We start from the raw sequence: 57,671 nt of genomic DNA, 5'->3' as shown, positions 1-57,671 counted from the left end.
ACTATCGTAAATGGGTTTTATACATTAGGAAAAGAAGGAAGAAAAAATGAATCTTTTTCTAGAATACAACCGTATATTTAAAAACTTTATTGGGGGAAGTACAATGACTGTTTTGGGCATTTTTGTATTTGTGGGAGGTTTTTTGATGTGGTTAAAACCTTCATTAATATGGGAGCTAACTGAAAGTTGGAAATCAAATAATGGTACTGAGCCCTCAGATTTTTATATTTCGTCAACACGTTTTAATGGAATTTTGTGCATAATAGTGGGGAGTATTACAATCACCGCAGCTTTTTTATGAAAAATTTTATTTGTAAGGGGATTTAATATGGATTACAGTAAATTAACACTATATTGGTCGTTATTGGAAATAAATGACTGGAAACTGCATATTGCTGCGACAGAAAAGGGAGTATGTTATATTGGTCCAATTAATGAGACTTTTAATGATTTATCTAAATGGTCCAATAAGCACTTTCCAGAATATGATTTAATCGAGAACTCTTTTAAACTTGAAAAATATAAGGAAGAAATTATTGAATATTTGGAGGGAAATCGAAGAAATTTTACTTTTCCGATTGATTTAAGAGGAACAAACTTCCAAATAAATGTTTGGAATGCACTATGTAATATTCCTTTTGGTGAGACGAAATCTTATTCTGATATAGCTTATGCTATAAATAAGCCAACGGCTGTTCGTGCAGTTGGATCAGCAATAGGGGCAAATCCGATTTTAATGACAGTGCCTTGTCATCGTGTAATTGGAAAAAATGGATCATTAACTGGATTTCGTGGTGGATTGGAGATGAAAACGAAGTTATTGGATTTAGAAAAGCAAAGATAAACAATATTAATAAATTTTTAATGTAGGTCATTAAAATTATTAATTCAGGCATTTGAATTAAAAGAAAACAAATGCCTGAATTAATTTAATGAGAAATTCATTTTTCGTCTCAATATTAATAGTATACTTTTGTTATGAAACATAATAGTTCTTTTATAGTTAACTTCCGATAATATATATTATGTTCGGGGTACTGCATAAGACATATTATTTTTTCACCACCCTATTTTTATAATCAGTATTTTTTATATTACTTAAATCAATAAAATTAACGCTATATTCAATCACATCATTAATAAATAACCCATGTTCTTTAGCAAGTTTCTTTACTGATTCCAATAAATTTTCATCATAAGTTGTTTTATATTTAATTCTATCTTTTGGTCTAGTTTCTTTGTTATAAGTGATCGTTCCTTTTGATACAACTGTTTCTAATCCATTTTCAAGAAGATAATTAATGTGTGTATCATTTTCTTCAGCAATGATCATTAAATGATCTAGTATTGATTTGCTAATATTTGTCCTAAATTTAACTCTAGAATCATCTGTCATTTGAATTAATCTTCCATTAACTAATTTCCACACGAATATCACTCCTAATAAAATCATTAATGCTGTTTTGAATGTTTAGTCATATAAGTTTTTTTATATGTAACATAATTATCTGTAGCATTATTATAAATTATTGTAGCAAGCTTAGGAAGCTCATGTTTTCCTTTTACCCAAACCCGGTAAATTGTTTTTCCTAAAGAAGTTATCTCAGTTGTAATTTCAGTCCTTAATTCCCAAGTTTCAAAAACTAAGAAAAGTCCTTTAGCAAATGCGATACTTCCAGTTGTAACATTCATAACATAGCCTGTTTTTTGAACCCATCCATCACCATCAATTACCCCTCTTATAAAGGATGCTAAATATTCTTCTGGAACAGGCGGAAATGGAGCATTAAAAGTTTTACTAGAATCAATTCCTAATCTTTTAAGATCATTCTTAATTTCTATAGAATTTATGATTAATAATGGTGTTTTTCTTGAATTGCCAGTAGGCGCTAGGACATAATCAGCGTTCATGTATTTGGCAATTAATTGAAGGATTCTTTCATCCTTCTGTGATATAGTAACACAATGTATATTTTTATTTATATGTCCATCAGTAATGATTAACCCCAACACCCACGCCATTTCATGTGACCACACTTTAAAAAAATCTTCATTCACCTTATGCTTTCTTGGCTGACCTGATGATTGTTCACGATTCATTTTGATTCCATGTTTATACATAACATTGCGAATCGCACGATCTGAAATACCAATAATGGGCACCATTTCTTTAAAAGGCATGCCACTTTTATACATTTCAATAACAACTTCATCCGTCATACCAGGATTTCTGGCCATTCCCCTTTCTCCTCCTAAATATATTCTTCTTACTATATATAATAGGAACATTTGTTCTTAAAGTCAAGTTTTGTATCCAGGAATGAATTCATCAAAAAAGAGTCATCCCTTAAAAAATGACCCAAAGATTCGTGTATGTGAAGAGTTTTAGGATTCTTTAACAGCTGGAAAATTCCCGACAATCTTATGCAGCCAAGAAATACTCATATCAAACCATTGAGCAAAATCATTGTCTACAAATGATGTTAAACCCGACGAAGTTAGCGCTTTACTTAATGATAGTCCGTGAGTTCCTCTTTGAAAAATATGTGATTCAAACGGTATATTTTTTTCATTTAAAGCTTGCATAAATTGAATTGTGTTATTAACGGGAACAAGTTGATCTTCAAAAGAAGAGAATATAAAAGTCGGTGGTGTGAATTCATCAACCTCTTTTTCCAGTGAAGGTACTGCAAATGCAAGTATATCTGACATCGAAGACAAAATACAGGGGTACCCCAACAGTAGTGCATTTGGTCTAATCCTACCCATTGTTCCAAGGGCAGCTGCAAGATGGCCTCCTGCAGAAAACCCAATAACAGCAATTTTATTTTCAGCGATATTCCATTTTTGGGCATTATCTTTTAGTATAGAAATCGCATCTTGTGCATCCTTAAAGGATACGTCAAATGTATGCTCTGTTCCTACTGAATAACGGAGAATAAAGGTATTGAATCCTTCTGCTAAATATGCCATGGCAATGGGCTCTGCTTCCCGATCAGAAGTATTAAAATATCCTCCTCCTGGTAAAATCAATATAGCTGGACGGGATGAAATATTGCTAAATGCGTCAGAACTGTCTAATAAATAAGCAGTTAGTATAACATCTTTATTCTCGTTTACATGAACTTTCTCATATCTCATTATTTACCTCCCGAAAAAACTTCAATTTCTCTTCACAAGAAATACTTTTTTATTTAATTTTACCAATTTATTGAATTTATGAAAGATCTTTGTTTAAAAGTAGTCGATTATGGCAATTCTCATTGTTTGATATGAATGTCTGTCCTTCCAATATGCTTTTTATATCCATTATCCTTATTTTTCCTCCGTCACGACTGTTGCATTATAAATCACAACTCGTTTTCCGTTTAAATCAAACAACACCTTATTTCCATATTCGGTATCTTGAATATCAATTTTACCTTCGTATTCCTCAATCAATTTTCCTTCATTACTGTATACTTTTACAATTCTTTCAATTCCACCTGAATTATTTGATTTCCAACTTTTAACAGTTCTTTGTCCAGAGGCTGTATTAAAATACCATATAAACAAACCAGCAATGATGCAGACAATGGCTACTGTACTAATTAATGCACTCTTCTTCATCGATAACCCCTCCTATGTCTGTTTAACATTTTTATACGAATAATTATTAAAATAGTTTCATAAAAAGAATGTTAATCAACGATTAAATCCCACTTTTACTTACTGGTCTAAAGACATAAAGAATTAAATAATGACATCCATTTCACCATAATTTTATAAAGATATTTAATTTTCTTATTGGATAAGTTAAAATATAATATCAAATATACTTATATAATAAGGAGTGATTGACTTGGCATCTTCCAAGGCAAAAAAACATAGGCAAAAATTAGCTCGTGAAGGACGAAGAAATCCTGATAACAACAGAAGCCCCTTTGCATTATCTGATATGAGGACAAGGAAAACAAAAACAAAAAAAGATCGACTTTATACGATAAAACACAAAAACCATGATTCCAATAAAGGAAACGATGGTTTTTGTGTTTTTATTGGATAAAAGTTTTTTATGATTTATTTGGGATTACCTATTTTCTCCAATGGATAAAATCTAAATTTTACCTCTCCAATAACCGACTCGGCAGACACAAATCCAAATGATCGACTATCCTTGCTATATAAACGGTTATCACCCATAACGAAGTAAACTCCCTTTGGCACATTTGATTTTCCTGTAATTTCTTTTAACGTAAAATCCCAAGTAATTTTATTTAAAGGAGAACCTTTTTTATTTTCTATTAAATAGGGTTCCTTTATTTCTTTGCCATTAACATACAGTATATCATCCTGCACTTTTATTCTATCCCCTGGCAACCCAATTACCCTCTTAATATAATGTTTATTAGCGTCTGGCGCATTAAACACAATTACATCAAATCGTTCAATTTTAGTCGTCTTGCTTACTACAATTCTATCGTGTTCATGAAAGGTGGGTGACATTGATTCTCCAAATACAGTTGTAGGTGTGAATAGAAATTGCCTGCAAATAAAAGCGATAATGAAAGCTAATGCAATTGATTTCATCCAAGAATATATTTCTTTTTTTGTACTTTTTTTCATAGTTTCCACCTCTCGAGCTTAATTCAAATATTTTATATCATTATCGTATCCTATGTTTAGGGCTATTAACAAGCATATTTATGTTGCAGTATTTCTTATGAGTTTTTCGATTGTTTGTATAGCTTTTCAATTTCGAACTGGATATTTTCAACTTCAATCCTTTCAAATAAAGGCTTAACGTCGTTTAAAGAAATTGCAGTGTTCTCTATTACACTCCAATTAAAGCTTGGAATTGCTAAAATCTCTTTTATCTTTTCACTTGAAAATGGCAAAAATGGTTGCAATAGCTGTGCCAAATTTTTGATGATATATACACAAGTTGTTAATGTATTTTCACATTCTGTTGGAGTTTCTTTAATTTGAATCCAAGGCTTTTCCTCATCAAAATACTTATTTGCCCGCCTGACAAATTCAAAAATTAATTCTAGTGCAAGCTTAAAGTAGGTTTCTTCAATATGCCGACCAACTTTTGAATAAAGCTGTTCAATCTCAACTTTAATTTGTTCATCAATATTTCCTTTTGAAAGCTTTCCTGCGTATGATTTCTCTATAAATTTTAAAGTACGATTGACAAAATTCCCGTATGCTCCTAATAATTCACTATTATGACTGTAAACAAACTCCCTCCAGGAAAAATCAGAATCCTTGTTTTCTGGCGCATTTATCGTTAGAAAATATCGAATTGAATCTGTTTCAAACTTTTTCAACATATCCTTAACCCAAACCGCCCAATTTTTACTAGTTGAAAGTTTTTTTCTTTCAATGGTTAAATACTCATTCGATACAATATGATTAGGCAAGTTATTTATGCCGGTTCCCATTAAGATTGCTGGCCAAATGATCGAATGAAAAGGTATATTGTCTTTGCCGTGTATATAATAAGATTTTGTTCCTTCGTTCCAAAAATCTGATTCACTATGATTGTTATCATTCGCCCATTTTTTACTAGCTGAAAAATAACCTGCAACAGCTTCTATCCATACGTATATTTTTTTCTCACTATACCCTTTAACAGGTACTGGGACCCCTATCGGCAAATCTCTAGAAACAGGACGATCGTGCAACCCTTCCTTTAAATATCTTTCGGTCAATTGAATAGCATTCGCTCGCCACAAATCATGTCTTTTTGCAAAATCAACATAATCCTCTAATTTTGCTTGAAACGTACTTAAACTAAAATAAAAATGTTCCGTTTTCTTTGACGAAGGAGAATCTCCACATAATTTACATCTGTTCTCTAGAAGATCTAATGGGTCTAAAATTTTCGAGCAGTGATCACATTGATCCCCCCTCGCTTCCTTCCCACAGTTTGGACAAATCCCTTCGACAAATCTGTCAGGCAAAAATTGATCACATGTATGACAAAATGCTTGCTCTATCTCTTTTTTATAAATATATCCGTTGTTTAACAACTGTAAAAATAGATCCTGTACAATCTCGTGATGAAGTACTGTATCTGTACGTGTATAACAATCATACGAAAAACCTAGCTCTCTAAAACAATTGCTGAACTCTTCATGATATTTATCTGCAATTTCTTTAGGAGTAACTCCTTCCTGTTTTGCCCTGATTGATATTGGAGTTCCATTACAATCACTTCCGGATACATAAAGTACCTTCTCCCCTTTTGCTCTGTAATACCGTGCTAAAATGTCCCCAGATAATAAACTAGCGATGTGTCCTAAATGAAGAGATCCATTGGCATACGGCCATGCTCCGCAAATCAAAATATTCATTATTCTTTTCCTCCTTCTAAAGAAATAAAAAAACCCCGCCCTATGACAAAATTGTCAAAGGACGGGGTTACACCCGTGTTACCACCTTTATTCACTAATCACTCACATAATTAGCCTCCATAAGTACGGAACGAAAACGCTCTTATACTTTGACATTTATAACGAGTGCCAAGTCTCGTCATAGCCTTGCTTAAAAAAGTTCAGCTATGCAACTCAGAGACCATCTTCAACCAACTCTTCTTTGCTTCTTTTCAGCTGCCGAAGCTCTCTGTATAAGAATCCATGGATCTACTCTTCTCATCATCGTTTTTGAAGTTTAGTGATTTTCATTATTATTACATTTTCTGTAAGCAAACACAAGAAAGATAAGAAAATATATTTTTAAAAAATTGTGATCAACTACACTGGCAAAATTAGCTTTATTCACAAATATTTTTTATATGGATTAGCAAAAATAGCTCTCTATACTATACATTTATCCAAACATTTTTTATACTATTTCTAAAGGGTTAATTCTGGAGGTATAATTATGACTGAAGGTCCTAAAAAAATATCATTACAAGAAGCTATGCAAAAAAAGCTTGCCGAAAAAAAAGCGGCGCAAAAAACTAATGCAAGTGTGAAAGGCAACACAGATACTAAAAAATTAAAAAGTCAACAGACGAAAAAAACGAGCAATACAAGAAGGAAAATGGGGGTTTAATTCCTCGACTAAGTTTATGGACAATAGATCCATAAACTTTTTTCATTAATAAATGAAATGATTTTCAAAATTCATCAATTATATTTGTAAAAAATAATAAGGATTAGGAGAGAGAACTATGTTATCCCCCACCTCATCCCCTTCTATGATCTTGCATATATTTCATCCATTTTTTCTGCCTGGAGCTATATATAAAGTATGCTAAACCACTTATAAAGAAGTCACCAATTGCCATTTTCCAAATCAATGGATGTGATATATAGAAACCAATTGGGATTCCAATCATCCCAATAAGCATTAACTGAAATAATCGTTTTTTATTATTTTCATAAATCGTAAATTGAAAATGCCTTCTTTGTTCAACTTCCTTCATACGATCAAGTTGTTGGGGCAAGGTAAGAAACTCTTTTACAGAATAGACAATTCTAAATAATGGCTGTGATTGGAGCCAGTGCCACAGAAAAGTCCATTTATTATTTCCTTTCTTTTCTAACCACTCCATAAAAACTGGCTTAACTAAATCAAAGAGCTCTTCTTCCGGTACGAGTTCCCGAATCATTCCTTCAATCGTGACGAAAGCTCTTCCTAAAAATACAAATCGAATTGGAACTTGAATAGGGAGTGATCGGATTATATCGTTCATTTCCATTTTAAAAGCAATCAAATCAATATCTTTTAACTGTATTGATTGAAAGGACATTAGCTCGGCTAACAGTTTTTCCATCGTTCTCGTATCAGCTTCTGGCAAAACAAATCCTAATTGGATAAAACATTCAACTGCTTTTGCATAATTTTTTGAAAGGAAACTTTCAATCAAGGCTTGAAAATGAGCAGCATCCTTTTTGGAAATTTCCCCCACCATACCAAAATCAAGTAAGATAATTTTTCCTTCTTCTGTTACAAGTACATTTCCGGGATGTGGGTCAGCATGAAATAGTCCAGACTCCAGCCATTGGGGAAGAAACACTGAAATGAGCTTTTGTGCTAAGTCATTTCGTTTTATAGATAATTGATTTAAAGCATTCGTGTCAGTGATTCTTTTCCCTTCTACCCATTCCATAACAAGAACTTTTTTAGTACTCAAATCGACATGGACTGAAGGGATTTTAATAATATTTACTTCTTTGAAGCGTTCTTTAAAAGATAGTAGCGTTTCTTGCTCTTTTAAAAAATCTAGTTCATTTTCAATAACATCTTTTAATTCATTGTATAGCACCTTTAAATTGATGAAACCTTTTGGTATCGGAATAAAATGATCGGCAAACCAAATAATGAATCCAAGTGTTCGAAAGTCGATTTTAATGATTGATTCAATATGTGGCCGCTGCACCTTGATGGCAACGGTTGAACCGTCTTTTAATACAGCTTTATACACTTCACCAATTGAAGCGGAGGCAATCGCCTGTTTTTCAATCGATATTAAATGATGATTAAGGGCGCATCCCCATTCCTTTTCAATGATTGCCTGAATCTCGTCAAAACCGGATGGTGGCACTTTATCTGTAAGATCTTGCAATTGTTTAATAAATGCATTCGGCAGAATATCACCCCGAATACTAAGCATTTGGCCAATTTTGATTAGGAGTCCCTCTAACTCAAACAGCGTCTTCCGAAACCGCTCTCCTATTTTTTCCCAAAGATATTCCCAGTCAGCTTCAGACTTTCTCCTCAATTTATATGAATAAACTTGGAAAAAGCTTATAAAAAACATCGAAAGTACTTTATAAATACGAAAATACTTATTTGTTTTCATAAATACCTCTTGTTTATTATGATAAGTCTTTAGAGAATCGTATCATATCAACAGCTTGTATTCCGTTTTCAAATATTGTTTCAGGATAATGTCGAATAAAAAAATCTCTATCAATCCCTGTTATTCTAAACCCGCATTTTTGATAAAAGGCTAGTTGGTCTATGCTTGAATTGGCGGTTCCGACTTCAATCGTTTTATACCCCATTACTTTTGCTCTACGCATTGCATCCAATATGAGTTTTTTTCCGATGCCTTTTCCTTGATAATCTTCTGCAACAGCTAAATTTACTAATTCGATCGTACTAGGTCTTGTAGGTAAAAGTACAGAAACACCAATAATTCGATTGTTATCGTCCGCTACAAAGCATTCCCCTTTTTTTATATACTCATTTATATGTTCTTTGGAAGGGTCAGCTAATAGCAAAAGATTCACCGGAATCTCTTCATTCCTATTTAATTTTCGAATCTCCATAATCTATTACCCCATTACCGAATTCCAACATTCATAATTAGTTTATCTAGAATTGGAAATAGCTCATCTAAATGTTGAATTTCATATGTTGGTATTATATCTTTCCGTTCTTTATTATGCCGATTGATCCATACTGATTTGATTCCAGTACGATTGGCGCCAAGAATATCTGTATTTAAGTTGTCTCCAACCATTAGAACTTCATCTTTGTTTATATCCATTAGTGATAAGGCATGTTCAAAAATAGATGGGTCGGGTTTACCTTTCCCAAATCCCCCAGAAATTACGATATGTTCAAAGTAAGGTGAAATCTCTGGAGTTATCGTTAATTTTGTATTTTGTAAATCGGGTGATCCGTTCGTTAAAAGTAATAGCCGATAATGGTCCTTAAGTTTATTTAATACTTCAAATGTTTCTTCATACACAAATGGAAGATTTTTTCGCTCTAATGGAAAACGTTCCGCCAACTCATGGCCAAATTCATCATCGTCAATACCTACCATTTTTAAGCCTTCTGTCCAGGCATCTTTTCGATACGTTGGAACAATTTCTTTCATTTTTAAAAAATCTGGTTGATCATCAAGGAAGTTGCCCCAAAGTCCTTCAAACGGGTTAATACCGATCATTTGTGTAAATGGATACGTTTCATACGTGGAGTACAAATGACTGGCTGCTTTGCGAACTGCGTCTTCCAACACCCCTATATTTATTCCGTAACGTTCTTCAGCAACTTTGCACGTTGCGATAAATGCTTCTTTTACACTTTTTTGGTCCCATAGTAATGTATCATCTAAATCAAAAAATATCGCTTTAATCATAGTTCTCGCCTCTTAACTAAATATTTTATCAATATGGATAGTGTACCATCTTTTTGGATTAATAGAATAGATAATCCGTTTCAATATGTTTTTTATAGGTTATATATATACTAATAGAAAATTACTAGATTTTGTTACAAGTTTGTAACAATAGAAATATATTTGAAAAAAAGTGAAACTTTTCCCGTTATGATACGTCTATTAAGTATAGGAACAAACGAGGAGTGTTAAATATGAAAACAAAATTTTATGCCATTCTTATCATGTCTTTTGTGTTATTTATTGCTGGAGCGATCGGGCATGAAGGACTACATAGCAAGGCCACACAACAGGAAATATCAGATATTTTAGTACACCCTCAAAAAAATAATAGTGAATTAAACAAGAATCTTGTTCTTAAAGATTCCGTCACGGTTAAAGTTGAAACAGTATCCTCTGTAAAAGGAATTGAATCGGAAACAACAGTTGAAAAAACCACACCTGAAGATGTTGCAAGTGTTAACGATGATGAGTCCTTATTACCAAAAGAGGTTACAATAGATGGTACTATATTTATAAATATTATGAATGAAGAAAAGTTTTCTGATCTAAGCCAGCTGGCTCGTAAATATAATGCAGGTTTATATGCAATCCCTGAAAGTGACGTTTTTGCTATTGTAAAAGAAGATAACCCCATCTTCTTCATGAGTACTGGTGCAAAATCAGCTTTAAAAGACTACTCAGACCTCCTTTCAGAGTCTCTTGCTTTCAGTGGATTTGAAAACCTTGAAGAGGTTCGTAATAATTTGAACTCTGTTTTAGAAACTGGTAAAGAAGTAAATATTGTTGATGGATATGAAGGATATTCGATTTTCCAAGAAGATGAATGGGTATATGTATCTTGGTAAAGCTTAGGATTAGCGCCATATAAGGTGTTAATCCTAATTTTATTTTAATCCTCTTAAATTCATGTTACGATACTATTTTAGTACAACATGAGAGGATGCTTTTAGATGGATGGAAAAACTCATTTTATCGCAGGAGGAATTGCAGGAATTGGTGTAGCAAGTTATGTAGGAGCAGAACTTTCAACCGCTATTTCTTTTACATTATTAGGGGCATGTATTGGCTTAGTTCCTGATCTCGATGTAAAAGGAACACTTTCAAATAAAATTTCTTTAAATAAAAATTGGATTATCACCCTTTTAGGGCTACTAGGTTTATTAATCATTGTAAATAGTTTCATAGTTTATAAGGAAATTGATCGATTGCTTGGATTTGGATTGGGACTTGCCTTACTGATCCTTCCACCTTTTTTCATTAAACAAAAGTATATGTTATTACTGACAGGTGCAGCATCTTTAATAATAGGGATAACTCAACAAAGCACTTGGTTAATGCTGCTGGGGATATATATTTGTGTTGCAGCCCTTCTCCCCCATCGTTCCCTTACCCATTCTTTAATTGGGTTGTTTTATTTTTCTTTGATTGGCTACTTTTTAGAAAAGGATTTTCAGACAGATGGCATATTACTCGTTTGTATTGTGAGCTATACTAGCCACTTAATATTGGATATGAAACTTTTTCCTAGAAATCGTAAAGGGATTAAACTGTTTCAACCTTTTTCAAACATTGAGATTTAAAACCGGCATCTCCCACTAAAACTGGGTTAACACCGGTTTTTTTTTCTAGGTTTAGTTACCTTAGCGCCATTTTTGAATAACATACAATGTCTTTTACTTACCCATTTTAAAAACAAGATATTTATTACTTGCCAAATAAAATGATTAAGATTTATTATTAGAACATAATATCTATCTTATTTTTTTACACAGAAATTTGCGTGAGGTAAACTTATTTTGATTACAGCTAAACTTTAAGGGGTGAGAAAGTTGAGTGATATAGATAGTAAACGAGGATGGTTAAAAAGCAGCTCTAATATTAGTTTAGAAGAGGTAAATAATTCTGTTCGCATCCCAGAAAATGCTGGTTTTTGGAGGAAATTATTTGCATTTGCTGGACCAGGATCTTTAGTGGCTGTTGGGTATGTAGATCCAGGGAATTGGGCTACTTCCATCGCAGGAGGAGCACGATTTGGTTACACACTACTTTCCATCATTTTAATTTCTAGTCTAATGGCGATTTTGCTTCAAACATTATCCGCTAAGCTTGGGATTGTAACTGGAAGAGATCTTGCACAAGCAACAAGGGATGCTACTGGGAGAAAAACAGCTTTTTTTCTTTGGATTATGGCGGAGTTAGCGATAATCGCAACGGATTTGGCGGAAGTCATAGGATCTGCAATCGCGTTGAATTTGCTTTTTGGGATTCCATTATTAGTTGGAATTTTAATCACAACCGTTGATGTTTTGCTGCTCCTATTATTACAGAAAAAAGGATTTCGCATCATAGAATCGATTGTGATTGTATTAATGGTAACCATTTTTGCTGTTTTTATTTTTGAAGTAGTTGCTTCTAAACCTGAAGTTGGAGCCTTATTAAATGGTTATTTACCAAAAGCAGAGATTGTAACAAATCCACATATGTTGTTTATTTCATTGGGGATTCTAGGTGCGACAGTCATGCCGCATAATCTCTATTTGCATTCTTCTATTGTCCAAACGCGGCAATATAAAAGAACGAAAAAAGGAAAAAAAGAAGCGGTCAAATTTTCAGTTATTGACTCAACGTTTTCCCTGACAATGGCTTTTTTAATTAATTCAGCGATATTAATATTAGGTGCTGCTGCTTTCCATGGTAAAGGAATACAAGTATCTGAAATCGAAGAAGCATATAAATTACTCAGTCCTTCAGTAGGAGTTGGAATCGCAAGTACGTTATTTGCTGTAGCATTATTAGCTTCAGGGCAAAATTCAACGATCACGGGAACATTATCTGGTCAAATCGTAATGGAAGGTTTCTTGCATTTGAGGATTTCTCCATGGCTTAGAAGGATTATTACTCGAATGCTAGCAGTCGTTCCAGCATTTGTTGTTACTTGGATTGCAGGTTCACGAGGAACAGCCGATCTTCTGCTTTGGAGTCAAGTTATTCTTAGTTTGCAACTACCATTTGCGGTTGTCCCACTTATTTTATTTACGAATAGCAAAAAGAAAATGGGCGTATTTGCTAATAAAACAGGTACGAAAGTATTGGCTTGGTTCTGCACTGCTGTAATAATAGTTTTAAATATATTTTTAATTGGTTATATTCTAGTAACCGGTCAGGATTTAGGTTGAGATTATGGAACAACAACTAAACTTTATAAAAGATTATAAAAATAATGAAGTCTTAAGAAAGAGTTTCAATTCTTTAGCAAATCAAATTTTTGGGATTAATTTTGAAGAATGGTATCAAAAAGGCTTCTGGGATAGTCATTATATTCCGTTCTCTTACACGGATGGGAGTATTGTTATCGCTAATGTTTCGGTCAATATTTTACATCTAATCATTGAAGGAGAAGTGAAAAAAGCCGTTCAGATTGGGACTGTAATGACACATCCAGATTACCGCAACAAAGGAATTTCGGCTGCTTTAATGCGTAAAGTATTGGATGAATATGAGACAAAAAGCGATTTTATTTATTTGTTCGCTAATCAGTCTGTACTAGACTTTTACCCTAAGTTTGGATTTGAAGCTGTTGAAGAATATGTGTATACATTAGATTTTAGTGTGAACGAAATCTCTTCCGCAAACATACGTAAGCTAAATATAAAAAATCCAAAGGATTTGAATTTCATCCACCAATGCGTATCTGAGAGAGAGCCAGTTTCCCAAAAATTCAGTACGGATAATCCTATAGGGATTTTTATGTTCTACTGCCTGAATGTTTTCCCTAATGATATCTACATTTTAGAAAAGGAAAATGTGATCGTGCTCTTTAAGAAAGAACATGATCACATACACATTTTTGACATCGTTAGTAAAAATGAAATTGACATTTTACAAATTTTACGTGGAATTTCAGATGAATCTACTAGGAAGATAGTATTTTATTACACACCAGACTATCCAAATATTGAAGTGGAGCAAAAAAGAAATAATGGATCTGAAGTGTTATTTGTAAAACCTACAAGTCAGTATCCTTTTCCAATAAAGATTAAACACCCCATTACTTCTCAAGCGTGAATTTTAACGATGAATAACAACATTGGTCCCTATCGGAATGCGTGATGATAAATCTAATACATCAAGGTTATGCATTCTAATACAGCCATGGGACACATTTTTACCAATCGAAGAAGGATTATTCGTTCCATGAACTCCATAATGAGGTCTAGATAGCCCCATCCATAGTACACCAAATGGTCCCCCAGGATGGGGTTGTTTATTAATAATGGTATATGTTCCTGAAGGTGTCGGGGTTAACATTTTTCCTACAGCGATCGGATACACTTTAATGATTCGGTTTCCATCATGAAGAGCTAGTTGATGCTTAGACGTTGAAACACTGATCCATTTAGCCATTAGATCACCTCATACTATCGTATGAGCGTTCTTACGTATTTGATTTAATAAAGGGTAAAATATCGGATGCTTTATTTAGTTTAGGGAAGCCCGATATTTTTTCACTAATGAACAATGGCTGGAACCAGGTTGCATGGAAAGCTTTTAAACCAGCTTTCCTTGCTCCTTCAAGTTCATTAGATCCTCCATCCCCAATGAATATTGAATGTTTAGGTAATACATTAAGATTGCTACAGGCGATATCATAAATCTCTTTGTTTGGTTTAGCGCAATTTACCTTATAGGAAAAAATGACAGAATCAAATAATTGAGCCAAAGATGTATCATCCCATGCTACTACTTCTTCAGGAGCACAATTACTGACTAGTCCGACTTTAATGTCCATTCGTTTTATTTGCATAATAGTCTCAATGATTTCCTCATCAATTAACTGAAATGGAATTATTTTAGCTTGGATTCTATTTTCAATTACTGTTTCGATATCTTTTATGTTATAAGGTCTTTTTAAAGTATGAAATATATCAACTAAACAACTTTTTGCATTCGGAAAGAATCCATCCATTCGTTGTTCACGTCTTTTCTTCCACTCACTTTTAAAAACATCTTCTTCAATTCCTAGCATAGTGGCGGGACTAAAATCAGCTTTCTTTTTTCCGTTCTCCCATTCTGTTATTAATGTCTCATATAAATCAAAAAATACAGCTTCAATTATGATTAACTCCCCCTTTTCAATAAAAAAACGCATCTATACAATAGATACGTTTTAAACTGCTTTTGTTTTCTTTATTTGTTTACTTCGTAGTTGTCCACACGCAGCGTCAATATCCGTACCTTGTTCATGGCGAATACCGCATTGAATGCCTTTTTTCTTTAATGTGTCATAAAAGGCAAGAATGTCTTTCTTTTCACTTCGCTCATATTGAATATGCTCATTGACTGGATTATATGGAATCAAATTCACGTAAGTTAGGTGACGTTTATTTTGAAGTAGTTTCGCAAGCTGCACTGCCTCTTCCTCGTGATCATTAACACCCTTCAATAAAATATATTCAATCGTAACTCTGCGATTATTTTTTTCTAAATAATAATCAAGTGCCGACATTAATTTTTCAATAGGGAATGCTTTGTTAATCTTCATGATTTGTGTTCTTAATTCATCATTTGGTGCATGTAAAGAAAGGGCTAAATTAACTTGTAATTCCTCATCTGCGAATTCACGAATTTTTTGTGCAAGACCACTCGTTGAGACTGTAATATGTCTAGCACCAATTGCAAGTCCTTTCGGATCGTTAACTACTTTAAGGAAATTCATCAAGTTTTTATAATTATCAAATGGTTCTCCGATTCCCATGACAACAATATGGCTTACTCTTTCATCATTTCCTTTTTCATCAAGATGTTGTTGTACTTTCATAATTTGTTCAACAATTTCGCCACTATTTAGATCACGGTTTTTTCTTAATAACCCACTTGCACAGAAGCTGCAGCCGATGTTACAGCCGACTTGAGTTGTCACACAGACAGATAATCCATATGAAAAGCTCATTAGAACTGTTTCAATTAAATTTCCATCTTGCATTTCAAACAAAAATTTAATCGTTCCGTCAGCAGATTCTTGTTTGATCGATTGTTTTAGTGTCTGAATGAAAAAATGTTCTTCCAATAATTCTAAGCAATCTTTATTTATATTTTTCATTTCTGAAAAAGATGTTATTCTTTTCTTATATAGCCAATCCCAGATTTGTTGGGCACGGTATTTTTTCTGACTATTTTCCAATAACCATTCAGTTAATTGTTCCATCGTCAATCCATATATTGATTGTTTCATTATGATTCCTCATTTCTAAACCTTGAGTTTCAATAAAAAGGTTGCCTAATCTATAATATAGGAAAATCAATCGTGTCACAACTACCAAATATTGAAATAGTGTTTATCTTATACAATATTTTTCATTCTAGGAGGAAAATAATTTTGAATAACCATGAATTTGAACAACGTGTCATACAGAACTATCAAAATGACGAAGAAATGATGATCCTAATATTTGCTCAGTGGTGTGTAAATCATGAGTTGGATCCTGAAAAAGTTTATGCCCAAGCATACCCGAGCCAAGCATCCAGCCCAGCCTTGCAGAATGCTATCAGCTTAACCGTTCCTAAAGAAGAAGCTGCACATATTAGCAATGATACTTTATTAAATATCTTATCTATATTTGGCAACGATGATTTAGCTTTTGTAATTACAGAAATAATAGGTAAAGAAAAGAGATCTTGATTTTTTATCAATGATCTCCAACCCATTCCTTGAAGAATGTTTCTAAAAATTCTTCCATATACTGATGTCTGCTTTCAGCCATTTCTTTACCCATTTCGGTATTCATTAAATCCTTTAGCGTTAAAAGTTTTTCGTAAAAATGATTTATGGCTGTTGTTTGTTTTTTTCTGTATTGTTCTGGATCTAATTTCTCTTCCGGTTTTATATCAGGATGATAGATTAATTGGTTTCTTGCTCCTGAATATGCAAAGGTTCTGGCAATACCAATCGCTCCAATTGCATCAAGGCGGTCAGCATCCTGGACAATCATTCCCTCAAGTGTTTTCATTCGAGGCCGTCCTCCACCTTTGAAGGACATAGTCGTAATGATTTCCAAGATCGCTGAAATATAAACCTCATCAATATTTTCAGAGAGAAGAAATTCCTTTACTTTATTAATTCCTTCTTCTTCAGATATATTCAATTTTTCATCAGCGACATCATGGAGCAATGCCGCCATTTCGCAAATGAACATATCTGCATTTTCATTTAATGCTATGGTTTTGGCCATTTTCGTAACTCGACAAATATGCCACCAGTCATGACCAGTTGAATCATCGTGCAATAGCTCATAGACGAATTTTTCCGTGTGAGAAATAATTAATTCTTTTTCCATTTGATCTCCTTTTAAATTAAAAGCCTATCTTCTTCCAATCAAATAACGAACCCGGATCCGTTTTTCTTCCAGGAGCATATTCATCATGTCCGACAATGTATTTTCGACTTCTCTCGATGGAAGGATTTCGATTAACGATGTCATCCAATAATAAGTTCAATGATTCATATTGAGATTCAGTATAGCCAATAAGCGTAGGATGAATAGAATCATACAATTCTTCATCTATCATTGATGCCATTTCTTCCTTCGTACCAATTGCTAATATTTCAATGCCAACCGAGTATTGATTCATGTTATTCCTATATTTTGTAAAATAAGGCAAAACACCTAAGCCAGCATGATATGCAACTCTATCTTCAGGAACAAGCTGGTAAATCTCTCCCGCCCTCCCGATTAAATAATGTGCAGAAACGCCATATTCAGTAAATATTGAATTTACGTCCTCAACATTATAGGGATCACCAACATTTTCTCCTGCATTGCTTATAAAATGCAAAACGATATGCGTAGGAGCTTCCACTCGAATTTCCGAATTTTGTAATGGAAGAAAATAATCAATCATGTTGATTTCCATTTCTACTAGTTCCTCTTCCTTCTTTTCGGGTTCGCTTATTACTTCGGAAGTGCAGCCTACTAATAACATTGTGATTAATAGTAAGGATATACGAATTTTTACCATATAGCTGCTCCTTATAGTTCAAATTCCCATTCATCCTTTAAAATTAAATAGACGATAAGCAGCTTATTTTCTAACTCTTCATCTTCTTGTTCGATTCCTAGTTTCGGGAATAAAATGGCAGCTATTTGTTTTGTTAATTCATCTCTGTCATTTTTCGGCAATTGCAAAAAACGATTACAATATGTTTGGATTAATTTCCAATCTTTCATTTTAATAGATTTTAAGGACCACTCATCTATAATAAGATCATTTTTTGATAACCCCCTCGTTTGTATTTCTTTTTCAATTGCTGAAAGCTTGTTTTTTCTATTTGTCTTTCTTTCGTGTACGACAATCGAGCCTGCCACTAGATCACCAATACGCTTATGTTTACTATGGAAGAAAATCATAATGATTCCAAGAAAATAACCAGTTGGCAGTGAATCAATGATTCGTAAAAGGTTGCGAATAAAACTAGATAATAATGTGATACTATGCCCATTTTCTTGTATTACTCTAATTCCCATCGCACGTTTCCCAGGGGTTCTTCCTCCTGAAAAGTATTCAAATGCAAAAAAATAGCCCCAATTGATAAAAAATATTCCAATAATAATAATTGCTATAAGATATGAATGCAAATCAAGAAAAATCAATATGTCTGGCTGCCCATAAGTAATGATTAGAAAGATGACAACAATAGCAATATTAAAAGCCATTAAAATGAGTTGATCGATTATGTATGCAGCCGTTCTACTACCTAAGCCTGCAACTTGAAATTGCAATGATACATATTCGGGTGTTTTTATACTAATACGGTCTTCGTTCAAAAGAAAAACCTCGTTTCTTTGATATTTCTCTAGAAGCTGTTTCTATTTTATAATGAAATTACTATAATAAGAAGAATAGATTACAAATACAATTGGTGTAGGTGCAGTGATGAATATTAAGCAATTTATTAAACAACATCGTGAAGAATGGAATCGGCTTGAACAACTAATTAATATTTTACAAAAACGTAAAAGTGCATATACAGCGGCAGATATCGAACATTTTAACAAGCTTTATCAAAAAGCTGCTCAAAATCTATCGTATTGTCAAACGTTTTTTCCAAAAGAAGAAGTAACGCTTTATTTAAATGGACTAGTTTCAAAAGCTCATAATCTTTTATATAAAGACCAAACTACAAGCTTTAAACAAATCAGACACTTTTTTAGCACGACATTTATTGGGCTTTTATTAGGACAATGGAAGGCTGTTGTCATTGCGATGTTTTTATTTACTCTCGGTGCATTGGGAAGTTTTTTTTCTGTCATAAACGACCCTCTACACTTGTATTCAATTCTTCCAGCAGACATTGCACAAAATGTTGATCCCGAGCGACTTGGAAGTAGTGATGGAGCGGTCGATTCCCCATTAATGTCTGCGAGTATTATGACAAATAATATTCAAGTGGCCATTTTGGCTTTTGCCGGCGGCGTTACATTTGGTTTATTAACTGTGTATGTAATGATTTATAATGGAATTATTGTAGGTGCCCTTGCAGCTCTATTTTGGCAATATGGAAAAAGTTATGATTTCTGGGCTTATATTGTGCCTCATGGAATGATTGAACTTACCGCTATTTTCATTGCTGGCGGTGCTGGGTTATTAATGGGCTACAAGCTTTTAGTTCCCGGACAGTTTTCTAGATCCTTTCATTTAAAACACCAAGCGAAACGATCAGTACAGTTATTGCTTGGGACCGTACCTTTATTTATTATCGCAGGAATTATTGAGGGATTCATTACCCCTGCTGCAATTTCTTTAGAATGGAAATACATAGTTGCACTCATTACAGTGTTTGGCTTAATTTTTTATGTATTAATTGGAAAAATATTGTTGGACCGTTCATTATCTAAAGGAATGTAAACAAAATACACATAATTTTGGCGAATCCATCAGCTTTTATGCTGATAGATTCGCTTTTTTCTGCTCGTATGTTTATACCTTTTTTAGCTAATTTTATTGTTGATTGACCAGTCCAGTCCTATCAGTCTTTTCTAAATTATATATGTCCTATATCCGAGTTCTTTCTCCATTCCGAACTACTACAACAAGTTCCGGTTCATAACATCGATATAATGGGAAACCGCAGCAATCGCTACGTTTTCTTCTTTGGCTTCAAGCATGATGAGGCCTTGCCTCTCCCATTTGATTTTTTCCTTTTTCTTAAAAAGTATTTGCTGCTGAGCAATGCTTTTGATCATCGCTTGCTGCACATTATCGGATGTCTCATTAGCTCTACTAAGGAGAGTCGCATCTTCGATTCCTACCATTAAAAATAAGTGTCTTTGTCTAAGTCGTTTTAAGTATAGAAGGGCATGTTCTTCATACAAAAATGTCCTTACATCACTAAACAAAAGGAGCAAACTTCTTTTCTTTTGCATGGACTCTAAAAAAGAAAAAACTGCTGCATAATTGGATTCTGCTGAGTCAACTGATACGTTATAAATGGAATGAAGGATTGTCTGTAAATGAGTCATTCCTTTTGCAGCAGGTATAAACACTTTGACATCCTTCGCAAAAGCTAAAACTGAGACATAATCACCATTTTTAAGTGCTGCAGCTGCGACTAAATGGGCAGCCTCCAATGCTTTTTCGAGACGGTTCCCTTTCGTCAGTTCAGCTCCCATCATTCTTCCACAGTCTATTAATATCGTAATATATTTTCCGTGTTCGGGTTCATATTCATTCGTCATTACTTGGCGGAGTTTAGCTGTTTGCCGCCAATTAATTTTACGAGGGTCATCCCCTACGACATAGTTTCGAATTTGTGCGAAATCTCCAATGCCAGTTTGATATTTGCGTATTTTATTTCCTTCAAACAGCAAATATTTTTGAGCATTTTCTAAAAATTGCTTAGTCTCTGATAGGTCGGGAATCACCTTCACGGTATCTATTAAATCTACTGTCAATTGTTTTTCCCATAAACGAAATGTACTGGTAAAACGGAAATACAGCTTTGATATTTCATAATCTCCTCGAACTGGAGCCATCGTTTCATATTCAATAGTGGCGACACCCTGAGTCATTCTTCCTTTCATCGGAAACGGTCTCTGAAAGCTTTGCGGAATCCCATCTATTATCGAATAAAACATTGAATGCTTAGAACGATTCGACACTTCGATCTGCACCTTATAAGATACATTTCGTTCTAATTCAAAAGGTATAAGACGTTTAAAAGTAAGATCCTTTTTCTTTGGAGAAAAAGTTAAATCTATTAAGCTCAATAAAACAACAATAATATTCATTACAATAAAGGGCCACCATGAAAAGCTTCCGAAGCTTACAACTACAAGTACTAGTGAAAGTATACCGAAAATGGCAAGTAAGCGCCCAGATGGTACGATCCCTCTATCTTGGAATAGGAACCGAGCCCACAAGTTCTTCAATAATTTGGTCAACAGACGCTCCCTCCAATTCTATATGTGGAGATAGTTGAATGCGATGTCGCAAAGACGGTTTGGACACCATTTTTACATCGTCTGGAGTTACATAATCTCTACCAGATAAATATGCCCATGACCTAGCCGCCCTTCCGATTGATATAGCTGCCCTTGTACTTGCTCCAAAACGAATCGAATCTGTCTCCCGGGTTTTTCTTACTATTTTCATAATATAATCCATCACATTATCCCCGACTGTAACGCGGGAGATTTCTTCTGTTAACTGAATAAAAACTTCCATATTCATGACAGCAGATAATAGATTGGACATATTTTCATTTTCAATTACTTGCTGTAAAACATTTTTTTCCTCTTCAAAGCTTGGGAAATCAACATAGAGCTTAAAAAGAAAACGATCTTGCTGAGCTTCAGGCAATGGATAAGTTCCTTCAAACTCAATTGGATTTTGAGTAGCGACAACGAAGAATACTTCGGATAATGGGTATGTTTCTCCTTGAATCGTCACTTGCTTTTCTTCCATAGCTTCCAATAGTGCGGCCTGAGTTTTCGCAGGAGTACGATTAATTTCATCTGCTAATAGGATGTTTGTAAACACTGGCCCTTTAATCGTTTCAAATGTATTATCTTTCATATTGTAAATCGTACTTCCCGTAATATCGCTAGGCAGCAAGTCTGGCGTAAATTGAATTCGATTAAACCTTCCGCCTAATAATCCTGCAAGTGTTCTAACCATTTGTGTTTTCCCAGTCCCTGGAACACCTTCTAAAAGGACATGACCGCCTGCTAAAATAGCTGATAATAGTAGTTTAATATTTAAGCTTTGACCTATGATTTTTTCTTCATACTTTTCTATTAAAATTTGTAAATCTTCTTTCATCGCTTGACAGCCTCTTCTCTTAATCGATTTAATCTTTTCGACCACAGTAAATATTCGTGTTTGCTTATTTTATCCTTTTGTAAAACGGGCTCAATTTCTTTTAACGTTTTTACGTTCGTCATATCAATCCGTTTTCGTTGAAATAAACCTTCAAGGTCGAACGAATCAATCGTTGTAGGAACTCCATACCTTTCTAAAAATAATTGTTTTACGAAATCATACTGTATGGCCAATGATTCTCGGTACTTTTGACCTCTTAAATACCAAGCAGCCAATGCCTTAATTCCCTCGTCACTAAAGCGGACCGTTTCTTCCCTTTGCTCTAAAATAGGACCGAACCTCTTCCCTTTTGCCCAAAGCCACAAAATAGAAATCAAAATGATTTGCAGCATTAATATTAAGAACCATTTTGGATATACTGTCCATATCGTGGAAGCATTTTCTCCCATATGAATGTATTCATCAAAAAGGATGGAATCTACCTTTTCCTCTTTTACAAGCGAGAGGATGAGAGGGATATGATCATGGGTTAAAACTTGTCCGTTTGTTAGCCACTCTGGTGCAACAGAAACTATCATATGACCATCTCCAAAGGAGCGTTTTTGTGCAATCGTTCCTTCTTTATCATGTAATAAGATCTTGTCACTTTTTTCTGATAGCAGTCTTACAGAAGAATTTATTTTCCCCTTATAATTCATTTCATTTTGATCCGTTATGTTTATGTTTTTATCCGACAGATCTTCCTCTAACCTTTCTGTTTTAAGATCGAAAAAGCCTTCTGGGTTTTCACTTATGAATAAAATCGTATTACCTGACTTCATAAAGTCCTTATATTCATTTATTTCTTCTGTTGTCGGCATGAAAAATGGTTCTATCATAATAAGAAGCTGATGTTCTGGGTCGTTGTTTAAAAGATTCGGAGTATGTTTCCATCTCTTTATATTGTCATGTTGATTATGTAAATACGTATATACAGCCTTTACCCCAGTCGGTGAGGGAGAGCTAGATACATAATTAGGATAAATCTTCGGTTTTTGTGAAAACATGAGAAAGCTTGCCAATGCAAAAATAATTAATAGGATGACGAGCCAAATCCATGTTTTTATTTTACTTATTTGCTGCATCGGTTGGCGCCTCCTGTATATCGCCAAGCCATTCCATCACTTGCGATTTATAATGTACATATTCATCCTTTTCAACCATTTTTTCACCATAAGTTGCCTCGTCGAATAAAAGAGCTAAATGATAAAAGCGCTCTGCCCATTCCTTGTTCACCTTGCGAAGTTCATCGTAATATTCCCAATTCGTTTTCCATAATCTTGCTTTGAGCCATTCTTTTTCATGGCAGTATAGAAGCAAGGCGAGGAAAAGATGCCGTGTTGATGTTGTAAAATCTCCTTGTGCTTCTAATCGCATAGCTTCTTCTAGGTGAGTGTGAAGGGTCCAGTCCATTTCTTTCAAGGATTGAAAAGGTTTGTTATCTTTATATTTATGTTTCCGCAATTCCCCCCGAACGAGAAACGCTGCCAATACTACAACCATCGCTACAACTGCAACGATTATGGCAATAAGAATCGGACCAGCTGCTGTATGACTGGCCGATTCTAAAGAAGGGAACAATTTTTCCAGTTGATTGGCAACCCACTCTTTTGCACGTTCCCACCAAATTGTTAAAATACTTTTTGATTCGTTCCTATACATTTGATATTCTTTTCCATTCAAAATGTCACGAATCTCTTCTTTTGCCTTATTCACGTTTTCCATCTATATCACCTAACAATAATCGATTCACGATTGCACCACATTATAGTCTTCAATCATTTCCTTTAAATCGTCCGCATCATGCCTTGTTTTAGCATCAAGATACATGACTGCATATCCAACTGAAAAAATCATCGTCGTAAATAAACTAACGATACTTGAAATGATAGAAAGCAAGACACTATTGCCTAAAAATAGTCCGAAAGAAACTTCCACTGCGTAGCTAATAGTTGAAACAATTAAGGAAAATACGATATACAATCCGAATAACGCCCAAGTTCTTTTTTTCGACAGTTTCCAGCTCCTTGTAAACCCGATTACTTCACCATCGAGAACAACAGAGCCGAAATAAAAACTCCAACGCGTTAACAATAGTCCTATTCCAATAGCAAACCCAATAAATAAAAGAATCGCCATAAGAATTCCTGCAAAAGGATTTGCAATGCCACCAATAACCCCGACGAGTACCACGATAATGAATGGAATGATGATTAGTCCAATGATAAGAAGCACAAAAAGAATACTGCTGCCAAGGATAGGGCCATATCGTGAAAACGCCTCTCTAATAACCGTACCAACAGTATATTCTTCATTTTTCTTAATATGGTTAATCGCAATTAAGATTGCTGCTCCAGCGACTGGAAATAAAAAGATGCTAAAAAATGAAACAGCTATGATTCCTAGATCAGCTCCCAAATTTGCAGTCCCTGTTTCCTCGAAGCTGGAGAGTATTTGTTCATACCAAATGTCGCCTGTTCCTAGTTCTCTAAAAAAGCTGACCCCAGAAAAGAGTTGGATGAATACTTGCAGTAAATAAATGGGTCCCATAAAAATAAGATTAATTAGCAAAAAATCGCTAAATTTATTTTTACTTAATCTAAATGTGAGATCTAAAATCTCTCCAAATCCTTTCGGTCGGTTAAACTTTTTATCCAATTTCCATTTCCCCCTGTATGTAAAATAAATCAATCATAACGCCTATTTTATCATTATTTTGAAATCATTTGCTTAAAACACAAGAAATAATTATTAAATTTCGAAAAAGAAAAAAGGCAATATCTAATTTTGATATTACCTAGAGTTATTCAACTACGCCAATGAAATCCTCATAGCCTTCTTTTTTCATTTCTTCCAATGGGATAAATCGAAGTGAAGCACTATTGACACAGTACCTAAGCCCACCATCTTCTTCGGGGCCATCATCAAAAACATGACCAAGGTGAATATCACCAGCACGGCTGCGAATTTCTGTTCGATCCATCATGTATCTTTTATCGCCATGATATGTTACTACTTTACTCGAAATTGGTTTAGTGAAACTTGGCCAACCGCACTCTGAGTCATATTTATCTCGACTGGAAAAAAGGGGTTCTCCAGTAACGATATCAACATATATTCCAGGTTCATACTTATCCCAATATTCATTTGCAAAGGCTGGTTCCGTATCATCCAGCAACGCTACTTGATATTGTTCAGGTGTAAGTTTTTCCTTAATCTCCTCATCACTAGGCCTTATATAACTTTTATCGCCTACATCATCATCCTCATTCAAAATACTTAAATCAATATGGCAATACCCATCTGGGTTTTTTTCCAAGTAATCTTGATGATAGTCTTCAGCAAGGAAAAAGTTTTCTAATGGCAGAACTTCAGTGACGATTTTTCCGTCGTATTTTTTCTGCTCTTCCGCTACAGAAGCATTAATAATTTTTTCGTCGTTCTTATTCTCAAAGTAAACTCCAGATCTGTACTGAATTCCACGGTCATTTCCCTGCTGGTTAATAGTTGTCGGGTCAACCACTTTAAAAAAATAAGTAAGAAGTTCGGATAGTGTAACTCTTTTAGGGTCGTATTCAACGTGGACCGTTTCTGCGAATCCCTCTTCTCCTTTTACAACATCCTCGTATTTAGGATCTATTCCTTTGCCATTTGCATATCCGGATGTCGCATTCTTCACTCCGTATATTCTTGCGAAATATGCTTCCACTCCCCAAAAACATCCACCAGCAAAATAGATTGATTTTAATTTACTAGATGAAAAGTCTACATTTTCATTCGGGTTTATTGGCAAGGAAGCTCGGCTGCCATCCTGCAAAGATGAACAGGCAGTTAAAAAGATGATTAGAAATATAGATGTGCAATATTTAATCTGTTTCATTCAAACTCCTCCCGAAAATTTTTTCGGCTTTGTATATGCTTGCATCGCAAATGTGACAGCTTCATGGTCGGGCGAGCGAAGTTACTTTTAACTCCGCAATCATTTCTTCTATTTCTCTATTTAAAAGCATAATGCAATCCCCTTTCTAAATAAAGTGATTGCATAAAAATATAAAAGAAAAGTCAGATAATTTAGTTATACCCTACTATATTTGGAGTGTAAAGAAAAGAAAAAGCAATCTGTCATAAAGACAAATTGCCATAAAATTATTTTTCTTCCCCTATTATTTTTACTTCCGTTTCAAGGTCAACCCCGAACTTTTCCTTCACCGTTTTTTGGACATGGCGAATTAATTGAATATAATCTGTCGAGGTGGCATTGTCCACATTAACGATAAATCCAGCGTGTTTAGTTGAAACTTCAGCTCCCCCGATCCTTGTCCCTTGAAGGCCGCTCTCTTGTATTAGTTTCCCAGCAAAATTACCGGGCGGTCTTTTAAAAACACTGCCACATGATGGATATTCCAACGGCTGCTTTGACTCGCGCAGAAAAGTATTTTCATCCATTTTTCCTTTGATTAATGTCGGATCAGCTTTCTTTAAAGAGAAGACAGCTTCTACAATAATAAGATGTTCATTGGCAAAGACACTGCTTCTATAGCCAAATTGAAATTCGCCTAATTCAAACGTTCGAAATTCTCCTGATTGTGTAATGACTGTAGCACTCGTTAAAACCTCGGATATCTCGCCGCCATAAGCACCTGCGTTCATGATCAAAGCGCCGCCTACAGTCCCGGGGATTCCACAAGCAAACTCCAATCCAGACAGCTGATGCTGCAAAGCAATTCTTGATACATCAATGATATTTGCACCACTGCCTACTGTAATTGTCTCAGCTGTTACGAAAACTTTATTTAGTTGATCGAGGCTAACGACAATTCCTCGTATGCCTGCATCACGAATAATGACATTCGTTCCTTTTCCTAATACAGTTAACGGAATATCATGATCGAATGCGTATTTTACGATTTTTTGCAGTTCATTGACTTCAGTTGGCTTAATAAAAACATCGCCAATTCCGCCTGTTTTTATAAATGTATGTTTTGATAATGGCTCCGACATTGCAATTTCGGCATGAGGAACCATTTTTTGTAAATCTTTAAAAACCATTAATATTTCTTTCATTTTATTCTGCCTCTTAATTTATTTTAAGTATATATAAGATATTAAAATAATTATGGTACATAAGCAACGCTATTTCATCATTCACTAAGTACATAAATATCTTATTCAATACTCTATTGTATGTTTCTAATGTACAATGATTACCCAAGGTTACATTTCATCAGGTGCCTGTAAACCTAATAATCTTAAACCTTCTTTTAATATAATTGTTGTCGATTTGACAAGTGCAAGTCGACTTTGCAAGTTGCCCTCATCAGATAAAACCTTTACATGGCTATAATATTTATTAAACTCTTTTGCTACATCAAGTAAATATTTAGCGATTTGGGATGGCTCATACTGGACAAAGCTTTTTTCAATAATATTTGGAAATTGCATCAATAGTTTTACTACTGACCAAGAATGGTCATCATTTAAACCGGATATATCGGTGCAATGACGATCATATTTCGCTTTTCTTAGGATGGAACAGGCCCTTGCATGAGTATATTGCACATAAGGTCCTGTCGTCCCTTCGAATTTTAACATATCTTCAAGGGAAAATTCGATATTGTTTTGTCTTTCATTTTTTAAATCGTGAAATATAATTGCTCCAACCCCAACTTGTCGCGCCACTTCTTCTTTATTTAAAAGGTTGGGATTTTTGTCCTCTATACTCTTTCTGGCAAGTTGAATTGCTTCTTCTATCACTTCTTCCAGTAAAACAACCTTACCTTTCCTAGTGGACATCTTTTTGCCATCTTTTAAAATAAATCCGAATGGAATATGGATCATTTTCTTCGCCCAGTCATAGCCCATTTTTTTAAGAACAAGAAACACTTGATTAAAATGAAGACTTTGCTCCTGCCCGACGACATATAACGCTTTATTAAAATGATACGTTTCTTTTCTGTAAAGAGCGGCTGTTAGATCTCTTGTCGCGTAAAGGGTTGCGCCATCTTTTTTCATGATTAAACATGGGGGCAAATCAAATTCCTTTAACTCAACTACATGAGCACCATCTGATTGAGTCAGAAGCCCCATTTTATTAATAAACTGTATTGTATTCTCCATCTTATCATTATAAAAAGCTTCGCCATTATATGAATCAAAGTGTACATCTAATAAGGAATAAATTTTTGTGAATTCTTGTAAAGACTCATCTCTAAACCATTTCCAAAGAGATAGTGCCTCTTTATCGCCTTCCTCTAACCGTTTAAACCATTTTCTTCCTTCATTCTCCAAAGTCGAGTCCAATTCTGCCTCTTCGTGAAATTTTACGTACAGGCTTAATAATTCTTTGATTGGCTGCTCCATTACTTTTTCTTCATTGCCCCACAGTTTATATGCTGTAATTAATTTGCCAAACTGGGTTCCCCAATCGCCTAGATGATTGATTCTGATAACGTTATAGCCACATTTTTCGGCAATCTGTGTCAAGGAATTCCCGATTACAGTAGATCTAAGATGCCCCATAGAAAATGGTTTCGCTATATTCGGTGATGAAAAGTCAATTGTAATTGTTTTATTCTCTCCGAATGAATGAGTGGCATAATTGTTTTCTTCTTTTAGGATCAATTGAAGTGTTTCTTTACTCACTAAAGCTTTATTAAGGAAGCAATTCACATATGGTCCATTTGCCTCCACTTTTTCAAAAAAAGGATGCACAATTTTATTGGCAATTTCTTTAGCTATTTGGGCAGGCGGTTTTCTTAATTGTTTGGCAAGAATGAAACAAGGAAAAGCTAAATCACCTTGATCATCATATTTAGGCTTTTCAATTAACTGTATCACATCTTTACTTGTTAGTGCTTCATTTAACGAATCTGTAATTTGTTCGGCATATATTGATAAGAAATTCATTTATTTTCCTCCTAATTGAAAAATAAAAAAATCCCGTCTCAAATTAGAGACGAGATTACCCGCGGTACCACTCTGATTGTTCATATGAACCTTCTTGTATTGATAACGGGGTTCTCCCCGATAGACCCTACTTTCATTCAGGAATATTTCTCAAAAGTGCGCTTCATTATGAATTATCTATTAGGCTTCCACTATCCCTAACTCGCTTAAGATTACATCATAATTACTCTCTTTATCATTGAAATGGCAATATATATTTTTGCAAGTATAGAAGAAATAACAATAAAAATCAAGAGACATTATCTCTGAAGCCTTAGTTTTTGATTTTTGCTTTTTATGATTGGCAATTTACGTTCCTGAAATTCTTGCATATTTGCTAATTGTGCAGTTAAGACTTTGATGTTTTGTTCCTCTAATGTTTGTTTTGACAGCGGATCAATTTTTTTATCTGTAATGACGGCATTTACTTCTTGTAAAGGAAGAATTTGTGAAAAAGCCCTTTTACCGAATTTACTTGAATCCGCCATTAAATAGACATTTTCGGCTCTAATCATCATTTGTTTTTTAAGCAGCGCTTGCAGCTCATTAGAGTCGCTAAGACCGTCTATCAAATGGACGCCTGTGCAGGAAATAAACGCTTTATCAACATGGTAATTTGCGATGGATTGTTCTGCTAATGGACCTACATAGGATAGGGATCTTGAAAGCAGTTTTCCGCCCGTAGAAATAACCTCGATTTTTTCCTTTTTGCTAAGCTCCATGACGACTTTAATTGAATTTGTCAAAACAGTTAGAGGAATGTTGGGCAATTCTTTTGCCATATACCACGCTGTTGTACTTGCATCTAAAATGATTCTATCACTACTATGTACTTGTTCAGCCGCTTCCTTTGCAATGGCTTTTTTCTCAGGTACATTTGTAATGACCCTTTCCGAGAAATGAATTTCGGATTCAGGTTCTTGTATACTGACTGCTCCACCATGGCTCCGTTCAAGTTTACCTTCACTTTCTAACTTTTCAAGATCACGGCGAATGGTTTCTTCCGTTACAGCAAAAATATCACTTAATTCGGAAACACGAATACTTAAACGACTATTCACTATTTCCACAATTTTTTTATGTCTTTCCGCGACGAGCATAGCTAACGCTCCTGACTTTTGTTTGTTTTTGTTTATCTGTGATGATGAAATTATAACATACTAGTTCAAAGATGACTATTTACCTATTAAGTCGTTTGCACTTGTTTTTTTCGCTTTAATAATACAGTTTGCTCATACGTTTTTACTTCATTTAACCATGTTTCTTTAACAGGTACATTCATCATATCGCAATAATAATCCCAAATGGCACCAAATGGATATGTTTTAAATTCTTCTATCAACGCTAATCTTTCTGTGAAATTTCCATCTTCTTGAAGTTGTTTCATATATTCATTTGGTGTAAGCATTGCAGAGAGCAGTGCTTTTATCATATTTCGAGTACCAATTGTCCAAGCGGCGACGCGGTTAATACTAGCATCGAAAAAATCCAATCCAATCATGACTTGATCGAGGGCATCGTTTCTTACAATTTCAAGAGCAATTTCCCGAAGCTCATCATCGAGCACTACAACATGATCACTATCCCATCTGACAGGTCGAGAAACATGTAAAGCTAATTGATCACTAAAAAGCAGCATAGAGGAGATTTTATTAGATACCATTTCGGTAGGATGGTAATGACCCGTATCCAATAAGCATAGTTTGTTATTTTTCAGTGAATAACCAAGATAAAATTCATGTGATCCAACGACGAAGGCTTCTGAGCCGATTCCAAACAATTTACTTTCAACTGCATCAATATTAAGGGATTCATCGACGTCAGCCGCAAAAATTTGATCAAGTGATTCTTTTAATCTTTTTCTCGGTGTCAAACGATCACTAGGCATATCTTTATAACCATCAGGAATCCAAATATTTGTTAGACAAGGCGAACCTAGTTCTCTACCAAAATATTCACCAATTTTTCTGCTCGCGATACAATGATCGATCCAAAACCGACGAATGTCCTCATCGGGATGTGATAAAGTGAGGCCATCCTCCGCCTTTTCATGCGAAAATAAAGTTGGATTAAAATCAAGCCCAAGCCCTTTTTCCTTTGCCCACTTCACCCAGTTTTCAAAATGCTTTGGTTCAATTTCGTTCCGATCTACGACAACACCATCTGTTTCAGCATAAATAGCGTGCAGATTAACACGATGTTTCCCAGGAATTAAGGATAACGCTTTTTCTAGATCCATACGAAGCTCTTCGGGAGTTGTCGCCTTACCAGGATAATTTCCAGTTACATCAATTCCACCAGACAGCTCACGTTGATTCACTTCAAATCCCGCAATATCATCTCCTTGCCAACAGTGGATAGAAATGGGAACCTGTTTAAGTTTTTCTAAAACCTCATCTACATTAATCCCCCATTTTCCATACGCTTTTTTTGCCATTTCAAAGTTTTCACGGATCATTATTGAATCTCCTCTCTAATTATGTTTCTTGAATTTAATACATTCATAAAGCATCCATCTTTTTATTAAATAGCCTATTTTAATAGTGATGTTCTTGGCCTTTACTTGAAAATTGCTTTAATGTGTCCTTGCCTCTACTTTTATCCCCGACATGGTCACGATGAATGTTTCATCGTGACCATATTGCTGTATTTTCCTGAACAAAGTTACGATAAACCGTTTATCGTGCCCCTGTCGCCGCACTTTTCTTAAACAAGGTCACGATTAACATTTTATCGTGCCCTTGATGTCGCATTTTTCCTAAACAAGGTCACGATTAACATTTTATCGTGCCCTTGATGTCGCATTTTTCCTAAACAAGGTCACGATTAACATTTTATCGTGCCCTTGATGCTGCATTTTTCCTAAGCAAGGTCACGATTAACATTTTATCGTGCCCCTGTCGCCGCACTTTTCTTAAACAAGGTCACGATTAACACTTTAACGTACCCAAGGCACTGCATTTTCCTGAGCAATGTACGATTATCGCTTTACGCATCCTTATCACAGTATTCTCCCTGAATAAAGTCGGATCAATGTGGCCTATCACTGTTTTTTTAATGGACAATGTCAAGTTAAACTAGCATTGCTTTTATTCTTCGAAACAATTTCTTTAAATCGTTGTATGGCTTCTCGTTCGTACGAGGCACTAGGTTGGTATTCTTTAATCTCAAATGAATCCGACACAAGTAATCTTCCAGCTTCCAAGCTATCAATTTCATTAGAGGAAATAAGTTGCATTAGTAGATTCCCAATGGCCGTCGCTTCGACTGGGCCGCTATATACAATTTTCCCGCTTAGATCAGCGGTCAATTGGTTTAAAAACTCATTTTGTGAACCTCCCCCTACAATATGGAGTTGCTCTATTTTTTCACCAACCATCGCCTCTAACTCTTCTATTGCAACCGCATACATAATAGCCAAATTATAAAATACGGCGGCGGCAAGCTCCCCAGCTGTTTTCGGGATAGCTTGATTCGTTTCTCGACAGTATGCTTGAATCTCTGCAATCATGTTCTCGGGATTTAAAAAACGTTGATCATCAAAATGGATAAATTGCATAAATGGCTGTACATGTTTTGCTTCTACTACAAGCTGCTCAAAGCTTAAATTCTCTGGCAAGTTCCGCTGTACTTCTTGTAGAATCCACAGTCCCATTATGTTCTTCAAAAATCTATATGTCCCGAATGCTCCCCATTCATTTGTATAATTTCCTTTATAAGACTCTTCGTTAATGACTGGGGAATCAAGTTCCATACCAAGAAGCGACCAAGTACCACTGCTTAAATATGCCCAGTTTTCACCTTTTCCTGGCGTCCCTATTATAGCGGATGCTGTGTCATGAGAAGCTATATTGATAATCGTGCAATTAGGTAAATTCAACTCCGGAAACCAATCTTTTCGTAATGGCCCGAGGATGGTCCCAGGTTCAGCAAGACTGGCAAACTGTTCTTTCTTTACCGATATTGCCTCAAGCAGCTCTAAATCGAATGTTTTTGCTTTTACATTCATCAACTGCATAGTCGATGCATTTGTTATCTCTGTCACTGCTTTTCCAGTTAATCTATAACCTAAATAATCGGGTACCATTAAAATGTTGTCTGTTTTATTTAATAAATTTTCATTTTCTTCTAACAGTTGGCAAATAGTATTAAATGGTAAAAATTGAATTCCAGTCTTATTATAAATTGTTTCCTTAGGTATAATCTTCGCTAGCTTTTCAATCGAGTTATCTGTACGATGGTCCCGATAAGAAACGACTTCTTGGAGTCGTTTCCCATCCTTGCCAACTAAAGCATAGTCTACTGCCCACGTATCAATCCCTACTGTGCAATCTTCATATCCCATCGATAAAACTCGCGATAAGCCTTGTAAGATTTCAGTTAAAAGATGATCGATATCCCAGAAGTATATTCCATTTTTATCTGTAAAACCATTTGAAAATCTATGAATCTCTTGAATATCGAGTTTTCCATCCTTTATTATACCAGTGACTAAGCGACCGCTTGACGCACCAATATCGGCTGCAATATGGAGCATTTGTGTTTCACCTCCAATTATCTTGTAAATGCTGCTGGAACACCACCATCGACTGTTAACATACAACCCGTAGTTTTTTCGGCTTTAGATGAGGCAAAAAATGCAATTGATTCTGCGATATCTTCAGGATAAATATTTACTTGTAAAGTCGTTCTTTTTCTGTAATGCTCTTCTAATTCGTCTGCATTAATTCCATATGCTTCTGCTCGTTCTTCACGCCAATTGGAATCCCAAATAGCAGAGCCTTGTAAAACTGCGTCTGGCAACACAGAATTTACCCTAATTCCATATTCCCCACCTTCAGTAGCAATGCAGCGTGCTAAATGTGTTTCAAGCGCTTTAGCGGAGCTATACGCCGTAACATTTTTTCCAGCGTATAAAGAGTTTTTGGAACCAACAAAAACCATATTTCCTCCGATGTCTTGTTTCTTCATTTGTTTAAAAGCTTCACGAGCTACAAGAAAATATCCAGTACCAAGAACATTTATATTTAAGTTCCATTCTTCCACACTTGTTTCATCGAATGGACTGGAAGTGGCAAGTCCAGCATTGTTAACAATAATATCTATTCCACCATATTTTAAGGCAGAGTTTTCAAAAGCTGCTTTTACTTGTGACTCGCTTGTTACATCCATTTTAATTGCATGTGCTCTACCTTCGCCAAACGTTTCATTTATTTCTGCTTCTATTTTTTGAGCACCTTCAATATTCAAATCCGCTATGATTACATGTGCCCCTTCGGATACGAGTCGTCGAGCTGTATTACTTCCAATCCCCCCAGCACCTCCAGTGATAAATGCAACTTTACGGGAAAATTCCAATTCTGGTGGAGCGAGTGTTAATTTATACAATTCAAGCGGCCAATATTCCACATTGTAAGATTCGTTTTCACTTAATGACACGAATTCACCAAGAGATGTAGCGCCTTTCATTACTGCAATAGCACGGTGATACAGCGCACCACTCACTTTTGCCATTGCCAATGTTTTTCCTGTGTTAACCATCCCAATTCCAGGGATAAGAATAACTCGTGGGGCTGACTCAAACATTTGATCATCTTCATTTTTGTTTCTGTTGAAATACTTTGTATATTCTTCTTTAAAATGATTAATTCCTTCTATAATCTTAGTTTTTAAACTTTCGATATTGTCCATTTTAGGGTTCCAATCAATGTAAAGAGGGGTACGTTTCGTATGAACTAAATGATCTGGGCATGCGGCGCCAACTTGTGACAAATCCTTAGCATTTTCACTATTCACAAACTGTTGAACACTGTCTGCATCATCATACGAAAGAATCATTTTATTTTCTTTACTAACAGCCCCTCTAATAATTGGCATCACTTCTGATAAAACATGCAGGCGATCACTTTCAGGTAAAGTTATGTATTTTGGTCCGCCGAATATCGTTTCTTCATTGATCATACGATGAATATACTCTTCTGTTTCGTTAATAATCGAAAGTGTTTTTTCGTAAGACTCTTTAGATGTTTCTCCCCACGTGACAAGACCATGCTTTTCCATTAAAACTAATTCAGCTGTTGGATTGTTCCGGACTCCTTCAGCAATCATTTTTGAAAGTGAAAATCCCGGGCGAATATAGGGGACCCAAACAAATCGATCGCCATAAATTTCTTTTGCAATGTCTTTTCCGTTATGGGCACAGCAAATGCTAATAATTGCATCTGGATGGGTGTGGTCCACATGTTTAAAAGGTAAGAAGGCGTGCAGCAACGTTTCGATTGATGCGCGTGGGTGACTGCTATCGATCATACAATGAGCTAGGTAGGCGACCATCTCCTCATCTGGCATTTCGTCTCGTTCAATCAAAGGGCGGATGTCTTCCATTTTTAATCCTGTAAAATTTTTAGCTTTCATAGTAGCAAGATCAGAGCCACTACCCTTCACCCACATAACTTCAATTTCACGTCCACGAAAATCCTTTTCAAACGTTTTCATTGATGTATTTCCTCCGCCCCAGTTACAAACAGAACGGTCTGAGCCGATTAAATTTGAACGATAAACAAGTTCCTCTACACCTTTAGTTAATTGTGCAGCATAATCTTGATTCCATAAACTTTTAACCATTCAAAATCCTCCAAGTTTTTTGATTTGTTTGTTTAAGTATATACTATATTTGTTTGCTTTTGAATATATTTATTTGTCTTTTTTTGTTTTTGTAACTTAAACTAAATATATAAACAGTTTTGTTTTTAATATAAAAAACTATCATGATCTTTCGCTCTCAACCCAGGAATGAAAATGGGTTTCTCGCTCCATAATGTTGATACCGCAAACAGTGAGTATATAACGTGGTCTTTAATGGTGGCTTGACCCTGTATAAAAAACTGTTGGAATGAATTTGGTGTACAACCCATTGTTAGCTCTCTCTTGTTGAGAGATGACTACGAACAGAAAAATGTTTAATTTCAAATTCATTCCACTGTTTGTGGAATACATTTAGAAGGTGGAGTGAAATGGAAACATTGTACAAACGATGTGCAGGTCTGGATGTCCATTCGGAAACAATTGTGGCCTGCGTGATTCTTGGTGAATCAGAGAACGATACAGTTAAGTTGATTGAAACATTTCCTACTTTGACGAAAGATCTGTTTCGTCTACTTAAATGGCTAGAAGAAAAAGAAGTGACCCATATCGCAATGGAAAGTACCGGAGTGTACTGGAAACCTGTCTATAATATCCTAGAGGACTTCTTTGACATTACTTTGGCAAATGCTCAGCGCATTAAAAATGTTCCTGGCAGAAAAACGGATGTTTCGGATGCAGAGTGGATTGCCAAATTATTGAGGCATGGTTTGATTGAGAAAAGTTTCGTCCCTCCGGAAGACATTCGCAATTTGCGAGATTTAACCCGTTTGAGAAAGAAATGGATTGGACATATGACTTCTGAAAAGAATCGGATCCAAAAAGTATTGGAGACTTCAAACATCAAATTAGGGACAGTCATTTCCGATGTTTTCGGAGTTTCTGGCAGAAAATTGTTGGAACAACTAATGTCCAATGGCTATATAGATCAAGAAGATGTCGAACAAAAGATACATGGGAGTATGGCGCATAAAAAACAATTAATTACAGATTCCCTGTTTGGCACATTGAATGATCACCAACTGTTTCTTATCAAACAGTCATGGATGCACATTGTCTATCTGGAAGAATTAATTTCCGATATTGAAAAAAGGATCGATGGGATACTGATAAACTATAAAGAAGAAGTAGAACTTCTTATCACAATGCCGGGGATTAAGAAAGATACTGCAGCCGTGATCATCGCAGAAATTGGAGTTGATATGACACAATTTCCAACTTCCAAGCACCTTGCGTCATGGGCAGGATTGTCACCTGGAAATCACGAAAGCGCTGGAAAACGAAAGAGTACGCGAACCGTGAAAGGAAACCCGCATATTAAGTCGGCATTGTGTGAAGCCGCTTGGGCGGTATCTAGAAGTCGAAGTAAAATGTTATCAGTGAAATATTGGTCTTTATCTGCAAGAAGAGGAAAGAAAAAAGCACTCGTTGCCATTGGACATCGAATGCTTACCATTGTCTATCATATGCTTCAGAACAAAGAACCCTACCACGAGCCTACTGCAACTTAGCATTATAGACAATAAATAGAAAAGTTATACGAGAAACCGTAAATTATGGTAGCTCTACTTTCCTATTGTAAATTTCAGTTGTTAGTTAGTTTTGACAATTGATATAAATCTTAAACAAGAATTTATTTTCACAGAAAAAGACAGATCAGCATATTCCTGCTATCCGTCTTTAAAAGTTCCATTTATTTAAACCATCCTTTTTTTCTTGAATGGGTAATGGCTTCTATTCTGTTTGTAACTTCAAGTTTGTCTAAGATTTGGGAAATGTAATTTCTTACAGTTGCAGCTTTTATACTAAGCTGGTCCGCTATTTCCTTTGTGTTTTTTCCGTCAGCAACGAGTTCGAGAACAGCTTTCTCCCTAATCGTAAGTGGATTTTCTTCACTATATACATCATCCATTAGCTCGGGGGCATAAATCCTTCTTCCTGCCATAACACTTCGGATTGTGTCAGCAAGCTCTTCGCTTGGACTATCCTTTAATAAGTAGCCTTTAACCCCCGCCTTAATAGCGCGCTGAAAATATCCGGTCCGAGCAAAGGTAGTTAAGATGATTACTTTACACCCTGTTTCCTTCAGTTCTTCAGCTGCCTCAAGCCCTGTTTTTTCAGGCATTTCAATATCCATGATACATATGTCAGGTCGATATTGATGAACGAGATCGATTGCTTCTAAGCCATTGCTTGCCTTTCCCACTACTTCCATATCCTCTTCCAAATTCAGTAATGAGCCTAATGCACCTAACATCATTCGCTGGTCCTCCGCTATAACAATTCGAATCACTTTAGATCCTCCTTATCTGTTTGTTTAATTGCTTTTGGGACAATCATAGTAATAATAGTTCCATTACTACTATTGATTTCTAAATTCCCATTTACAAAATCTATACGTTCTTTCATACCAAGTAGTCCGTTCCCTTTTGATAAATCTCGATCTTCCATACCAACACCATTATCTTCAATATTTATACAGATATTGTTTGGAGATTGCTCTATTGAAATTTTGCAATACGTTGCGTTGCTATGTTTAACCACATTGGTAACGGCTTCCTTCATACACATACTTAAAATATTTTCTAGAAATAAGGAAACATTGGATAATTTATTGCTGTCATCAATGATCAAATCAATTCCAGCTGCTTTCAATATTTGCTTAACACGAACCAATTCTTCTTTTATACGAATTCCACGCATTTGCGAAACCATATTCCTCACTTCATTTAAGGCGGTTCTTGCAGTTTGCTGGACATCTTTTAATTCAATTCGTGCTTCTTCAGGATTTTTATATATTAATCTTCTTGCTAAATCACTTTTTAACCCAATGAGTGAGAGTCTTTGACCTAAAGTATCATGTAAATCTCTTGCAATTCTTTGTCGTTCCTCTTGTTTGACTAGGTCTGCAATCCTTTTGTTTGCGAATTCAAGTTGTTGTTCGAGCTGTTCCTGTTTTTTACGGTTATATAAGTTGAAAGGAAGCAAAATAACACTAATCCAAATGATGATAATAAAGGGCAGCTGCTTTAAAAATAATTCATTTTGAATGACGACACTATAGTTAATCGAAACAGTCGTACAAACTAAATGAATAATATATAAGGTCAAGAACGCAATTCGATTTTTTATATTTCCATTATAGTAAGCAATGTAAAATGCAAAATAAACAAATTGGAAAATGATCGTCATCGTAATAGAAATCGCTATTAAAATACTTGTCCAAAGATATACTGGCCATTTTTTTGAAATAAAAGCAAGTCTATAGATGATGAAAAAAACAATGGTTAATACGATTCCAACTATAATTTCACTTGTTGACGACGACTGAAAAATAAAATAGAAAGGTAATATTGTAAAAATACTCCAAATATAAGGGTTAATACCCGAACTTTTTAAAACTGCCAAATAATTTTTTTTCATATATAAATACCTCATTTTATTAAAAAATGTAGCTCTTTTGCTATCTTACCACAAAAGAGCTACATCACTTTATTTCACTTGAGCAGGAATGCTTGTACTTTTCTTTTTCTTCGCTTCATAAAGGCTCTTCACTTCTTTAAAACCAACAAATCTTTTACCGTGTTCATCCCAAAGACGAAATTTAAGTGAACGTAGACTTGTTTTTAGCGTTATAGTCTGAACTTCCTGTAAGCGTTCATGATTATTATGAACTTCTTCAAGGTAATAGTTCGGAACCCTTGGGCTCAAATGATGCACATGGTGAAACCCAATATTACCGGTAAGCCATTGTAAAACTTTAGGTAATTTATAATACGAACTACCATCCAATGCAGCTTTTACATAGTCCCAATCCTCTTGATTTTCAAAATAAGAATCTTCGAATTGATGCTGTACATAAAAAAGCCAAATTCCTAATGAACCTGATATGAAGAAAATCGGTCCTTGAATGAGTAGAAAGGCTTGCCATCCGATCGTCCAACATAATAAAGCTGATACAGAAATAATTGCAATATTTGTAATGTACGTGTTCTTACGTTCCCTAGGCCTAGCATTTTTAGCGTTAAAACGGTATGCAATAAGAAATATATAAATAGGTCCTAGTACAAACATAACGAAAGGATTTCGATACAATCGATAAGCTAATTTTTTCATCTGTGATGTTTCGATGTACTCATCGACTGTAAGAACCCAAACATCACCAGTACCTCTTTTATTCAAGTTGCTGCTAGTAGCATGATGAATGGAGTGGCTATGCTTCCATTGCTCATATGGACATAACGTGAGAATTCCAGTTATAGTTCCAAGTATATTGTTAGCGTGTCGGTTTTTAAAAAAAGAGCCATGACAACAATCGTGAAAAATAATAAATATTCGAACGAGGAAACCAGCTGCTATGATGCATATTCCTAGAGTCAATAAATAGGAGAGGGAAAGTGTGAAATACGCTAATACCCAAAGTAAAAAGAATGGCACAAGCGTATTTATTACTTGTCTTACACTGTTTTTTGTATTTGATTTCTCATATGGGGCAATTTGCTTTCTCAAAATTTTAGGATCATTTTTAGACATTCACGTGTCTCCTTCCGATATCTTTATTACAATCATATAGTTAATAAAGATATGGTTGAAGGCATAAATGTCATGGACAAAACATGATAAATATCATAGTTTATTTATTTTCCCGAGCAATCAATTTTGGCAACTGTGAGTATATATTTGCAATATCATCGATCCTCATTCTGACAAGTCCGCTTGATGATGGAGCAACAAAATCAACGACTCCAGGAATAATAGATTCTGATTGCTTGCCCCATTCAACTTTTTTTCTGCCACTAAATTCTTGGTATACTCCTTTTCCTACAAAACAGATTATTTTGGGGCGATACCTTTTTATTTTATCTTTTAATACTTCTCTTCCTGTACGATACTCATCAGAGGAAATTTCTTGGGCACTTTTAGTTGGTCTTGCAACTATGTTGGTGAAACCATATCCAATATCAAGTAATTTAAAGTCTTCAGTAGGTGAATATTTTCTATTTGTAATCCCTGCTTTGTATAGAATGGTCCAAAAACGGTTCGTTGGATTTGCGAAATGATGCCCAGTCTCGCTAGACATAATACTTGGATTAAATCCTACGAACAGTACATCTAAATTTTCTTTTATATGATCCGTAATAGGTTTCATTTAGACGCCCCTTTCTATTGCCTATATATTGCCTGCTGAGAAAACGTGAATAAGATACACCTGGCATTATTAATCTTAGTAAGCTAATGCCTTTCGGTTCGTTCCGGAAATCTTCTAAAACAGCTATGAAAATAAGCAAAAAATCTGTATGCCCTCAATACGATGAATCTGTATTCTAGAATCTGACTTACGGCATCATTAACTGTTTTTCTTACAGGTTTCCTTATACAAAAATGATCCTTCATTATGAATTATTCTCCATAACGAAGGATCATTTTACAATACTATTTTATCTTAACTCTATATAATGATGATCCTTTAAATATTTTATCACATGATTAACAGATTCTTCGACAGTGTGCATTTCACTATCAATAATAATTTCAGGATCAATCGGTTCCTCGTAAGGAGCATTAATACCGGTAAAGTCTTTAATTTCCCCTATTCTTGCCTTTTTATATAGGCCTTTTGGATCCCGCCTTTCGCATTCTTCTACACTACACTTTACATACACCTCAATAAATTCATGACGATCAACTAATTCACGCACAATGTCGCGATCTCTTCTATAAGGAGAAATAAAGGCTGTTAATGTAATGATCCCAGCATCTACAAATAATTTAGAAACTTCACCAATTCTGCGGATATTTTCTGAACGATCCTCTGGACTAAATCCTAAATTTTTATTAAGACCATGTCTTATATTATCGCCGTCTAATACATATGTGCTCATTCCCAATGCATATAATCTTTTTTCAATCTCTACACAAAGGGTTGATTTCCCAGAAGCCGATAAGCCAGTAAACCACAAAATGGCACTTTTATGCCCGTGTAATAATTGTCTTTCTTTTTTGTTTATATGTTGATTATGCCAAGTTATATTAGTAGCTTTCATAAGCATCACCTTTTCTAGATCCAAAAAGTATAGATCATAAAAATCGTAGAGAGCATTACAATGATATTTAAAGGAAATCCAATTTTAAAGTAGTCAATGAACTTATAGCCTCCTGGACCATATACAATTAGATTCGTTTGGTACCCAATCGGAGTAGAAAAACTCGCTGAAGCTGCAATCGTAATAGCAAGAACAAAAGGTATGGGCTCTACACTCATTTGTTGTGCCACTTCAATCGAAATAGGAAACATAATGACCGCAGCCGCGCTATTCGTAATAATTTCCGTAAGAATATTCGTTGCTAAGTAAAGAACTCCAATTACAGCCAAAATTCCGTACGGCTGTGCTATATGAATCAACCCTCCGGCTAAATATGAAGCGGTACCACTTACTAATAAAGCCGTTCCGACTCCAAATGCACATGCTATTAAAAGCAATACAGGGAAATGTAAAGATTTCATTGCTTCATCAGGTTTGACCACTTTCAAAATAAGCAATATGCATACGAGAATAATGACTGCTTTTAACATTGTAATCATGTTTAATGTGACAAGAACAATCATGGATAAAAGAGCAATGACTGAAAACCAGCCCTTCTTTTGATCCTCTAAAATAGAAGGAGTTGATAAAGAGGTTGTAACATAGAAATCATTTGATTGTCTCATCTTCATATCAAAGTCTGGTCCGCACAAAAGTAAAAGAGCATCTCCAGGCTTTAACGTAATATCCCCTATTTTGCTTTTAATCCTTTCTCTATGTCTATGTACAGCGATGACTCCCGCATCAAACTTACTACGAAAATATGAATCTTGAATTTTTTTATATAAGAGAGACGAATGATGTGAAACAACTGCTTCAACGAGTTGTGTATTGCCATTTTTCAACGAATCTAATGAAAAATCGGAGCCTGTTTCAAGTTTCAGCCCTTTAATTCTTTGTAATTCAGCAATAGTGGAAATCAGACCTGTAAATATAAGCTTATCTCCTTGCCTTATCATCGTCGTTGATTTAACAGGGGACACTCGCTCATCATTACGAATAATTTCAATTAAATATAAACCTTTTAACCTTCTTAGACCCGCATCCTCAACAGTTTGATTTAAAAAAGGAAAATCTCTTTCAACTTTCATTTGTGAAATATATTCCTTGCTATGTTCATTAACTTTTTCTAGAAGGACTTTATGGTTTGGGAGGAACTTATGTCCAATTAATATGATGTATAGCAACCCAAATAAAACAGCGGGAAATGCAATAAAACCTATTTGAAAAAAAGAGAATCCTTTCAAACCGGATTCCAACAACATGCCATGAACGACAAGATTCGTAGAGGTTCCAATCAAAGTTAACATTCCACCTAATATGGTTGCATATGACAATGGTATTAAAAACTTTGATGGTGACACATGATGCTCTGAACACCATTTTCGCAAGATGGGTGTAAGTGTAACGACGATAGGAGTATTGTTTAATACACTTGAAAACGCGGTAACTGGAGTAAGAATTTTAAAAAAAGTCCATCGGATAGATTTACTGTTACCTAATAATTTCGTAACTAATCTGTCTGCAATCCCACTTTTTTGAATAGCGGCTGCAATGACAAATAAAAAGGCAATTGTGAGCATTCCTTCGTTTGAAAAACCTTTTAATGCTTCTTCAGTAGTAAGTACACCTGATAATAAAAAAATCGATAAAGTAAAAAAAAGAATGATGTCTGGTCTAGTTATTTCTAAAACTAGACCAATCAACATTAAGATAAGAATGAGTAACACGAAAGCTATTTCAGATGTCATATTGGTCAGCTTTATTAAGTCCCTTAATTAAAATTTCAGCCACTTCTGGCCGCGAAAATTCTTTTGGGGGCTTTATTCCATTTTTCAGCATTGTTCTTACTTTTGTCCCACTTAAATGGAGATGATGTTCTTTACTATGAGGACATGTTTTAGCCGTTGCCATATTCCCGCACTGCTTACAATAAAAGGAATGTTCAAATTTTAGTATATTCATCCCGATTTCTTTTTCATAAATACTAATTAATTCTTGTGCCTCATACGTTCCATAATAGTCGCCTACTCCAGCATGGTCTCGCCCAACAATAAAATGTGTACACCCATAATTTTTCCGCACCAAAGCATGTAAAATGGCCTCTCTTGGACCAGCATAACGCATGGCAGCAGGATATATGACTAACCGAACACGATCTTTAGGATAATAATGATCTAATAAAACTTCATAACTTTTCATACGAATGGAGGCAGGAATATCATCAGCCTTCGTTTGACCGACCAAAGGGTTTAATAATAAACCATCGACATTTTCCATGGCGATTTTTTGTATATATTCATGTGCGCGATGTACTGGGTTTCGAGTTTGAAAACCAACAATCGTTTTCCAACCAATACTTGCAAACATATATCTTGTTTGGGCAGGATCCATATAATAATTTATAAACTCTCCGTGGTCCGGTCTATTAAGCAAGGTGATGGGTCCTGCAAAGTATACCTCACCTTGTTCATATAATTTTTTTACACCTGGATGAGCTTCATTGGTCGTTCCGTATACTAAACGAGCTTCCTCTTTTTTGTCGTACATAAATTTTTCCTCAAGCTTTAAAATTCCATATATGATATCATCTGCACCTTTTAGAGCAATTTCTTCCCCTATTGAAAATAAAGATGCCTTTTCAATTTCTACAGGAAGTGTAATCGGGATGCTCCAAACAAGACCATTCTCAAGACTCATTTTATTTATGACAGAAAGATAGTCTGTTTTTTTCATGAACCCTGTCAAAGGGCTAAAACCACCTATAGCAATTAATTCTAAATCTGATATCGACCATTCCGAAATGATTAAGGATGATAGTTGATCCGCTCTCTTTAAAAACCTTTCTCGCTCATTTTCACTAACTTCCCGATTTATTAAAATTCCACCATGTGGCTTGATGTTCGTATCGTATTGAAGTGCATGGACACTCATTTATAATCTCCCTTCAGCTTCATTAGCTTACATTAGAATTTCCTTTATATTTTCCAGGTGAACAACCTACAGATTTACGGAAAAGTTTACTGAAAAAAGCTGAATCGTCATAGCCTACTCTTATTGCCACATCTATTACCTTATCGTCTGTTTCAATTAAAAATTGCTTTGCTTTCTCAATTCTAATGCTATGTAACATTTCAATTACTGTTTTTTTCGTCTCTTGTTTAAAGAGTCTATTTAAATGTCTTGGACTGATATTAAAAATATGACAAAGATCTTGAATGGATATTTTTTGATCATAATTTCTTGATAAATATCCACAAATACGTTGAACCAATATACTGTTGCTATTCTCTGCGGTAACATGTTTCTCCACTGTAGAATTTCTTTCATTGTATATACGAGAAAGCAAAATTAATAATTCTACCATTTGCAGACGAATCAAAGTAGAGTAACACGAATTTTCTTTATTGTACTCTTGCAACATCCCTTCCAATAAGGATAGAAATCTAGAAGAATAGTTTCCATCTAAATTTAGAAGATGATGGAATCGTTCATTCCGATCCAAGAATGGCTGGATATAAAAATAATCCATTGATTGGGAAACGCCTAATTCTTTTAGCCAGGAGTCTTTAATCAAGCTTGGCAAAAATAAACAATTAATGATTTCGAGAGTCTTATTTTTCTCGACTTCAAAAGTATGGACTTCACCCGGGTTAATAATAAAAACATCATTTGTCTTAATGGTATATGATTGTCCTTCGAAAACGTGATTTGCATTACCTTGGATTACGTACACTAATTCAATGAACTCATGTGAGTGAGCTGGAGGGACGTTTGTTGAGTCATGTCGAAAACGGTGAATCCAGAAAGGAAAATCTTTCGTTTTCATGTATTCACTACTCTGGTATCTTGTCGCACACATCATAACTCCTCCTAGAATGAATCTAATAGAAATATGAATACTTTGCACATTATGAAAGGTAAATCACATTATGATTACATCAAATATCGTTTAGTCAAGTGAATATTACTAACATTCAATTAATTTAAAGTAATTGTTTCCCTTTTTTCCTTATATCTTTTAACTCGATGACTTTCCCATTCTCTATTTGCGAGCGAATGATTGCTTCAATTACCTCTTGAGCTGCCAATGCATCGGCTCCAGACCCTGAAATGAAGTTAGGGGATACTCCATCTTTTATCTCTTGTATAAATGTCTCAAGTCGATTTTTAAATGTATCATTAAAACCATTTAACCCAGAAAGCACCGAATTTCGATACACTTTAAGTTCAGTACTTTTGTGTGGAAAAAGAGTTAATTCATTATACACATCATTGATAGTGAATCTTCCCTTCGTCCCTGCCACCTCACAAAATTCAATCGGATGCTGGTTATCCATATCATAGCTGCCCGTTAAATGGCCAACAGCTCCCGATTCAAATTCCATATTAATTGATGCAGTAGACCAAACGGTTCTTCCAGGAGCCTTTGTCATAAAAGCTTGAACTCTCCGTATGTCTCCACAAAAATAACGCATGACATCTATCGAGTGCGGGTGTAATGCACGCATATGAATCCAAGGACTAGATTCATTTGGATTTCCTATCGTTAGTTTCATGTTCATAAAGAGCAGCGTTCCTAGATCTCCTTTTTCAATCCATTCCTTAGCTTTATATGCCGTTGAAACGAATCGATGGTTAAGATTACATGCTAGTCGAATCTTTAGTTTCTGCGCATAATCAACCATTTCTCTTGCTTCAGTTATATTATTAGATATTGGTTTTTCGACTAAAACATCCTTTCCATATTCCATAGCAAGCATCGCTGGTTTATAGTGATGTGAACCATTTTCAACACCACCAGTGGCAACGCTTATAACATCAATTTCTTCAGTGTTTAGCATTGTTTTTAAATCTGAATAAGCTATAACTCCATATTGACTCGCGACTTTATCTGCTAGTTCCCTATTTAAATCACAAATAGCTACTAATTCAGTATGGGGATTTTCATAATAAAAACGACAATGAAGCTTCCCTATATTATTTACTCCGACTACAGCGACCTTAATCAAGGATTCCTCTCCTTTCAAATATATAGACTCCCGGCATTTACTGAGTGAGATAGCCCAAGGTTTTCTTGTGCCATTTTATTATTTCTTCTCCTACATTTAATAGGGGGATATTTCATTTTTTATTAGTAGAATTACCCATTCCATATTAAACGAGATAATAATCTATATACATGCGTGCACTTGCCACCGTTTATTTTCGTTCCAGGTGGACGCTTTCCGAGGAGGCTCACCGCGCTCGTACCTTGAAAGCGAGCAACTGAAGCGGAGATCAACCTCGTACTATCTTGGTATGCAACAAGGTTTACAAACCATCTTTTAAAAAAATATATAAATTAGTGACGCTTCTTTGGTATGTCTTTTTTGGAAAAAGTTATTTAATTGATTACCATACTTCCCATTAAAGCTCGTTGTCTCACCGAAATTGTGAAGGTATAAATATGTTAACGTTTTTCTATCTTAATTTGAATGCTTCGAAAGTAATTCTTTCGAAGCATTCTATTATTATTTCACTTTTTCTTTATCTTTTTCTTGAAGCTTTTGGGCGGAACTGATGGACCCAATATACATTGCTTCATATGCTTCCTCGGATGTTTCAAATGGACCACGGTCAAGTCCATGCCAGCTTAAATTTGTATACATAGGATTTTTCCTGCCGGTTTCACTTTCCCTTATGGCAATATATTTGTTCATTCTTCCCATTAGCATATTAACAATTTCAGACTCTTGATCAGCCAAATTTGTTAATTCCTTTGGATCGTTGAAGATATTATAAAGCTCAATTTCCGGTTTAAAGTGAAAGTCAGGTTCAAGTGAACATATTAATTTCCATTCAGGAGTTCGCCAACCATGCTTTCTCATCCAAGTGCATTCTGTTATATAAAACTCCGAAATTGGTTGAACAGTTTCATTGCGGTTGTAAACTACATCCAAAAGGTTGCGACCGTCAAATGAAATATTCGTTTCTATGCCAAGAAGTTCCAAAACAGTAGGTGTAATATCTTTTATGAACGAAAAATCTGTAATCCGTTTTCCGGCCGGAAGTTTTCCAGGAAACTTCATAATTAATGGAACGATTAAAGTATTTTCATAGAGGCCATGATGATCATAATAGCATTCATGCTCATTCAATGTTTCTCCATGATCAGAGGTAACAATGACAAGCGTTTCTTCTTCAATACCTAAGGTTTCTATTGTCGTAAAAATGTTTTGAATGCATGCATCCATATACGCAATGGCTCCATCGTATTGTGCATCGACATATTTAGAATCTGTACACCCTTCTGGTAGCCACGAAGTTATATAATCAGCAAACGGTTTAAATTCTTTTAATTTATTTAATGATTGATTGTCTGGATCGCATTCATTTCCATCATAAAAGATGCGCTCATATGGTTCTGGGGGCAGATAAGGTGAATGAGGGTCCATATGTCTTAAAAATAAGAAAAATGGCTCATCTTCATTAGCAAGTCTTTTTAGTTCAGGAATCGCTTCTTTATTTAGATTTTCCGCTTTTGGACTACGGCCCGTTTCGTCGGCTCCCCAACCTTCATAGTCAATATATTTTTGAAATCCTCTAGATGATGGGTTCCCAGTAAAACCTATACAAGTTGTATTATAACCATTTTCCGCCAATACCTCTGGCAAGGTTTTCACATGATCCCCTAAAGGACCTTTATGTCTTAGTGCTACTACGTCTGTACCAAAGCAATCCATTCCCGTTAACATTGAAGCATAACCAGGAGTTGTCGGAATACTTGGGCTAAAATGGTTCTCAAATAAGATCCCATCTTCAGCAAACTTATCGATATGAGGAGTTGTTAACCGATTGTACCCATACGAGCTCATACGATCTCTTCTTAGACTGTCAATCCCGAAAAGAATGATATTTGCTTTCTTTTTCATAAGATCTATCCTTTCTGCACAATATTTGCTTCTCTTGCCCCAAGTGCTTTTAAGCATGCATTTAAATATCCATAGCTTTCCGCCGCTACAATGGAAACATCGGCAAGAGAATGGTTATTCGCACCAATCACTTCCAGAACAACCGGACCGGAATAATTCCCATCCACCATTGCTTTGCAATAGGAAAATAAATCTATATCTCCACGGCCACATGCTTGGTCATGAATTGGTCCAGGACCGGCAGCGCGGCCTTTACAATCGCGTATATGGATATGCTTTACTCGACTTAGGACTTTCGGCAATTCCACTTCGGGATTTTCATTACCTCGATAAATGTGGCTAGGGTCCATATCAATCCCAAATGCAGTAGAAGAAATTTCATTCATTGCTCTTAAAGTAGTTTCTGTATTGTAAATTGCATTTCCCACATGTGCTTTTACGCAAAGTGTAACACCGTAGCTTTCAGCTTTCTTTGCCAAATTGTATAGAGTTTCAATGGAATGTTCTAAGTCTGCTTCTACCCCGGATTTTCCTCCTGGACCTACATTGACTACTGGAATTCCGATAGCAGCCGCAGCTTCAAACGCTAATGTAAGTCTTTCCTCGTCCAATGAAGCTACTTCCATGGATAAAAGCTCCAAACCATATTTATCTGTGATAGAGCATAATTCATCAGCTTGTTCTTTCCAACGGTCTAGCTCAAGATGCTCACACATACCTTTAATGGCTGATATTTCCACTCCGTCATAACCGCATGCTGCAATTTGTCTGGCAGCTGTTGAAAAGTCGAAATCTTTAAATAAAACAGAGTTCACACCAAGTTTTATCATTTTATACCTCCTGAAATCGCTCTTACTTCCTCAACATCTACAATTGTTCCAGTTTCCCAAGATTTAATTGCCGCTTCAATGATCAGCTGGGCTTTAAGTGCATCTTCGCCAGACCCGTCTACACGATCATATGTAACTCCAGCGACAAGTTGATCAACGAAGGAATTAATGCGACTCTTGAATGTTTCCGGGAAGGCTCGCATTCCGCCAAGATGGCTATATTTTTCCGTTTGAATACTAGTTCTTGGATAAAAAGTTAAATGTTCACAAGCATCTTCTAATACAAAACGTCCTTTAGATCCAACAACCTCGCATAATTCAAGACCGTAGCTAGCGCCTGCGTCATAACTTCCTACAAGATTTCCAATCGCACCATTTTCAAATTCCAAAATAATCTGTGCATTGGACCAAATTTTGCGCCCCTCACCTTTCATCATAAAAGCAGCTACCCGTTTAACATCCCCACAAAAATAGCGAATGACATCAAAGGAATGTGGATGTAATGCACGTAAGTGGAACCAAGGAGAACTTTCTACTGGATTGTTGATCCACATTCTCATATTGACCATATGAATCTTTCCTAATCTTCCACTCTCAAGCCAAGATTTTGCTCTTTCTGCAGCAGGTGTAAAGCGATGGTTTAAATTGACAGCATATGGAATTTGATTTCTTTTGGCCAAATCAACCATCTGTTGACCTTCATCAATATTATTAGAAATTGGTTTTTCGCCTAGGACTGGTATACCCGCATTCAATAATTCCATTGTAGGAGCAAAATGTTCACTTCCATTTTCTTCCCCCTTCGTACAAACACTGACAAGGTCCAATTGGAGGTTGCTAGCAAGCAAGTCATTAACGCTGTAAAATGCAGTTCCCCCAAACTTAGCCGCGGCTGCATCAGCTTTTTCTTTTATAATGTCACAAACTGCAACAATTTCAGTATCGGGGTTTTCCTTATAAACCGATGCATGAATACTTCCGATATTTCCAACACCTACAATGCCTACCTTCAATGTCATTTGTTCATCCTCCAATTTAAAATTTTATATTAATTTGCTGGATAACCCATTGTTGTAAATAATGCAAGTGCTTCTTGGGAAGTATCTAATCTACTATGTTGAACAATTAATGGTACATTGCTATCAACTTTTATAGCATATGGGACGCCCCGAGGAATTTCATTTCCTTCGCGATCCTTTATTTTATCCAAGCGAATATGATGGGTCCGATTAGAACTACATTCGGAAAAAAATTGGTCCATCGGTTCACGATCTTCAAAATATAAAGTAAGACGGATTTCGGCTGGATCATTAGTCAAATTTAATACACAAACGGCTTCATGACTTATTTGATCACCTGTACTCCTTGGTTGTAAAAATCCATCAGGAATAATCCAAGTCTGTTTTCCAATCAAATATACCTCCCCCATTCCGTTTAATTTGGAAGCGTTTTCCAACATAATTAAATTTTATCTATACCCTATTAAATCATCATTGTTCATCCTGCCAATTTTTATGGTCAATACGGCCAAATAATTTTAAACCTACATTACTAAAGCACTAAACTTTGTAATTTATATTCCGTTGGCGTTAACCCGGTTATGGATTTAAAGTTTCTACAAAAGTAATGAATACTTGTATATCCAAGTTTCATAGATACTTCTTCAACCGTTTTTGCTTCAAGCAGAAATTGTTTTGCTCTCCTGATTCTTTCATTTATTAAAAATTGTTTAGGTGTATAACCTGTTGATTCTTTAAAAATCGAAGCATAGTAAGTTGGATGGTACCCGCAAATTTCAGCCAATTCTTGTATTGTCCAATTTTTTTCAGGCTGCTTTCGAATACTTTCTAAAGCAGGAGCAATTTTCCTTCTTTCTCCTAAAGATAGATTCCCATTTATATCGTTTCTAATAATTAATGTAATTAATTGAGTCAGCAATCCTCTAAGAATAAATGTGTAACCTGGTTCCTCATATCGATATTCCCTTACGATATTGGAAAACAAGCTATCAATACTTGGCATGATGAAATGATGTGGAAATATGATTTCTCGCTGCTCATCTATGCGTATTTTGTAAAGCGTCACATTCTCTGTAAGTTTGCAATCCATTATTCCATGAAGAGGGTGAATGGGTTCCGAGGATTTGCCATTCCAATCAAAATGGATACTCATGAAAGTAAATGGGTCACTTGCCGATGAAACGAGTTTGTGAGGACTATTTTCTCCGTAAAATACACATTCCCCTGCATTTAATAAAAATGTACTTTCTCCGAGTGTTAATGTCGCCTTTCCCGAGATGACAAAAATTAATTGGCAATCAGAAATGGTACGCGGTCCCCAAATTTGTCCTCCTTTCGCAGCCATTTTATTGGCAAAATTTACAGTTGGCTTTAGAGTTGAAAGTAAACCAACATTTTCTTCCTTATATGTTTTCATCATAGACTCCTATAAATTAAATAGACTCTCGGCATTCATCGAGTAAATTTAATTTTTTATTAGTAAAGTTGCCCTCTCTCTATTGAATGAGATAATAATCTACATACAATGTGAGAGCCACTCACCGCTAATTTCCGTTCCAAGCGGACGCTTTCCGAGGGGCGTGCGCTGAGCCACCTCAGTCGCATCGCGCCGTGCGGTGGCTCTACCTGTCACGCTAATCTCCCGACGGACAGGTAGAGTCGGCGTTGGGCACAGGAAGTGGCCGTCTTAGCCGACCAGGAGTCGCCGACTTCCACTCCAATCAACTAAGATATTCTTTTGCTCTTGGCAACACTCATTCTCAAATCTTTTCTTTTCATACATTTCCATGAAATTTTTAAGTTCGTTATTCATACAATGAAATTTCATTAATATTTAATTCAGAAACATTTGATTTCTCAAAAACACCACAATATTCACCAGTCAAGTAGATTCCTTCCTTATTTACTTCGAAAGAAGTGTTAATAGAACATTTATAAAAGACGAACATCGTAGAACGTTCAAACAGACGAGAAAAAATCGATTATCACTTAGAAACCTGTCGGCATCTATCTCTTCAAAAAGATGAACTGTTATACCTTAACAATCCTATTTTCTTTAAACTGGCTTTATCTTTTTAAAGGGTTAGTTGCTTTTAAAACTAAATCAACCTTGCACTATCTTGGTATGCAACAATGTAAATAAATTTGTAGCGCTTCTATGGCATGTCTTTTTTTGGAAAAGTTTTTAAAACGAATACTAAGCACCAAAAAAAGCTCAATTCCCAGAGTATATTTAAATCTTTTTAAAACGAGAAAACATCTGTGAAAAGTGCAAAAATTTTATTGAATATTCTAACGACATGAAGTTTTTCAGTTGATATGATCAACATAACGAAATACTTACTCCAAAACCGAAAGGATGAAAAAAATTGCTAAGCGCACAACAATTAAAAGAATTTGAAGAACAAGGTTTTGTCAAAGGTGATATAATCCTAAATGATGAAGAAGTAGAATTACTACGTGAGCAACTAGATTTAGTAATGGCTGGCGAATCTGTAAAAAAACCAGTGTTAAATCGTGATATGAAAGATAACTCTGAATTTGCGATGAAAATGGCCAAAAAAGATACCGTGGTCCAAATCGTAAATATGTGGATGGCTAGTGATGCGTACTTGACTCATGCTGCAAATGAAAAACTTTGCGAAGATGTTGCACAACTTTGCAACACAGATCTACTACGCATCTGGCACGATCAAGTCCAATATAAGCCTCCTGTAGTTGGTGGACCTGGCGATTGGCATCAAGATCACCCCGCATGGCCGATTATTCAGCCTGCCGACTTAGTAAGTGCTTGGGTTGCCTTAGATGATGCAACCATTGAAAATGGCTGTATGTGGATGGTTCCCGGTAGTCATAAATGGGGTGACCACCAACAATATTTAAAAAATACAGCTGACTTTAAGCCATACCATACAAACCCGGAATTATTGCCGGAAGGTGTAAATATTGATCCTGTTCCATTCGAAATTAAAAAAGGTCAAGTTGGATATCATCATTGCCTAACATGGCATGGTAGCGGTCCAAATACATCACAAAGAAAACGCAGAGCCATTGCAGTTCATTACATGCCTGGACATGTGCGTTATGAGCCAACTGGATCACATCCAATGGAACCATTTGTAACTGTCAAACCTGGTGAAATTCTAGCTGGGGATGATTTTCCGGTTGTTTATAGAAAAAATTCAGCCGTTCGTTTGTAAACTATTAAAGGGATGTCAATTTAATTGACGTCCCTTTAATGAAATTGAAACGAGGCCATCTCATCAAAGCGAATAACACGATCACGTATACTACAAAAGTTATTGATATTTACATACTCCATAATAAAAGGTACACCTTCTGTATACTTGTGATACAAATGTAAAAACAACGGCCAGTTGATATCACCATCTCCAATTGCTCGGCCATACGTATCATTAACTTTACGATCCTTCCCATGAAAATAGGCAATGTGGTTAGATAAATAGGCGAACATATCTTCCTCATTATTATTTGCGATTAAGTTAGCAGGATCTAACAATACTTTTACTCGGTTGGAACCAACTTGATCAATAAAATCTACCATTCTCTTAGCGCTTGGAATAATATCCAATACGCACGGCTCAATCGCAATTGACACATTATATTGCTCTGCTTTTTCAGATAAGCGTTTCACATTTCCAACAATTCTTTGAAAATCTACTTCGTACGTTTCTGCATTTACTCCCCTTTTTCCAGGGATAAAACCACATTCAGTCGATACATATGGAACTTTATTTAAACTTGCAATTTTGATAAGTCGCTCAAAATATGCAAGATTTTCTTCTTCTTCTTTTTTGTCTGTTTCCAATAAATTGGTGAATACCCCTATTGCCTTTACCTCAATCCCTTCATTTCGATAAGTTTCAACGATCCTAATACTTTCTTCATCTGTTAATTTGCTCATATCCGACCGACCGTTGTACACCCAATAATTCGAATCTGTCTGGGAAAAGCAAAGTTCTGTCCATTTAAAACCATTTTTTGATAAAAGCTCCGCAGTTTCTTGATTACTTAACTGTGGAAAACTTCTTGATACGACACCAACATCCATTTCTTAACCTACTTCCTTATTTTGATTTGGCAGAAATTTCACCATTCTTTTTCTTTGCTTTTATAAAGAATGAACACGAAATTAACATAACCCCGATTAAAAACTCACAAACTAATAAAAAAGTATTCGATCCTCTCCCTCTGTCCAAAATGAGCATTATACTTTCACATATAAATAGTAAGAATGATTGGGAACCTGTTATAAGCAAAAAAACTGGTAGAAACTGACCGTTTTCTTTCCCTTTGTTATAGTAATGGTAAACGATAAAAACAAACATAAGCCATAAAATTCCTAGTATTAAGAAACTGAATTGATCTGCAGCCGGCACTTTCCATTTATCAATAGAGTTGAAAAGTAAAATCGTTATGAACGTGTCCTTTAAAACAAACCAAAGAACTAAGCCAATCCCACCTGAAATAGTAGACATTAACAAAGTTAGTAAACTTAACAATAAAGTTTTACCATATTTCTGCTCAATCATTAACTTTATTCTCCCTCCATTGATGGCGCGTTTTTTCTAAATCGGAGAGAATAGAAGAACGAGTTTCCTCATCTTCTACCAAGCTTGTTTTTTGAATATAAGTAACTATTTTATTCAAATTTCTCAAATAATCTTTATGAGCAGCACCATTCAATTTATCAACTTTTTCTGCCTTCCCTTTAATCTCAAACTTCAGACGCTTTTGTTTATATTTCCGCGACCAAAGCTCAGGTACTTCCCCTCGAGTAAGCTCCTCCAAAACCATATGTTTTTCACCGATATATTTTCGAGTAAAGGCATTCATAAACCAGATCGAAGCAGCCATGATGATAAATATGGCAATGATGAACACAATTAAAAGCAATAGGATAGGGTTCATATAGCGACTGATCCTTTTAAATCTAATTCCCCTGCAAAATGACATGCAACTTGGTGGCCAGGGCTTACTTCATTAAATGTTGGCGCTTGCAGTTTACATATTTCTTGAGCGTATGGACATCTTGGATGAAAGTAACATCCAGATGGAGGATTTGCTGGATTTGCCACTTCGCCTTTTAGGATAATTCTTTCTTTTTTAAGTCTTGGATTTGGCATTGGTTTAGCAGATAACAAAGCTTCAGTATAAGGATGTTTAGGATTTGTAAATAATTCTTCAGTCGTTGCGGTCTCAACCATTTTCCCTACATACATCACTCCAACTCTGTCTGAAATATGCTGTATTACACCTAAATCATGTGAAATAAATAAATAGCTTAAATTCAATGATTTCTGAAGGTCTTCCAATAAGTTAATGATTTGTGCCTGTATGGAAACGTCCAGGGCAGAAACAGCTTCATCACAAACAAGGAATTTAGGGTTTGTAGCTAATGCACGGGCAATTCCAATTCTCTGCCTTTGACCTCCACTAAAGGCATGAGGATATCGCTCTAAATGCCGGCTATTTAAACCGACAATTTCCATTAAATGCTTAACTTTTTCTCTTAATTCATCACCTTTTGCCAACTTATTACAAATAAGCGGTTCGCCGATTATATTTAAGACCGTCATTCGTGGATTTAACGAAGAGTAAGGATCTTGGAAGATTAGCTGCATATCCCGTCTAATATCTCGCAACTTTTTATAATCCAAATCCATAACATTAACCGTTTCATTATGCCGATTTTTAAATTTCACCAAACCCTCCGTTGGTTCAATCGCTCTCAATAAGCTTTTTCCCAATGTAGATTTTCCACATCCGGATTCACCTACTAGACCAAAAGTTTCTCCTTCTTTTATATAAAATGAAACGTCATCAACTGCTTTTACCTGTCCAACCGTTCGCTTAAAAAATCCTTTTTTAATTGGGAAATATTTTTTCATCGACTGCACTTCAAGAATAATATCATCCATAATGATAGATGCCCCCTATAATTGTTCTTCTGCCAGCACGCATCTGACAAAATGGTTTTCTTTCACCTTTACAAGTGGAATATCATCAACGTTGCAGACACCATCCTTTGCAAACTTACACCTAGTGTAAAATCCGCAGCCTTTTGGGAGGTTCATAGGAATCGGCACCGTTCCTTCAATCGACTCGAGTCTTTGATTCTTTAAAGCTATCGTTGGGATTGAACGCAATAGCCCTTGGGTATATGGATGGACAGCACCAAAGAATAAAGTATCAACGTCTGTATATTCAACCACTTTTCCTAAATACATGACGGCAACATCGTCGGACATTTCAGCGATGACTCCCAAATCGTGTGTAATAAAAATGACCGCTGATCCTACTTTTTCTTTTAGATTATTTATTAAATCTAAAACTTGCGCCTGAACCGTCACATCTAATGCTGTAGTGGGTTCATCAGCAATGAGAATAGAAGGATTACAGCAAAGAGCCATCGCAATCATTGCTCTTTGTCTCATACCTCCCGACAGTTCGTGAGGGTATTGATCGATTCTCTGCTCAGGATTAGACATTCCTACACTTTTCAAAGTATCGATTGCTATTTTTCTAGCTTCCTTTTCATCCTTTGTCACATGCAGCATAATCCCTTCAATTAGTTGATTTCCTATCGTATGTATGGGAGAAAAGGCCTTCATCGGTTCCTGAAAAATCATTGAGATTTCTCCGCCTCTGATGTTCCGTACTTCATCACCTTTTGGATGAAGCTTCCCAATATCAACAATGGTGTTATCACTGCGCCGAAACTTTATTTC

Annotated in this window: 58 protein-coding genes and 2 other annotated features (1 of these 60 only partly in view); of the genes, 12 read left to right on the top strand and 46 right to left on the bottom strand. The window is 35.4% G+C overall.

The genetic code is table 11. From position 1 onward, the window contains the following. The first annotated feature begins 46 nt into the window (after positions 1-46). Entirely contained in the window at positions 47-301 is a 255-nt protein-coding gene (locus tag KHA96_RS23345; protein WP_349305675.1) for a DUF6199 family natural product biosynthesis protein, read from the top strand. Between the two features lie 27 nt (positions 302-328). Then, positions 329-844 (top strand): methylated-DNA--[protein]-cysteine S-methyltransferase, encoded by a 516-nt coding sequence (locus KHA96_RS04630; RefSeq protein ID WP_213128098.1) that lies wholly within the window; start codon positions 329-331, stop codon positions 842-844. A gap of 207 nt (positions 845-1,051) precedes the next feature. Here KHA96_RS04630 and KHA96_RS04625 read toward each other — a convergent pair whose 3' ends face one another. The 4 genes from KHA96_RS04625 to KHA96_RS04610 form a co-directional block, all read right to left on the bottom strand. After that, the gene (locus KHA96_RS04625; RefSeq protein ID WP_213128097.1) at positions 1,052-1,429 is read right to left on the bottom strand and encodes an rRNA methyltransferase; all 378 of its coding nucleotides are present in this window, start codon (positions 1,427-1,429) and stop codon (positions 1,052-1,054) included. 23 nt (positions 1,430-1,452) lie between these two features. Beyond that, complete coding sequence (locus KHA96_RS04620; protein WP_213128096.1) at positions 1,453-2,238, bottom strand: LAGLIDADG family homing endonuclease; 786 nt, start codon at positions 2,236-2,238, stop codon at positions 1,453-1,455. 147 nt (positions 2,239-2,385) lie between these two features. After that, entirely contained in the window at positions 2,386-3,141 is a 756-nt protein-coding gene (locus KHA96_RS04615) for an alpha/beta hydrolase (protein ID WP_213128095.1), read from the bottom strand. Between the two features lie 174 nt (positions 3,142-3,315). Continuing rightward, positions 3,316-3,609 (bottom strand): hypothetical protein, encoded by a 294-nt coding sequence (locus KHA96_RS04610; RefSeq protein WP_213128094.1) that lies wholly within the window; start codon positions 3,607-3,609, stop codon positions 3,316-3,318. A 232-nt stretch (positions 3,610-3,841) separates the two neighbouring features. On the opposite strand from KHA96_RS04610, the gene KHA96_RS04605 reads away from it, so the two are divergent. After that, the gene (locus KHA96_RS04605) at positions 3,842-4,045 is read left to right on the top strand and encodes a hypothetical protein (RefSeq protein WP_213128093.1); all 204 of its coding nucleotides are present in this window, start codon (positions 3,842-3,844) and stop codon (positions 4,043-4,045) included. 14 nt (positions 4,046-4,059) lie between these two features. Here the strand turns inward: KHA96_RS04605 and lepB are convergent, their stop codons facing one another. Continuing rightward, positions 4,060-4,605 carry a signal peptidase I gene (gene lepB / locus KHA96_RS04600; protein WP_213128092.1) on the bottom strand — a complete coding sequence of 182 codons (546 nt, stop codon included), beginning with the start codon at positions 4,603-4,605 and terminating at the stop codon, positions 4,060-4,062. 95 nt (positions 4,606-4,700) lie between these two features. Further along, positions 4,701-6,341 carry a methionine--tRNA ligase gene (metG, locus tag KHA96_RS04595; RefSeq protein WP_213128091.1) on the bottom strand — a complete coding sequence of 547 codons (1,641 nt, stop codon included), beginning with the start codon at positions 6,339-6,341 and terminating at the stop codon, positions 4,701-4,703. 54 nt (positions 6,342-6,395) lie between these two features. After that, positions 6,396-6,654, bottom strand: a binding site (T-box leader). Positions 6,655-6,870: 216 nt separating this feature from the next. Between metG and KHA96_RS04590 the strand changes: the two genes are divergently transcribed. Continuing rightward, on the top strand, positions 6,871-7,044 hold the full coding sequence (locus KHA96_RS04590) for a hypothetical protein (RefSeq protein ID WP_213128090.1): 174 nt from the start codon (positions 6,871-6,873) through the stop codon (positions 7,042-7,044). A 133-nt stretch (positions 7,045-7,177) separates the two neighbouring features. Here the strand turns inward: KHA96_RS04590 and KHA96_RS04585 are convergent, their stop codons facing one another. The 3 genes from KHA96_RS04585 to KHA96_RS04575 are packed head-to-tail and all read right to left on the bottom strand — an operon-like array spanning position 7,178 to position 10,087. Beyond that, positions 7,178-8,797 carry an ABC1 kinase family protein gene (locus KHA96_RS04585; protein ID WP_213128089.1) on the bottom strand — a complete coding sequence of 540 codons (1,620 nt, stop codon included), beginning with the start codon at positions 8,795-8,797 and terminating at the stop codon, positions 7,178-7,180. Positions 8,798-8,813: 16 nt separating this feature from the next. Beyond that, positions 8,814-9,269: a GNAT family N-acetyltransferase gene (locus KHA96_RS04580; protein ID WP_213128088.1), complete on the bottom strand. Its 456-nt coding sequence runs from the start codon at positions 9,267-9,269 to the stop codon at positions 8,814-8,816. A gap of 14 nt (positions 9,270-9,283) precedes the next feature. After that, positions 9,284-10,087: an HAD family hydrolase gene (locus KHA96_RS04575; protein WP_213128087.1), complete on the bottom strand. Its 804-nt coding sequence runs from the start codon at positions 10,085-10,087 to the stop codon at positions 9,284-9,286. A gap of 233 nt (positions 10,088-10,320) precedes the next feature. On the opposite strand from KHA96_RS04575, the gene KHA96_RS04570 reads away from it, so the two are divergent. The 4 genes from KHA96_RS04570 (at position 10,321) to KHA96_RS04555 (ending at position 14,194) form a co-directional block, all read left to right on the top strand. Next, positions 10,321-10,974: a hypothetical protein gene (locus KHA96_RS04570; protein ID WP_213128086.1), complete on the top strand. Its 654-nt coding sequence runs from the start codon at positions 10,321-10,323 to the stop codon at positions 10,972-10,974. 105 nt (positions 10,975-11,079) lie between these two features. Then, positions 11,080-11,709, top strand: a complete 630-nt coding sequence (locus KHA96_RS04565) for a metal-dependent hydrolase (protein WP_213128085.1) — start codon at positions 11,080-11,082, stop codon at positions 11,707-11,709. A 240-nt stretch (positions 11,710-11,949) separates the two neighbouring features. Next, positions 11,950-13,305 (top strand): Nramp family divalent metal transporter, encoded by a 1,356-nt coding sequence (locus KHA96_RS04560; protein ID WP_213128084.1) that lies wholly within the window; start codon positions 11,950-11,952, stop codon positions 13,303-13,305. A gap of 4 nt (positions 13,306-13,309) precedes the next feature. Beyond that, a complete protein-coding gene (locus tag KHA96_RS04555) occupies positions 13,310-14,194 on the top strand; it encodes a GNAT family N-acetyltransferase (protein WP_213128083.1) in 885 nt (294 codons plus the stop codon). Between the two features lie 3 nt (positions 14,195-14,197). Here the strand turns inward: KHA96_RS04555 and KHA96_RS04550 are convergent, their stop codons facing one another. From KHA96_RS04550 to rlmN, 3 genes are read right to left on the bottom strand one after another with little or no spacing between them, the layout of a single operon-like run. Then, positions 14,198-14,533: a L,D-transpeptidase gene (locus KHA96_RS04550; RefSeq protein ID WP_213128082.1), complete on the bottom strand. Its 336-nt coding sequence runs from the start codon at positions 14,531-14,533 to the stop codon at positions 14,198-14,200. Positions 14,534-14,564: 31 nt separating this feature from the next. After that, on the bottom strand, positions 14,565-15,278 hold the full coding sequence (locus KHA96_RS04545; RefSeq protein ID WP_213128081.1) for an HAD family hydrolase: 714 nt from the start codon (positions 15,276-15,278) through the stop codon (positions 14,565-14,567). Positions 15,279-15,296: 18 nt separating this feature from the next. Then, on the bottom strand, positions 15,297-16,361 hold the full coding sequence (rlmN, locus tag KHA96_RS04540) for a dual-specificity RNA methyltransferase RlmN (RefSeq protein WP_213128080.1): 1,065 nt from the start codon (positions 16,359-16,361) through the stop codon (positions 15,297-15,299). Positions 16,362-16,505: 144 nt separating this feature from the next. Between rlmN and KHA96_RS04535 the strand changes: the two genes are divergently transcribed. Beyond that, positions 16,506-16,808 (top strand): hypothetical protein, encoded by a 303-nt coding sequence (locus KHA96_RS04535; RefSeq protein WP_213128079.1) that lies wholly within the window; start codon positions 16,506-16,508, stop codon positions 16,806-16,808. A gap of 7 nt (positions 16,809-16,815) precedes the next feature. Here the strand turns inward: KHA96_RS04535 and KHA96_RS04530 are convergent, their stop codons facing one another. The 3 genes from KHA96_RS04530 to KHA96_RS04520 are packed head-to-tail and all read right to left on the bottom strand — an operon-like array spanning position 16,816 to position 18,951. After that, positions 16,816-17,463, bottom strand: a complete 648-nt coding sequence (locus tag KHA96_RS04530) for an HD domain-containing protein (protein ID WP_213128078.1) — start codon at positions 17,461-17,463, stop codon at positions 16,816-16,818. A gap of 16 nt (positions 17,464-17,479) precedes the next feature. Continuing rightward, entirely contained in the window at positions 17,480-18,145 is a 666-nt protein-coding gene (locus tag KHA96_RS04525) for an N-acetylmuramoyl-L-alanine amidase (protein ID WP_213128077.1), read from the bottom strand. Between the two features lie 11 nt (positions 18,146-18,156). Then, positions 18,157-18,951: an RDD family protein gene (locus KHA96_RS04520; RefSeq protein WP_213128076.1), complete on the bottom strand. Its 795-nt coding sequence runs from the start codon at positions 18,949-18,951 to the stop codon at positions 18,157-18,159. A gap of 109 nt (positions 18,952-19,060) precedes the next feature. Between KHA96_RS04520 and KHA96_RS04515 the strand changes: the two genes are divergently transcribed. Further along, a complete protein-coding gene (locus KHA96_RS04515) occupies positions 19,061-20,032 on the top strand; it encodes a stage II sporulation protein M (RefSeq protein WP_213128075.1) in 972 nt (323 codons plus the stop codon). Between the two features lie 179 nt (positions 20,033-20,211). Here the strand turns inward: KHA96_RS04515 and KHA96_RS04510 are convergent, their stop codons facing one another. From KHA96_RS04510 to KHA96_RS04455, 12 genes are all read right to left on the bottom strand, one after another. Beyond that, a complete protein-coding gene (locus KHA96_RS04510; protein WP_213128074.1) occupies positions 20,212-21,567 on the bottom strand; it encodes a DUF58 domain-containing protein in 1,356 nt (451 codons plus the stop codon). Next, complete coding sequence (locus tag KHA96_RS04505; RefSeq protein WP_213128073.1) at positions 21,518-22,447, bottom strand: AAA family ATPase; 930 nt, start codon at positions 22,445-22,447, stop codon at positions 21,518-21,520. The genes KHA96_RS04510 and KHA96_RS04505 overlap by 50 nt, the downstream gene beginning before the upstream one ends. Further along, positions 22,444-23,571, bottom strand: coding sequence for a DUF4350 domain-containing protein (locus tag KHA96_RS04500; RefSeq protein WP_213128072.1), 1,128 nt, complete (start codon positions 23,569-23,571; stop codon positions 22,444-22,446). Before KHA96_RS04500 ends, KHA96_RS04505 begins: the two co-directional genes overlap by 4 nt. Then, positions 23,555-24,211 carry a DUF4129 domain-containing protein gene (locus tag KHA96_RS04495; protein ID WP_213128071.1) on the bottom strand — a complete coding sequence of 219 codons (657 nt, stop codon included), beginning with the start codon at positions 24,209-24,211 and terminating at the stop codon, positions 23,555-23,557. Before KHA96_RS04495 ends, KHA96_RS04500 begins: the two co-directional genes overlap by 17 nt. A gap of 24 nt (positions 24,212-24,235) precedes the next feature. Continuing rightward, positions 24,236-25,144 (bottom strand): DUF7847 domain-containing protein, encoded by a 909-nt coding sequence (locus KHA96_RS04490; protein ID WP_213128070.1) that lies wholly within the window; start codon positions 25,142-25,144, stop codon positions 24,236-24,238. A 145-nt stretch (positions 25,145-25,289) separates the two neighbouring features. Next, positions 25,290-26,366: a peptide-methionine (R)-S-oxide reductase MsrB gene (gene msrB, locus KHA96_RS04485; protein ID WP_213128069.1), complete on the bottom strand. Its 1,077-nt coding sequence runs from the start codon at positions 26,364-26,366 to the stop codon at positions 25,290-25,292. A gap of 266 nt (positions 26,367-26,632) precedes the next feature. Beyond that, positions 26,633-27,550 carry a UDP-N-acetylmuramate dehydrogenase gene (gene murB, locus KHA96_RS04480; protein WP_481748206.1) on the bottom strand — a complete coding sequence of 306 codons (918 nt, stop codon included), beginning with the start codon at positions 27,548-27,550 and terminating at the stop codon, positions 26,633-26,635. 150 nt (positions 27,551-27,700) lie between these two features. Further along, positions 27,701-29,392, bottom strand: coding sequence for an arginine--tRNA ligase (argS, locus tag KHA96_RS04475; RefSeq protein ID WP_213128068.1), 1,692 nt, complete (start codon positions 29,390-29,392; stop codon positions 27,701-27,703). Positions 29,393-29,434: 42 nt separating this feature from the next. Further along, positions 29,435-29,640, bottom strand: a binding site (T-box leader). Between the two features lie 51 nt (positions 29,641-29,691). After that, complete coding sequence (locus KHA96_RS04470; protein WP_213128067.1) at positions 29,692-30,531, bottom strand: DeoR/GlpR family DNA-binding transcription regulator; 840 nt, start codon at positions 30,529-30,531, stop codon at positions 29,692-29,694. Between the two features lie 86 nt (positions 30,532-30,617). Then, positions 30,618-31,889, bottom strand: coding sequence for an L-rhamnose isomerase (rhaA, locus tag KHA96_RS04465; RefSeq protein WP_249315259.1), 1,272 nt, complete (start codon positions 31,887-31,889; stop codon positions 30,618-30,620). A gap of 609 nt (positions 31,890-32,498) precedes the next feature. Then, positions 32,499-33,968, bottom strand: coding sequence for a rhamnulokinase (gene rhaB, locus KHA96_RS04460; protein WP_213128066.1), 1,470 nt, complete (start codon positions 33,966-33,968; stop codon positions 32,499-32,501). Between the two features lie 17 nt (positions 33,969-33,985). After that, a complete protein-coding gene (locus tag KHA96_RS04455; protein ID WP_213128065.1) occupies positions 33,986-36,055 on the bottom strand; it encodes a bifunctional aldolase/short-chain dehydrogenase in 2,070 nt (689 codons plus the stop codon). Between the two features lie 389 nt (positions 36,056-36,444). On the opposite strand from KHA96_RS04455, the gene KHA96_RS04450 reads away from it, so the two are divergent. Further along, on the top strand, positions 36,445-37,584 hold the full coding sequence (locus tag KHA96_RS04450; protein WP_213127372.1) for an IS110 family RNA-guided transposase: 1,140 nt from the start codon (positions 36,445-36,447) through the stop codon (positions 37,582-37,584). A 182-nt stretch (positions 37,585-37,766) separates the two neighbouring features. On the opposite strand, the gene KHA96_RS04445 is transcribed toward KHA96_RS04450, so the two are convergent. From KHA96_RS04445 to KHA96_RS04380, 14 genes are all read right to left on the bottom strand, one after another. Then, on the bottom strand, positions 37,767-38,366 hold the full coding sequence (locus tag KHA96_RS04445; RefSeq protein WP_213128064.1) for a response regulator: 600 nt from the start codon (positions 38,364-38,366) through the stop codon (positions 37,767-37,769). Beyond that, entirely contained in the window at positions 38,363-39,496 is a 1,134-nt protein-coding gene (locus KHA96_RS04440) for a sensor histidine kinase (RefSeq protein ID WP_213128063.1), read from the bottom strand. The genes KHA96_RS04445 and KHA96_RS04440 overlap by 4 nt, the downstream gene beginning before the upstream one ends. A 69-nt stretch (positions 39,497-39,565) precedes the next feature. Beyond that, the gene (desA, locus tag KHA96_RS04435; RefSeq protein ID WP_213128062.1) at positions 39,566-40,606 is read right to left on the bottom strand and encodes a Delta(5) desaturase DesA; all 1,041 of its coding nucleotides are present in this window, start codon (positions 40,604-40,606) and stop codon (positions 39,566-39,568) included. Between the two features lie 100 nt (positions 40,607-40,706). Continuing rightward, positions 40,707-41,222 carry a G/U mismatch-specific DNA glycosylase gene (gene mug / locus KHA96_RS04430; protein ID WP_213128061.1) on the bottom strand — a complete coding sequence of 172 codons (516 nt, stop codon included), beginning with the start codon at positions 41,220-41,222 and terminating at the stop codon, positions 40,707-40,709. Positions 41,223-41,511: 289 nt separating this feature from the next. After that, the gene (gene cysC / locus KHA96_RS04425) at positions 41,512-42,123 is read right to left on the bottom strand and encodes an adenylyl-sulfate kinase (protein WP_249315366.1); all 612 of its coding nucleotides are present in this window, start codon (positions 42,121-42,123) and stop codon (positions 41,512-41,514) included. An 8-nt stretch (positions 42,124-42,131) separates the two neighbouring features. Further along, positions 42,132-43,865, bottom strand: a complete 1,734-nt coding sequence (locus KHA96_RS04420) for an SLC13 family permease (protein ID WP_349305674.1) — start codon at positions 43,863-43,865, stop codon at positions 42,132-42,134. A 31-nt stretch (positions 43,866-43,896) separates the two neighbouring features. Further along, positions 43,897-45,090 (bottom strand): sulfate adenylyltransferase, encoded by a 1,194-nt coding sequence (gene sat / locus KHA96_RS04415; RefSeq protein ID WP_213128058.1) that lies wholly within the window; start codon positions 45,088-45,090, stop codon positions 43,897-43,899. A 22-nt stretch (positions 45,091-45,112) separates the two neighbouring features. Further along, positions 45,113-46,018, bottom strand: coding sequence for an AraC family transcriptional regulator (locus tag KHA96_RS04410; RefSeq protein ID WP_213128057.1), 906 nt, complete (start codon positions 46,016-46,018; stop codon positions 45,113-45,115). A 124-nt stretch (positions 46,019-46,142) separates the two neighbouring features. Further along, positions 46,143-47,168, bottom strand: coding sequence for a Gfo/Idh/MocA family protein (locus KHA96_RS04405; RefSeq protein WP_213128056.1), 1,026 nt, complete (start codon positions 47,166-47,168; stop codon positions 46,143-46,145). 501 nt (positions 47,169-47,669) lie between these two features. Beyond that, positions 47,670-49,070 (bottom strand): sulfatase family protein, encoded by a 1,401-nt coding sequence (locus tag KHA96_RS04400; protein WP_213128055.1) that lies wholly within the window; start codon positions 49,068-49,070, stop codon positions 47,670-47,672. 5 nt (positions 49,071-49,075) lie between these two features. Beyond that, a complete protein-coding gene (locus KHA96_RS04395; protein WP_213128054.1) occupies positions 49,076-49,900 on the bottom strand; it encodes a sugar phosphate isomerase/epimerase family protein in 825 nt (274 codons plus the stop codon). After that, a complete protein-coding gene (locus KHA96_RS04390; RefSeq protein ID WP_213128053.1) occupies positions 49,897-50,919 on the bottom strand; it encodes a Gfo/Idh/MocA family protein in 1,023 nt (340 codons plus the stop codon). The genes KHA96_RS04395 and KHA96_RS04390 overlap by 4 nt, the downstream gene beginning before the upstream one ends. A 29-nt stretch (positions 50,920-50,948) precedes the next feature. Beyond that, positions 50,949-51,314, bottom strand: a complete 366-nt coding sequence (locus KHA96_RS04385) for a sensory rhodopsin transducer (RefSeq protein ID WP_213128052.1) — start codon at positions 51,312-51,314, stop codon at positions 50,949-50,951. A 137-nt stretch (positions 51,315-51,451) separates the two neighbouring features. After that, entirely contained in the window at positions 51,452-52,336 is an 885-nt protein-coding gene (locus tag KHA96_RS04380; protein WP_213128051.1) for a helix-turn-helix transcriptional regulator, read from the bottom strand. 952 nt (positions 52,337-53,288) lie between these two features. Between KHA96_RS04380 and KHA96_RS04375 the strand changes: the two genes are divergently transcribed. Continuing rightward, positions 53,289-54,119 carry a phytanoyl-CoA dioxygenase family protein gene (locus tag KHA96_RS04375; RefSeq protein ID WP_213128050.1) on the top strand — a complete coding sequence of 277 codons (831 nt, stop codon included), beginning with the start codon at positions 53,289-53,291 and terminating at the stop codon, positions 54,117-54,119. 35 nt (positions 54,120-54,154) lie between these two features. Here the strand turns inward: KHA96_RS04375 and KHA96_RS04370 are convergent, their stop codons facing one another. The 5 genes in view from KHA96_RS04370 to KHA96_RS04350 are tightly spaced (at most 16 nt apart) and all read right to left on the bottom strand, a layout consistent with a single transcriptional unit that may run on beyond the window. After that, complete coding sequence (locus KHA96_RS04370; protein ID WP_213128049.1) at positions 54,155-54,991, bottom strand: sugar phosphate isomerase/epimerase family protein; 837 nt, start codon at positions 54,989-54,991, stop codon at positions 54,155-54,157. A 16-nt stretch (positions 54,992-55,007) separates the two neighbouring features. Further along, a complete protein-coding gene (locus KHA96_RS04365) occupies positions 55,008-55,472 on the bottom strand; it encodes a hypothetical protein (RefSeq protein WP_213128048.1) in 465 nt (154 codons plus the stop codon). Beyond that, positions 55,465-55,851 carry a hypothetical protein gene (locus KHA96_RS04360; protein ID WP_213128047.1) on the bottom strand — a complete coding sequence of 129 codons (387 nt, stop codon included), beginning with the start codon at positions 55,849-55,851 and terminating at the stop codon, positions 55,465-55,467. The genes KHA96_RS04365 and KHA96_RS04360 overlap by 8 nt, the downstream gene beginning before the upstream one ends. Continuing rightward, on the bottom strand, positions 55,848-56,861 hold the full coding sequence (locus KHA96_RS04355; protein ID WP_213128046.1) for an ABC transporter ATP-binding protein: 1,014 nt from the start codon (positions 56,859-56,861) through the stop codon (positions 55,848-55,850). Before KHA96_RS04355 ends, KHA96_RS04360 begins: the two co-directional genes overlap by 4 nt. A 15-nt stretch (positions 56,862-56,876) precedes the next feature. Further along, a protein-coding gene (locus KHA96_RS04350; protein WP_349305673.1) for an ABC transporter ATP-binding protein crosses the window boundary here: on the bottom strand, positions 56,877-57,671 show its 3' portion. The gene runs 252 nt beyond the window's last position; the window shows 795 of its 1,047 coding nt (coding positions 253-1,047); its start codon lies beyond the right edge, outside the window; the stop codon is at positions 56,877-56,879.

The organism is Bacillus sp. FJAT-49711 (assembly GCF_018343715.1).
Taxonomy (GTDB): domain Bacteria; phylum Bacillota; class Bacilli; order Bacillales; family Bacillaceae_C; genus Lederbergia.
The sequence above is the reverse complement of the archived record's forward strand: the minus strand, read 5'-3'. Positions and strand labels throughout refer to the sequence as shown.

Excerpts from the sequence above, each read along its gene's own strand:
- KHA96_RS04355 (WP_213128046.1), bottom strand. The coding sequence starts at position 56,861 with ATGGATGATATTATTCTTGAAGTGCAGTCGATGAAAAAATATTTCCCA.
- KHA96_RS04580 (WP_213128088.1), bottom strand. The coding sequence starts at position 9,269 with ATGGAGATTCGAAAATTAAATAGGAATGAAGAGATTCCGGTGAATCTT.
- KHA96_RS04575 (WP_213128087.1), bottom strand. The coding sequence starts at position 10,087 with ATGATTAAAGCGATATTTTTTGATTTAGATGATACATTACTATGGGAC.
- KHA96_RS04420 (WP_349305674.1), bottom strand. The coding sequence starts at position 43,865 with ATGTTGATTGGTCTAGTTTTAGAAATAACTAGACCAGACATCATTCTT.
- KHA96_RS04500 (WP_213128072.1), bottom strand. The coding sequence starts at position 23,571 with ATGCAGCAAATAAGTAAAATAAAAACATGGATTTGGCTCGTCATCCTA.
- cysC (WP_249315366.1), bottom strand. The coding sequence starts at position 42,123 with ATGCTTATGAAAGCTACTAATATAACTTGGCATAATCAACATATAAAC.
- KHA96_RS23345 (WP_349305675.1), top strand. The coding sequence starts at position 47 with ATGAATCTTTTTCTAGAATACAACCGTATATTTAAAAACTTTATTGGG.
- KHA96_RS04620 (WP_213128096.1), bottom strand. The coding sequence starts at position 2,238 with ATGGCCAGAAATCCTGGTATGACGGATGAAGTTGTTATTGAAATGTAT.
- KHA96_RS04360 (WP_213128047.1), bottom strand. The coding sequence starts at position 55,851 with ATGAACCCTATCCTATTGCTTTTAATTGTGTTCATCATTGCCATATTT.
- KHA96_RS04630 (WP_213128098.1), top strand. The coding sequence starts at position 329 with ATGGATTACAGTAAATTAACACTATATTGGTCGTTATTGGAAATAAAT.
- lepB (WP_213128092.1), bottom strand. The coding sequence starts at position 4,605 with ATGAAAAAAAGTACAAAAAAAGAAATATATTCTTGGATGAAATCAATT.
- mug (WP_213128061.1), bottom strand. The coding sequence starts at position 41,222 with ATGAAACCTATTACGGATCATATAAAAGAAAATTTAGATGTACTGTTC.
- KHA96_RS04450 (WP_213127372.1), top strand. The coding sequence starts at position 36,445 with ATGGAAACATTGTACAAACGATGTGCAGGTCTGGATGTCCATTCGGAA.
- KHA96_RS04440 (WP_213128063.1), bottom strand. The coding sequence starts at position 39,496 with ATGAAAAAAAATTATTTGGCAGTTTTAAAAAGTTCGGGTATTAACCCT.
- KHA96_RS04380 (WP_213128051.1), bottom strand. The coding sequence starts at position 52,336 with ATGAAAACATATAAGGAAGAAAATGTTGGTTTACTTTCAACTCTAAAG.
- KHA96_RS04570 (WP_213128086.1), top strand. The coding sequence starts at position 10,321 with ATGAAAACAAAATTTTATGCCATTCTTATCATGTCTTTTGTGTTATTT.
- KHA96_RS04555 (WP_213128083.1), top strand. The coding sequence starts at position 13,310 with ATGGAACAACAACTAAACTTTATAAAAGATTATAAAAATAATGAAGTC.
- rhaB (WP_213128066.1), bottom strand. The coding sequence starts at position 33,968 with ATGCTCCATATTGCAGCCGATATTGGTGCGTCAAGCGGTCGCTTAGTC.
- KHA96_RS04400 (WP_213128055.1), bottom strand. The coding sequence starts at position 49,070 with ATGAAAAAGAAAGCAAATATCATTCTTTTCGGGATTGACAGTCTAAGA.
- KHA96_RS04455 (WP_213128065.1), bottom strand. The coding sequence starts at position 36,055 with ATGGTTAAAAGTTTATGGAATCAAGATTATGCTGCACAATTAACTAAA.
- KHA96_RS04610 (WP_213128094.1), bottom strand. The coding sequence starts at position 3,609 with ATGAAGAAGAGTGCATTAATTAGTACAGTAGCCATTGTCTGCATCATT.
- KHA96_RS04530 (WP_213128078.1), bottom strand. The coding sequence starts at position 17,463 with ATGGAAAAAGAATTAATTATTTCTCACACGGAAAAATTCGTCTATGAG.
- argS (WP_213128068.1), bottom strand. The coding sequence starts at position 29,392 with ATGAATTTCTTATCAATATATGCCGAACAAATTACAGATTCGTTAAAT.
- KHA96_RS04390 (WP_213128053.1), bottom strand. The coding sequence starts at position 50,919 with ATGACATTGAAGGTAGGCATTGTAGGTGTTGGAAATATCGGAAGTATT.
- rhaA (WP_249315259.1), bottom strand. The coding sequence starts at position 31,889 with ATGATCCGTGAAAACTTTGAAATGGCAAAAAAAGCGTATGGAAAATGG.
- KHA96_RS04370 (WP_213128049.1), bottom strand. The coding sequence starts at position 54,991 with ATGGATGTTGGTGTCGTATCAAGAAGTTTTCCACAGTTAAGTAATCAA.
- KHA96_RS04410 (WP_213128057.1), bottom strand. The coding sequence starts at position 46,018 with ATGTGTGCGACAAGATACCAGAGTAGTGAATACATGAAAACGAAAGAT.
- KHA96_RS04365 (WP_213128048.1), bottom strand. The coding sequence starts at position 55,472 with ATGATTGAGCAGAAATATGGTAAAACTTTATTGTTAAGTTTACTAACT.
- KHA96_RS04505 (WP_213128073.1), bottom strand. The coding sequence starts at position 22,447 with ATGAAAGAAGATTTACAAATTTTAATAGAAAAGTATGAAGAAAAAATC.
- KHA96_RS04495 (WP_213128071.1), bottom strand. The coding sequence starts at position 24,211 with ATGGAAAACGTGAATAAGGCAAAAGAAGAGATTCGTGACATTTTGAAT.
- desA (WP_213128062.1), bottom strand. The coding sequence starts at position 40,606 with ATGTCTAAAAATGATCCTAAAATTTTGAGAAAGCAAATTGCCCCATAT.
- KHA96_RS04515 (WP_213128075.1), top strand. The coding sequence starts at position 19,061 with ATGAATATTAAGCAATTTATTAAACAACATCGTGAAGAATGGAATCGG.
- KHA96_RS04550 (WP_213128082.1), bottom strand. The coding sequence starts at position 14,533 with ATGGCTAAATGGATCAGTGTTTCAACGTCTAAGCATCAACTAGCTCTT.
- KHA96_RS04545 (WP_213128081.1), bottom strand. The coding sequence starts at position 15,278 with ATGCGTTTTTTTATTGAAAAGGGGGAGTTAATCATAATTGAAGCTGTA.
- KHA96_RS04470 (WP_213128067.1), bottom strand. The coding sequence starts at position 30,531 with ATGCTCGTCGCGGAAAGACATAAAAAAATTGTGGAAATAGTGAATAGT.
- murB (WP_481748206.1), bottom strand. The coding sequence starts at position 27,550 with ATGAAAGAAATATTAATGGTTTTTAAAGATTTACAAAAAATGGTTCCT.
- msrB (WP_213128069.1), bottom strand. The coding sequence starts at position 26,366 with ATGAAACAGATTAAATATTGCACATCTATATTTCTAATCATCTTTTTA.
- KHA96_RS04615 (WP_213128095.1), bottom strand. The coding sequence starts at position 3,141 with ATGAGATATGAGAAAGTTCATGTAAACGAGAATAAAGATGTTATACTA.
- KHA96_RS04525 (WP_213128077.1), bottom strand. The coding sequence starts at position 18,145 with ATGGTAAAAATTCGTATATCCTTACTATTAATCACAATGTTATTAGTA.
- KHA96_RS04585 (WP_213128089.1), bottom strand. The coding sequence starts at position 8,797 with ATGAAAACAAATAAGTATTTTCGTATTTATAAAGTACTTTCGATGTTT.
- sat (WP_213128058.1), bottom strand. The coding sequence starts at position 45,090 with ATGAGTGTCCATGCACTTCAATACGATACGAACATCAAGCCACATGGT.
- KHA96_RS04565 (WP_213128085.1), top strand. The coding sequence starts at position 11,080 with ATGGATGGAAAAACTCATTTTATCGCAGGAGGAATTGCAGGAATTGGT.
- rlmN (WP_213128080.1), bottom strand. The coding sequence starts at position 16,361 with ATGAAACAATCAATATATGGATTGACGATGGAACAATTAACTGAATGG.
- KHA96_RS04590 (WP_213128090.1), top strand. The coding sequence starts at position 6,871 with ATGACTGAAGGTCCTAAAAAAATATCATTACAAGAAGCTATGCAAAAA.
- KHA96_RS04395 (WP_213128054.1), bottom strand. The coding sequence starts at position 49,900 with ATGATAAAACTTGGTGTGAACTCTGTTTTATTTAAAGATTTCGACTTT.
- metG (WP_213128091.1), bottom strand. The coding sequence starts at position 6,341 with ATGAATATTTTGATTTGCGGAGCATGGCCGTATGCCAATGGATCTCTT.